At 59.6% G+C, this 56,959-nt stretch carries 54 protein-coding genes and 1 pseudogene (2 of these 55 only partly in view); 26 read left to right on the top strand and 29 right to left on the bottom strand.

The window, feature by feature from the left end:
• Positions 1–2,477, top strand: partial view of an alanine--tRNA ligase gene (alaS, locus tag QE453_RS17925; protein ID WP_309777609.1) — the 3' portion only. Its footprint begins 187 nt before the window's first position; 2,477 of the gene's 2,664 nt are visible here — the last part of the coding sequence; its start codon lies beyond the left edge, outside the window; its stop codon occupies positions 2,475–2,477.
• Between the two features lie 204 nt (positions 2,478–2,681).
• Here the strand turns inward: alaS and QE453_RS17920 are convergent, their stop codons facing one another.
• Positions 2,682–3,308 carry a glutathione S-transferase family protein gene (locus QE453_RS17920; RefSeq protein WP_004442494.1) on the bottom strand — a complete coding sequence of 209 codons (627 nt, stop codon included), beginning with the start codon at positions 3,306–3,308 and terminating at the stop codon, positions 2,682–2,684.
• A gap of 373 nt (positions 3,309–3,681) precedes the next feature.
• Complete coding sequence (locus QE453_RS17915; RefSeq protein ID WP_244404871.1) at positions 3,682–4,218, bottom strand: anthrone oxygenase family protein; 537 nt, start codon at positions 4,216–4,218, stop codon at positions 3,682–3,684.
• Between the two features lie 80 nt (positions 4,219–4,298).
• Between QE453_RS17915 and QE453_RS17910 the strand changes: the two genes are divergently transcribed.
• Entirely contained in the window at positions 4,299–4,922 is a 624-nt protein-coding gene (locus QE453_RS17910; protein ID WP_244404872.1) for a TetR/AcrR family transcriptional regulator, read from the top strand.
• Positions 4,923–4,940: 18 nt separating this feature from the next.
• Here QE453_RS17910 and QE453_RS17905 read toward each other — a convergent pair whose 3' ends face one another.
• Positions 4,941–6,155, bottom strand: a complete 1,215-nt coding sequence (locus QE453_RS17905; protein WP_004442491.1) for an NADP-dependent isocitrate dehydrogenase — start codon at positions 6,153–6,155, stop codon at positions 4,941–4,943.
• A gap of 214 nt (positions 6,156–6,369) precedes the next feature.
• Here QE453_RS17905 and QE453_RS17900 point away from each other — a divergent pair, with 214 nt between their 5' ends.
• The 7 genes from QE453_RS17900 to QE453_RS17870 all read left to right on the top strand — a co-directional run bounded on the left by QE453_RS17900 (position 6,370) and on the right by QE453_RS17870 (position 12,842).
• Positions 6,370–6,900 (top strand): hypothetical protein, encoded by a 531-nt coding sequence (locus QE453_RS17900; protein ID WP_004442489.1) that lies wholly within the window; start codon positions 6,370–6,372, stop codon positions 6,898–6,900.
• 281 nt (positions 6,901–7,181) lie between these two features.
• Entirely contained in the window at positions 7,182–8,015 is an 834-nt protein-coding gene (locus QE453_RS17895; RefSeq protein ID WP_244404873.1) for an RNA methyltransferase, read from the top strand.
• Positions 7,999–8,820, top strand: coding sequence for a glutamate racemase (gene murI, locus QE453_RS17890; protein ID WP_244404874.1), 822 nt, complete (start codon positions 7,999–8,001; stop codon positions 8,818–8,820). The genes QE453_RS17895 and murI overlap by 17 nt, the downstream gene beginning before the upstream one ends.
• Positions 8,821–9,208: 388 nt before the next feature.
• Positions 9,209–9,448, top strand: a complete 240-nt coding sequence (locus QE453_RS17885; RefSeq protein WP_006698773.1) for a hypothetical protein — start codon at positions 9,209–9,211, stop codon at positions 9,446–9,448.
• A 188-nt stretch (positions 9,449–9,636) separates the two neighbouring features.
• Entirely contained in the window at positions 9,637–10,275 is a 639-nt protein-coding gene (locus QE453_RS17880) for a LysE family translocator (RefSeq protein ID WP_244404875.1), read from the top strand.
• Positions 10,276–10,309: 34 nt separating this feature from the next.
• The gene (locus QE453_RS17875; protein ID WP_107339294.1) at positions 10,310–11,197 is read left to right on the top strand and encodes an EamA family transporter; all 888 of its coding nucleotides are present in this window, start codon (positions 10,310–10,312) and stop codon (positions 11,195–11,197) included.
• A gap of 127 nt (positions 11,198–11,324) precedes the next feature.
• Positions 11,325–12,842: an ATP-binding protein gene (locus tag QE453_RS17870; RefSeq protein ID WP_022556494.1), complete on the top strand. Its 1,518-nt coding sequence runs from the start codon at positions 11,325–11,327 to the stop codon at positions 12,840–12,842.
• 188 nt (positions 12,843–13,030) lie between these two features.
• On the opposite strand, the gene QE453_RS17865 is transcribed toward QE453_RS17870, so the two are convergent.
• Complete coding sequence (locus tag QE453_RS17865; protein WP_244404876.1) at positions 13,031–14,014, bottom strand: TerC family protein; 984 nt, start codon at positions 14,012–14,014, stop codon at positions 13,031–13,033.
• Positions 14,015–14,465: 451 nt separating this feature from the next.
• Between QE453_RS17865 and rpsD the strand changes: the two genes are divergently transcribed.
• From rpsD to QE453_RS17840, 5 genes are all read left to right on the top strand, one after another.
• Positions 14,466–15,083, top strand: a complete 618-nt coding sequence (gene rpsD / locus QE453_RS17860; protein WP_004442465.1) for a 30S ribosomal protein S4 — start codon at positions 14,466–14,468, stop codon at positions 15,081–15,083.
• A 69-nt stretch (positions 15,084–15,152) separates the two neighbouring features.
• Positions 15,153–16,082, top strand: a complete 930-nt coding sequence (locus tag QE453_RS17855; RefSeq protein ID WP_037092452.1) for a glutaminase — start codon at positions 15,153–15,155, stop codon at positions 16,080–16,082.
• Positions 16,083–16,143: 61 nt separating this feature from the next.
• Positions 16,144–17,070 carry a tRNA 2-thiocytidine(32) synthetase TtcA gene (ttcA, locus tag QE453_RS17850; protein ID WP_404977897.1) on the top strand — a complete coding sequence of 309 codons (927 nt, stop codon included), beginning with the start codon at positions 16,144–16,146 and terminating at the stop codon, positions 17,068–17,070.
• A gap of 16 nt (positions 17,071–17,086) precedes the next feature.
• The gene (locus tag QE453_RS17845) at positions 17,087–17,914 is read left to right on the top strand and encodes an inositol monophosphatase family protein (protein WP_309777607.1); all 828 of its coding nucleotides are present in this window, start codon (positions 17,087–17,089) and stop codon (positions 17,912–17,914) included.
• Positions 17,915–17,944: 30 nt separating this feature from the next.
• Complete coding sequence (locus QE453_RS17840; protein WP_006698779.1) at positions 17,945–18,769, top strand: inositol monophosphatase family protein; 825 nt, start codon at positions 17,945–17,947, stop codon at positions 18,767–18,769.
• 223 nt (positions 18,770–18,992) lie between these two features.
• On the opposite strand, the gene QE453_RS17835 is transcribed toward QE453_RS17840, so the two are convergent.
• From QE453_RS17835 to QE453_RS17825, 3 genes are all read right to left on the bottom strand, one after another.
• The gene (locus QE453_RS17835; protein WP_006698780.1) at positions 18,993–20,201 is read right to left on the bottom strand and encodes a multidrug effflux MFS transporter; all 1,209 of its coding nucleotides are present in this window, start codon (positions 20,199–20,201) and stop codon (positions 18,993–18,995) included.
• A gap of 137 nt (positions 20,202–20,338) precedes the next feature.
• Positions 20,339–20,674 (bottom strand): Grx4 family monothiol glutaredoxin, encoded by a 336-nt coding sequence (gene grxD / locus QE453_RS17830; RefSeq protein WP_004442454.1) that lies wholly within the window; start codon positions 20,672–20,674, stop codon positions 20,339–20,341.
• 146 nt (positions 20,675–20,820) lie between these two features.
• The gene (locus QE453_RS17825) at positions 20,821–21,069 is read right to left on the bottom strand and encodes a hypothetical protein (RefSeq protein ID WP_004442452.1); all 249 of its coding nucleotides are present in this window, start codon (positions 21,067–21,069) and stop codon (positions 20,821–20,823) included.
• Positions 21,070–21,179: 110 nt separating this feature from the next.
• Between QE453_RS17825 and QE453_RS17820 the strand changes: the two genes are divergently transcribed.
• Complete coding sequence (locus tag QE453_RS17820; protein WP_309777606.1) at positions 21,180–22,328, top strand: hypothetical protein; 1,149 nt, start codon at positions 21,180–21,182, stop codon at positions 22,326–22,328.
• Positions 22,329–22,445: 117 nt separating this feature from the next.
• Here QE453_RS17820 and QE453_RS17815 read toward each other — a convergent pair whose 3' ends face one another.
• The 4 genes from QE453_RS17815 to QE453_RS17800 all read right to left on the bottom strand — a co-directional run bounded on the left by QE453_RS17815 (position 22,446) and on the right by QE453_RS17800 (position 27,161).
• Positions 22,446–22,679, bottom strand: coding sequence for a BolA family protein (locus QE453_RS17815; protein WP_003516012.1), 234 nt, complete (start codon positions 22,677–22,679; stop codon positions 22,446–22,448).
• Positions 22,680–22,695: 16 nt separating this feature from the next.
• Positions 22,696–24,930, bottom strand: a complete 2,235-nt coding sequence (purL, locus tag QE453_RS17810; protein WP_112554593.1) for a phosphoribosylformylglycinamidine synthase subunit PurL — start codon at positions 24,928–24,930, stop codon at positions 22,696–22,698.
• 114 nt (positions 24,931–25,044) lie between these two features.
• Positions 25,045–25,635, bottom strand: coding sequence for an acyloxyacyl hydrolase (locus tag QE453_RS17805; RefSeq protein WP_309777605.1), 591 nt, complete (start codon positions 25,633–25,635; stop codon positions 25,045–25,047).
• Between the two features lie 107 nt (positions 25,636–25,742).
• Positions 25,743–27,161, bottom strand: a complete 1,419-nt coding sequence (locus QE453_RS17800) for a PLP-dependent aminotransferase family protein (RefSeq protein ID WP_037092461.1) — start codon at positions 27,159–27,161, stop codon at positions 25,743–25,745.
• A 93-nt stretch (positions 27,162–27,254) separates the two neighbouring features.
• Between QE453_RS17800 and QE453_RS17795 the strand changes: the two genes are divergently transcribed.
• Positions 27,255–27,560 carry a DUF1127 domain-containing protein gene (locus tag QE453_RS17795; RefSeq protein ID WP_004442436.1) on the top strand — a complete coding sequence of 102 codons (306 nt, stop codon included), beginning with the start codon at positions 27,255–27,257 and terminating at the stop codon, positions 27,558–27,560.
• 272 nt (positions 27,561–27,832) lie between these two features.
• Here the strand turns inward: QE453_RS17795 and QE453_RS17790 are convergent.
• The 14 genes and pseudogenes from QE453_RS17790 to bcp form a co-directional block, all read right to left on the bottom strand.
• Positions 27,833–28,284 (bottom strand): annotated as a pseudogene (locus QE453_RS17790) (hypothetical protein).
• A gap of 32 nt (positions 28,285–28,316) precedes the next feature.
• Positions 28,317–28,988 (bottom strand): phosphoribosylformylglycinamidine synthase subunit PurQ, encoded by a 672-nt coding sequence (gene purQ / locus QE453_RS17785; protein ID WP_309777604.1) that lies wholly within the window; start codon positions 28,986–28,988, stop codon positions 28,317–28,319.
• 19 nt (positions 28,989–29,007) lie between these two features.
• Positions 29,008–29,250, bottom strand: a complete 243-nt coding sequence (gene purS / locus QE453_RS17780) for a phosphoribosylformylglycinamidine synthase subunit PurS (protein WP_003507918.1) — start codon at positions 29,248–29,250, stop codon at positions 29,008–29,010.
• A 54-nt stretch (positions 29,251–29,304) separates the two neighbouring features.
• A complete protein-coding gene (purC, locus tag QE453_RS17775) occupies positions 29,305–30,069 on the bottom strand; it encodes a phosphoribosylaminoimidazolesuccinocarboxamide synthase (protein ID WP_004442430.1) in 765 nt (254 codons plus the stop codon).
• A gap of 205 nt (positions 30,070–30,274) precedes the next feature.
• Positions 30,275–30,838, bottom strand: a complete 564-nt coding sequence (locus QE453_RS17770) for an alpha/beta hydrolase (protein WP_004442428.1) — start codon at positions 30,836–30,838, stop codon at positions 30,275–30,277.
• 80 nt (positions 30,839–30,918) lie between these two features.
• Positions 30,919–32,226 (bottom strand): adenylosuccinate lyase, encoded by a 1,308-nt coding sequence (gene purB / locus QE453_RS17765; protein WP_004442427.1) that lies wholly within the window; start codon positions 32,224–32,226, stop codon positions 30,919–30,921.
• A gap of 81 nt (positions 32,227–32,307) precedes the next feature.
• Positions 32,308–32,814: a hypothetical protein gene (locus QE453_RS17760; protein WP_309777603.1), complete on the bottom strand. Its 507-nt coding sequence runs from the start codon at positions 32,812–32,814 to the stop codon at positions 32,308–32,310.
• A 60-nt stretch (positions 32,815–32,874) separates the two neighbouring features.
• Complete coding sequence (gene rpe / locus QE453_RS17755; protein WP_004442425.1) at positions 32,875–33,552, bottom strand: ribulose-phosphate 3-epimerase; 678 nt, start codon at positions 33,550–33,552, stop codon at positions 32,875–32,877.
• Positions 33,553–33,684: 132 nt separating this feature from the next.
• Complete coding sequence (locus tag QE453_RS17750; RefSeq protein ID WP_244404883.1) at positions 33,685–34,764, bottom strand: ABC transporter substrate-binding protein; 1,080 nt, start codon at positions 34,762–34,764, stop codon at positions 33,685–33,687.
• Between the two features lie 885 nt (positions 34,765–35,649).
• A complete protein-coding gene (locus QE453_RS17745) occupies positions 35,650–36,075 on the bottom strand; it encodes an NUDIX domain-containing protein (protein ID WP_077986215.1) in 426 nt (141 codons plus the stop codon).
• A gap of 8 nt (positions 36,076–36,083) precedes the next feature.
• Positions 36,084–37,580: a DEAD/DEAH box helicase gene (locus tag QE453_RS17740; protein ID WP_004442417.1), complete on the bottom strand. Its 1,497-nt coding sequence runs from the start codon at positions 37,578–37,580 to the stop codon at positions 36,084–36,086.
• 219 nt (positions 37,581–37,799) lie between these two features.
• The gene (locus QE453_RS17735; RefSeq protein ID WP_184285699.1) at positions 37,800–39,098 is read right to left on the bottom strand and encodes a M23 family metallopeptidase; all 1,299 of its coding nucleotides are present in this window, start codon (positions 39,096–39,098) and stop codon (positions 37,800–37,802) included.
• Between the two features lie 92 nt (positions 39,099–39,190).
• Entirely contained in the window at positions 39,191–40,012 is an 822-nt protein-coding gene (locus tag QE453_RS17730; RefSeq protein WP_081093403.1) for a ferritin-like domain-containing protein, read from the bottom strand.
• Positions 40,013–40,029: 17 nt separating this feature from the next.
• Positions 40,030–40,497: a thioredoxin-dependent thiol peroxidase gene (bcp, locus tag QE453_RS17725; RefSeq protein WP_022556473.1), complete on the bottom strand. Its 468-nt coding sequence runs from the start codon at positions 40,495–40,497 to the stop codon at positions 40,030–40,032.
• Between the two features lie 235 nt (positions 40,498–40,732).
• Here bcp and QE453_RS17720 point away from each other — a divergent pair, with 235 nt between their 5' ends.
• Positions 40,733–44,116, top strand: coding sequence for a DUF3971 domain-containing protein (locus QE453_RS17720; protein ID WP_037092473.1), 3,384 nt, complete (start codon positions 40,733–40,735; stop codon positions 44,114–44,116).
• 43 nt (positions 44,117–44,159) lie between these two features.
• On the opposite strand, the gene tyrS is transcribed toward QE453_RS17720, so the two are convergent.
• Positions 44,160–45,413, bottom strand: coding sequence for a tyrosine--tRNA ligase (gene tyrS / locus QE453_RS17715; protein WP_309777601.1), 1,254 nt, complete (start codon positions 45,411–45,413; stop codon positions 44,160–44,162).
• Between the two features lie 149 nt (positions 45,414–45,562).
• On the opposite strand from tyrS, the gene QE453_RS17710 reads away from it, so the two are divergent.
• A complete protein-coding gene (locus QE453_RS17710; protein WP_309777600.1) occupies positions 45,563–46,687 on the top strand; it encodes an anhydro-N-acetylmuramic acid kinase in 1,125 nt (374 codons plus the stop codon).
• 248 nt (positions 46,688–46,935) lie between these two features.
• Here QE453_RS17710 and QE453_RS17705 read toward each other — a convergent pair whose 3' ends face one another.
• Positions 46,936–47,613, bottom strand: a complete 678-nt coding sequence (locus QE453_RS17705) for an alpha/beta hydrolase (protein ID WP_003522662.1) — start codon at positions 47,611–47,613, stop codon at positions 46,936–46,938.
• 211 nt (positions 47,614–47,824) lie between these two features.
• On the opposite strand from QE453_RS17705, the gene QE453_RS17700 reads away from it, so the two are divergent.
• From QE453_RS17700 to sufA, 7 genes are all read left to right on the top strand, one after another.
• A complete protein-coding gene (locus tag QE453_RS17700) occupies positions 47,825–48,994 on the top strand; it encodes a cysteine desulfurase family protein (RefSeq protein WP_309777599.1) in 1,170 nt (389 codons plus the stop codon).
• 198 nt (positions 48,995–49,192) lie between these two features.
• Positions 49,193–50,662: a Fe-S cluster assembly protein SufB gene (gene sufB, locus QE453_RS17695; protein WP_006698793.1), complete on the top strand. Its 1,470-nt coding sequence runs from the start codon at positions 49,193–49,195 to the stop codon at positions 50,660–50,662.
• A 183-nt stretch (positions 50,663–50,845) separates the two neighbouring features.
• Positions 50,846–51,601 (top strand): Fe-S cluster assembly ATPase SufC, encoded by a 756-nt coding sequence (gene sufC / locus QE453_RS17690; RefSeq protein WP_003522658.1) that lies wholly within the window; start codon positions 50,846–50,848, stop codon positions 51,599–51,601.
• A gap of 23 nt (positions 51,602–51,624) precedes the next feature.
• Complete coding sequence (gene sufD, locus QE453_RS17685) at positions 51,625–52,890, top strand: Fe-S cluster assembly protein SufD (RefSeq protein ID WP_309777598.1); 1,266 nt, start codon at positions 51,625–51,627, stop codon at positions 52,888–52,890.
• Between the two features lie 110 nt (positions 52,891–53,000).
• Positions 53,001–54,242: a cysteine desulfurase gene (locus QE453_RS17680; RefSeq protein WP_006698795.1), complete on the top strand. Its 1,242-nt coding sequence runs from the start codon at positions 53,001–53,003 to the stop codon at positions 54,240–54,242.
• 36 nt (positions 54,243–54,278) lie between these two features.
• Positions 54,279–54,662: an SUF system Fe-S cluster assembly protein gene (locus QE453_RS17675; protein ID WP_004442386.1), complete on the top strand. Its 384-nt coding sequence runs from the start codon at positions 54,279–54,281 to the stop codon at positions 54,660–54,662.
• 105 nt (positions 54,663–54,767) lie between these two features.
• The gene (sufA, locus tag QE453_RS17670; protein ID WP_004442383.1) at positions 54,768–55,157 is read left to right on the top strand and encodes a Fe-S cluster assembly scaffold SufA; all 390 of its coding nucleotides are present in this window, start codon (positions 54,768–54,770) and stop codon (positions 55,155–55,157) included.
• Positions 55,158–55,373: 216 nt separating this feature from the next.
• Here the strand turns inward: sufA and QE453_RS17665 are convergent, their stop codons facing one another.
• The gene (locus QE453_RS17665; protein ID WP_006698796.1) at positions 55,374–55,649 is read right to left on the bottom strand and encodes a hypothetical protein; all 276 of its coding nucleotides are present in this window, start codon (positions 55,647–55,649) and stop codon (positions 55,374–55,376) included.
• Positions 55,650–55,942: 293 nt separating this feature from the next.
• Here QE453_RS17665 and QE453_RS17660 point away from each other — a divergent pair, with 293 nt between their 5' ends.
• Complete coding sequence (locus QE453_RS17660) at positions 55,943–56,458, top strand: DUF6714 family protein (RefSeq protein WP_004442379.1); 516 nt, start codon at positions 55,943–55,945, stop codon at positions 56,456–56,458.
• A 10-nt stretch (positions 56,459–56,468) separates the two neighbouring features.
• Here the strand turns inward: QE453_RS17660 and QE453_RS17655 are convergent, their stop codons facing one another.
• A protein-coding gene (locus tag QE453_RS17655) for an ABC transporter permease (RefSeq protein ID WP_004442376.1) crosses the window boundary here: on the bottom strand, positions 56,469–56,959 show its 3' portion. 718 nt of this gene lie beyond the right edge of the window; 491 of the gene's 1,209 nt are visible here — the last part of the coding sequence; its start codon lies beyond the right edge, outside the window; the stop codon is at positions 56,469–56,471.

Genomic DNA, 56,959 nt, shown 5'->3' with positions numbered 1-56,959 from the left:
CCGCGCAGAAATGCGTGCGCGCTGGTGGCAAGCATAATGACCTCGACAATGTCGGTTATACCGCCCGTCACCACACCTTCTTCGAAATGCTCGGCAACTTCTCCTTTGGCGATTATTTCAAGGAAGAGGCGATAACCCACGCCTGGAACCTGATCACCAGGGAATTCGGCATCGACCGCAATCGCCTGCTGGTCACGGTTTATCACACCGACGACGAGGCCTTTAACCTCTGGAAGAAGATCGCCGGTTTCTCCGACGACCGCATCATCCGTATCCCGACCAGCGACAATTTCTGGGCGATGGGCGATACCGGTCCCTGCGGTCCCTGTTCCGAAATCTTCTACGACCATGGCGATCATATCTGGGGCGGCCCGCCCGGCTCGCCGGAAGAGGATGGCGACCGGTTCATCGAAATCTGGAACCTCGTCTTCATGCAATATGAGCAGGTGACGAAGGAAGAGCGCATCGACCTGCCGCGTCCGTCGATCGATACCGGCATGGGTCTGGAGCGTATCTCTGCGCTGCTGCAGGGCAAGCACGACAATTATGATACGGACCTGTTCCGCGCGCTGATCGCCGCTTCCGTAGAAGCGACAGGCGTTCCGGCTGAGGGTGAAAAGCGCGCCAGCCACCGCGTCATCGCCGACCACCTGCGCTCGTCTGCGTTCCTGATCGCCGATGGCGTGCTGCCGTCCAATGAAGGCCGCGGTTATGTTCTGCGCCGCATCATGCGTCGCGCCATGCGCCATGCCGAACTGCTCGGCGCGCGCGAGCCGCTGATCTACAAGCTGCTGCCGTCGCTGGTGCAGCAGATGGGCCGTGCCTATCCGGAACTGGTCCGCGCCGAAGCGCTGATCTCCGAAACCCTGAAGCTTGAGGAAACCCGTTTCCGCAAGACGCTGGAACGCGGCCTGTCGCTGCTGTCGGATGCCACCTCGACCCTGCACAAGGGCGACATGCTGGATGGCGAGACCGCTTTCAAGCTTTACGACACCTATGGTTTCCCGCTCGACCTGACGCAGGACGCGCTGCGTGCCCGCGAAATCGGCGTCGATATTTCCGGCTTCACGGATGCCATGGAGCGCCAGAAGGCGGAAGCCCGCTCGCATTGGGCCGGTTCCGGCGACAAGGCCACCGAAACGATCTGGTTCGAACTCAAGGAAAAACTCGGCGCTACCGAGTTCCTCGGTTACGACACGGAAACCGCCGAGGGCGTCGTGCAGGCCATCGTCAAGGATGGTAAGGCCGTCGAAAGCGCTGTGGATGGTGAGACCGTGCAGGTCGTGGTCAACCAGACGCCGTTTTATGGCGAGTCCGGCGGCCAGATGGGCGATACCGGCGTAATCTCCGGCGATAATGGCGCTTTTGCCGTTTCCGACACCCAGAAGCGCGGCGAAGGCCTCTTCGTTCATATGGGCACCGTCTCCAAGGGCGGCCTCAAAGTGGGCGATGCCGTTCAGTTGACGGTCGATCATGACCGCCGCTCGCGTCTGCGCGCCAATCACTCCGCCACCCATTTGCTGCATGAGGCGCTGCGCGAAGTGCTCGGCACCCATGTCGCGCAGAAGGGTTCGCTGGTCGCGCCCGAGCGCCTGCGCTTTGACGTTTCACATCCGAAGCCGATGTCGGCCGAGGAGCTGAAGGTCGTTGAAGACATGGCCAACGAAATCGTGTTGCAGAACTCGCCTGTCGTCACCCGCCTGATGAGCGTCGATGACGCCATTGCCGAGGGCGCGATGGCGCTGTTCGGCGAAAAATACGGTGACGAGGTTCGTGTCGTCTCCATGGGCACCGGCTTGCATGGCTCGAAAGCCAACCGTCCTTATTCCGTCGAGCTTTGCGGCGGTACGCATGTGGCTGCGACCGGCCAGATCGGTCTCATCCGCATCCTCGGTGAAAGCGCCGTCGGTGCCGGTGTGCGCCGTCTCGAGGCCGTAACCGGCCAGGGCGCGCTTGCCTATCTCGCCGAACAGGACGAGCGGGTAAAGGCGCTCGCCTCGTCGCTGAAGGTTCAGCCGGGCGATGTTCTTTCGCGCGTTGAAGGCCTGCTGGACGAGCGCAAGAAGCTGGAGCGTGAGCTCGCCGATGCCCGCCGGAAGCTCGCCATGGGCGGCGGTTCGGCGGATGCCGGCGCAAGCGACGTCAAGCAGGTCGCGGGCGTCAACTTCCTGGCAAAATCCATTGCTGGTATCGATGCCAAGGATCTGAAGGGGCTCGCCGACGAGGCCAAGGCCAATCTCGGTTCTGGCGTCGTGCTGCTGATCGCCGTTTCCGAGGATGGCAAGGCAAGCGCTGTCGCCGCCGTGACGGAAGATCTGACGTCCCGTTTCAGCGCCGTCGATATCGTCCGCACTGCTTCCGCCGCACTTGGCGGCAAGGGCGGCGGCGGCCGACCGGACATGGCGCAGGCAGGTGGTCCTGATGGCGCCAAGGCGCAGGAGGCCATCGAAGCGGTTGCCGCGGCCTTGGCGGCCTGATCGACAGAAAAGAGAAGGCGGGATTTTGGCCCGCCTTTTTCTTGTGAATTTCCGTTTGTGGATGGTTCAGGGACTATTCTGCGCTGGGCAGCGCCAAGCCTGCTGTAGCATTTCCAGCCGAAACGTGTTCGCTTCGGCGCCGGACAATGCGGTAAAAACAAACACTAGAGCATTTCCGGTGATCCTGTGATCACCGGAAATGCTCTAGTCCGTCGCTTTCATATCCTTCGCCGCTTCCTCATCGAGCTGCGCGGCCCGCTTGAAGGCCGGGCGCTCGGTCAGATGCGCCAAGTAGTCGATGAAGGCCGGGCGTTTTTCAATCGTGCCGAATTGCAGGCCCCAGCCAACATGGGCGCCGACATAGACATCGGCGGCGGTAAAGAGATCGCCGGCGATGAAGCGGTTTTCGCTGACGGCCCGTTCCAGCGTGTTCATCACATCCGCATAGCTGCCGCAGCCGGCCATACGCAATTTTTCCTTCGGCACTTCAAAACCCATTGCCTTCATGCTCGCCGCCATTTCCAGCGGGCCTGCGGCAAAGAACATCCAGCGGTAATAAAGCCCGCGTGACTTGGGTGTGGGCGCTAGGTTCGCACCGGGAAAGGCGTCAGCCAGATAGGCGCAGATCGCAGCGGCCTCGGTGACGATGGTATCGCCATGTTTGATGGCGGGCACCTTGGCCATCGGATTGATCAGCCGATAGGCGGGCGATTTCATCGAGGTTTCGAAACGAAGTATCTCGGTTCGATAGGGAACGCCCACTTCTTCGAGCATCCACCGCGCGATACGCCCGCGCGACATGGGGTTGGTGTAAAAGATCAGTTCACTCATGCTCTTTTGCCTCCCCAAGCAAAATCGTCGAAGCATCATGGGAAAACCGATGCGGATTTCGCGCCTGCGCTTCGCATTTTTAAAGTTCGCAACATCCTTCGCGTGTTCCCTAAGATCGCGCCGATGCTCCGATGAACGTTTGACTGTGCCGGGCAAGTTATGTGCAAGTAGATGCTGTTTAAGCTTTGTCTTATTGTTGTACTGGCCGCAGCACGCGGAATCGAAGTCTGCGCCTAGTACAACGTCTAATCAAGATACTGTGAACAAAAAAGAAAACCCGGCGTTGCGCCGGGTCCGGGTGCGCTCATATCGGTGCCTGTCAACCATCAATCGCATTAGCGGCCGAGGCTTTGGAAAGAGAAGCCATTGCAGTCTAGTGGGTTGGTTTTCTTCCCGTATGCCTCGTTGCCGCGAGCAGCGCCAGAAAAAATGCGACCGTGGTGAGCACGGTGCGGAGAAGGTTTGAAAGTGCCCAGCGATCCAGCAGCTCCTGCCAGTTGATCGGCACGTCGGCGGCAACAGCCTTGAAAAACTCGTTGATCGGAACATTGACCATTCGCGTCTGAACGACGACGACGGTGTAAATTATCAAGGCCGACAGCCATAGCAGCCTGCTGTTGCGATCAACGACCACAGCGGCGAGAAGGGCCGCCAGCGGCGTAAAGAAGGCGGTGAAGAAGACGCCGTTGCGGACGCTGATATTGATGCCGTTGAATGCCGGAATGAAGATATCGGCCTCCAGTTGCTGGAAAGCCATCATCACCGGGTTGCTGAAGGCGAAAAAGAATCCGGCCATCACGCCAAGGCTCAGCGGAGCAACGATGTGCAAGACCGATATTGCCGGTTCTCTTGCGATGGCGAGTGCGGGAAAATGCCTTGTTCTGATCTCGTGCAGAAATGAGCTGGACATCAAAACCTCCGTCAAATAACCGTACGTGTATGTACGGCATATCCGTACGCATATGTACGGTTATTGTCAAGGAAAAGCGGATGCGAAACGAAAGCAGGGAATTGCGCCGGCGCGAGATTGTCGAACATGCCTTTGCCATGCTTGCCAGGGATGGATATGCCGCCTTTTCCATGCAGGCGCTGGCGAAGGTGAGCAGGTCCTCCAAGGAAACGCTCTATGGCTGGTTCGGCGGCAAGGCCGGGCTTTACGAAGCCATGGTCGAAGAAAATGCCGCAAGGCTGGTATTGCCGTCGGCGGAAGCGGCCGATGGCGTGAGGGAGCTTTCCCGTTTCGGGGCTGAACTATTGTCGATGCTTCTCGGGGAGCGGGCGGTTCTGCTCAATCGGGTTGCCGCGGCGGAAGCCGGCGGTGACGCCACGCTCGGAGCATTTCTGGCGGAAAAGGGTCGTGACCATGTCATGCCGAAGCTTGCGGCGTATTTTCAGGCGCTGGCAAATCAGGGCGTCATGGGTATTGCGGCAGCGGAAGAGCATGCGGAAATCTGGCTGTCGCTTCTGGCAGGGGATTTGCAGATAAGGCGTGCGACGGGGGCAATTGGCCTGCCGACGCAGGAGGAGATAGACGCTCGCTCGGCCCGCGCCGCGCAGCTGACGTTTCAGCTCTACGGTACAAATAAAAAACCCGGCACTGAGGCCGGGTTTTGACGTCTTGGGAAAGCAGGCTTAGGCAGCCATCGCCTTCTTGAGGTTTTCGTCGATCTTGTCGAGGAAGGCGGTGGTGGAGAGCCAGGGCTGATCCGGTCCGATGAGGAGCGCCAGGTCCTTGGTCATGAAGCCGCTTTCGACGGTGTCGACGCAGACGGTCTCGAGCGTTGCCGCGAACTTTGCGAGTTCCGCATTGTCGTCCAGCTTGGCGCGGTGGGCGAGGCCGCGGGTCCAGGCGAAGATCGAGGCGATCGAGTTGGTCGAGGTTTCCTGACCCTTCTGGTGCTGGCGGTAGTGGCGCGTGACCGTGCCGTGCGCCGCTTCCGCTTCGACCGTGCGGCCATCGGGGGACAGAAGAACCGAGGTCATCAGGCCGAGCGAGCCGAAGCCCTGAGCTACCGTGTCTGACTGAACGTCGCCGTCATAGTTCTTGCAGGCCCAGATGTAGCCGCCGGACCACTTCAGCGCGGAAGCGACCATGTCGTCGATGAGGCGGTGCTCATAGGTGATGCCGATTTCGTCGAACTGCTTCTTGAATTCGGTCTGGTAGACTTCTTCGAAGATATCCTTGAAGCGGCCGTCATAGGCCTTGAGGATGGTGTTCTTCGTGGAGAGGTAAACCGGCCACTTGCGCATCAGGCCATAGTTCATGGAGGCGCGGGCGAATTCGCGGATGGATTCGTCAAGGTTGTACATGGCAAGAGCCACGCCGGCGCTCGGAGCGTCGAAAACGTCCTTTTCGATAACCTGGCCGTCTTCACCGACGAACTTGATCGTCAGCTTGCCCTTGCCGGGGAATTTGAAATCGGTTGCCTTGTACTGGTCACCGAAAGCGTGGCGGCCGACAACGATCGGCTTCGTCCAGCCCGGAACGAGGCGCGGAACGTTCTTGCAGATGATCGGCTCGCGGAAGATGACGCCGCCCAGAATGTTGCGGATGGTGCCGTTCGGGCTCTTCCACATCTGCTTCAGGCCGAATTCCTCAACGCGCTGCTCATCCGGGGTGATGGTGGCGCACTTGATGCCGACGCCGTGCTTCTTGATGGCGTGGGCCGCGTCAACCGTGACCTGGTCGTTGGTGGCGTCGCGGTTTTCAACCGAGAGGTCGTAATATTCGATGTCGAGATCGAGGTATGGCAGGATCAGCTTGTCCTTGATGAGCTGCCAGATGATACGGGTCATTTCGTCGCCGTCGAGATCGACGACTGGATTGGCTACCTTGATCTTTGCCATGAATTCCTCACCTTCGAAGCTGTGGCGCCTGTTGACGCCCATAGTCGGAAAAATATCCGGTGCGGCTATAGCATCGCACGCGCCTGAGGCAAAGCCATGGGGGGCGCTTTTTTGGCGCAGCGCAATAACGCTTTGCGCATTGCCAAACCATAATGCCGGAATACAGTCAGGCGAATCGCTTCGCCCGTCTCTGGGCCTCTACCGGGATCATATCATGCGGAAAATTCTGCTTCTGTCTGCCGCCGCCCTCTTTTCCCACGCCGCCCTCGCCGCCGGTCCCACCGATCCCGTCCAGAAGGTGATGGACATCACCGTCAAGAACTGGTCCGGCGATGCGGAAAACTGGAAATACATATTCGACGAGGACATGCTGACGAGCCTCTTCAGCAAGGAGTTCGTCGCGCAATACCGTGAAGCCTCCAAGAAGCCGGCTTACGAGGCCGAAAGCGGTGAGAAGGGCGATCCATTCGGTTATGATGTCGTGACCAACTCGCAGGATGGCTGCCCGCTGCAGGATGTGTCCGTGACGGCGGGTGCGGTGAAGGATGGCGTGACTGACGTGACGGCCAAATTCAAGCTCTGGGCCTGCATGGATGAGGCGGAGATGAAGGCGACCGTGGACGAGGTGCATTTCGATGTGATCGAGGAGGAGGGGCGGCCTGTCATCAGCGACATTCACCGGGTTGGCGACGAAGGCCGGGACTCGCTGCGTGAGGAGATGGCGAACATCATCAAGGGGGAGTAATGGGTCCGTTTGAGCCGGTGGAGAGTGATGCGAGGTTTTCGCCACACTCCCCGTCATCCTCGAGCTTGGCCAGAGGATCCATTGATTTCAACGGGTTGTGGATCCTCGGTTCAAGCCCGAGGATGACGGGGTAGCGGTGTTGCTCTCATCTCCAGCAAAGCCGAGCGGGTGTGCGCTCTCTCCGACTTTGATTTTAGCGGCAATCTGTGCCAGTGAAGCGCGCTTTACGGTATCGGCGTCAAAGTCTATGCCGCGCTTTTAAAAATAACGGACAAACAACGATGGCAGGCACAAACAGCGAGCTTGAACTTCTGGCGGAAGGCCCGGCGATCATTCTGGTCGAACCGCAGCTTGGCGAAAATATCGGTATGGTGGCGCGGGCGATGGCCAATTTCGGGCTCGCCGAGCTGCGCCTCGTCAACCCGCGTGATGGCTGGCCAAGCGAAAAGGCGCGCTCCGCCGCTTCCAAGGCCGATCACGTCATCGACGGGACGACGGTGTTCGATACGCTGGAAGAGGCGATCAAGGATCTCAATTTCGTTTATGCCACGACCGCGCGCGAGCGTTATGGGTTCAAGCCGGTACGATCGCCAGTCATTGCGGCCGATACGCTCAGGGCAAAATTCAAGGCGGGCGAAAAGACAGGCATCCTGTTTGGTCGTGAACGCTGGGGCCTCACCAATGAGGAAGTGGCGTTGGCCGATGAGATCGTGACATTTCCGGTCAACCCCGCCTTTGCATCGCTCAATATTGCGCAGGCCGTGCTCCTGATGTCCTATGAGTGGATGAAGTCAGGCATGGACGATCTGGGCGAGACGCTTTTCCAGTCCGTCGAGCAGCGGCCTTCGACCAAGGAGCAGGTTTTTGGCCTGTTTGAACATCTCGAGGAAGCGCTGGATGCGCGCGGTTATTTCCATCCCGCTGAAAAAAAGCCGAAAATGGTCGACAATCTGCGTGCCGTGCTGTCGAGACGCGGTTTTTCCGAGCAGGAAATCAGTGTTTTCCGCGGCGTGATCAATTCGCTCGACCGTTTTCCCCGGCAGTGGCCGAAGCAGGCCGGTCGGGCAACGGGGCCATCGGCCGAGGGAGCAGGGGAGAATGCTGAAGACGAGTGAGGCGGCCACCGACGTGCTGAAGCCGGTGCTGGTGTTCGATTCCGGCATTGGCGGGCTGACTGTGCTGCGCGAAGCGCGCGTGCTGATGCCCGAGCGCGGTTTCATCTATGTGGCCGACGACGCCGGTTTTCCCTATGGCGGCTGGGAGGAGGAGGCGCTCAGGGCGCGCATTCTCTCGCTTTTTGAAAAACTGCTGCAGGATTTCAGCCCGGAAGTCTGCGTCATCGCCTGCAATACCGCCTTCACGCTTGCCGGTGCCGATCTGCGTTCCCGGTTTCCGCAGATGACCTTTGTCGGAACAGTACCCGCCATCAAACCGGCGGCGGAGCGCACCCGTTCCGGCCTCGTCTCCGTTCTGGCGACGCCCGGCACCGTCAAGCGTGCCTATACGCGCGATCTCATCCAGTCCTTCGCGACGCAATGCCATGTCCGCCTTGTCGGCTCGGAAAACCTTGCGCGCATGGCCGAAAGCTGGATCAGGGGGGAGCCGGTGTCGGAGGAGGCGGTGCTTGCCGAAATCGAACCCTGTTTTATCGAAAGCGATGGAAAACGCACCGATATCGTCGTTCTCGCCTGCACCCACTATCCTTTCATGGCCAACGTGTTTCGCCGTCTGGCCCCCTGGCCGGTAGACTGGCTCGATCCCGCCGAGGCAATTGCAAGACGTGCCCGTCATCTGGTGCCGATGCCCCAGGATGCCGAACACCCCGATGGATTCGACTTCGCCGTCTTCACATCAGGCAAGCCGGACTTTGCCACGCGGCGGCTGATGCAGGGTTTTGGCCTCAGCGTCTCCGTGTCCTGATTTCCCTTCCATGAGTCTGTTGCATTTTTGCATCTTTTTTGCGACTCTTTACAATTCGAGATTGCGACCTCTTGTCGCGCCGGATTTCCTGTGTAAGGTGTCTCTCGTCTGTAACCGCTATAAATGGAGGCGTGGAATGACCAATGACATGAATATGCGCCTTAACGGCATGTCTGGCCTTTCCGGCATGAATATCGGCGGTTATGGGATGCGAGGCATCTCCCGCCGATAAGGCTTAGGCCTGATTTCCCTGCCGTTTGGCTTTTTCATTTCGTTCGACATGTGACCTGCGCGTTTGTGCGGCATCTTTGCTGCGCCCGTCGTTTCGTCCTGTCGTTTTTCATCGATAAAGGACCTGGCCGCTTTGCCGCGCCGGGATGGATTTCCCATGCAAAAAAATCAACCACTGGTAGCATATGCGCTGCCGGATGCGGTGGACCGTCTGTTCGTCACATTTGGCGTCTGGAAAACTCTCAAAGCGGTTCTCATTGCCGCTGTCGTGCCCCGCGCGCCACCAACTGACCCTGCCGATCTGCCGGAGCGCCTTCTGGTCGATATCGGCCTCGACCCTTCGCGCGTGAAGCGGCGGCGAGACTGGGAAACGCCCTACTGGGCGCCGCGGTTTTGACAATGGTGGCCTCTTCCGCACGCACATGCGGGAGAGGCCGGTCCCAGTTTGACCGCGGAATACGGAGAAACTCGTACCGGTACGTTTCCCGGGGGGCATTAGGAGAGAGCTGCACAGCTCGTACAATCCGGCTTGAAGCAAAACATTTTCCGTGGCTTGCTCAAGACTCGGGATAGAGGAGATTCATCATGCCATTGGAAAACTGGCTGGCCTTCGTGGCCGCGTCCGCCATCATGCTTGCCATTCCAGGACCGACGATCCTGCTGGTCATTTCTTATGCGCTGGGCCATGGCCGCAAGGCGAGCACGGCAACGGTGACAGGCGTGGCGCTCGGCGATTTCACCGCCATGACGGCCTCGATGTTGGGGCTTGGGGTGCTGCTCGCCACATCCGCAGCGCTTTTTACCGGGCTGAAATGGATCGGTGCGGCTTACCTCATCTATCTCGGCATCAAGCTGTGGCGTTCGCCGGTTGGTGGCGAAGGTACCGATGGAACCGGCGTGACGGGCCGGGAAAGACCGCTCAAAATCTTCCTGCATGCCTATATCGTTACCGCGCTTAACCCGAAGAGCATCGTGTTCTTCGTGGCCTTTTTGCCGCAGTTTCTGGTGCCGACATTGCCGTTCTGGCCGCAGGTGCTGATTTTCGAGGCGACGTTCCTTGTGCTTGCCACTGTCAACGCGGCGCTTTATGGACTTCTGGCAAGTGCCGCCCGTAATACGATCCGCAAGCCGAAGGTTCAGCGGATTGTCAACCGCACGGGCGGTGGCCTCCTGATCGGCGCTGGTCTCGTTGCCTTTGGCTGGAAGAGGGCGGCCAGCGTATGACGCCCTCCATCGACTGACATTCGGACATAATAAAATGGCATTGCCGCATATACTTCTGGCCCTGGTTACCGTGTTTTTGTGGGGCTTCAACTTCGTTGTCATCAAGATCGGCGTCAACGATATGCCGCCGCTGTTTTTGACGGGGGTTCGTTATCTCTTTGCGGCAGTGCCACTGGTGTTTTTCCTGCCCAGGCCCAATGTGCCCTGGCGGCATATGATCGTTTACGGCATGGCCATGGGTTTTGTGCAGTTCGGCCTGCTTTATCCGGCCATCAAGCTCGGGCTGCCGGCGGGGCTTGCTTCGCTCGTCATGCAGTCGCAGGCCTTTTTCACGCTGGCGCTTGCCGTGGTGTTCCTCGGGGAACGGCCGTTGCCGTCGCAAATCCTCGGTGCAATCATCGCTTTTGGCGGGCTTGCGGTCATCGGCGTCGAGCGCATGACGGCGGCGGCGCTGGTGCCGCTTCTGATGGGCGTCGGTTCCGCCATTGCATGGGCCTGCGGTAACATCGTCAATCGCCGCATCGGCCAGGTCAATGCGGTCTCCTTCGTTGCCTGGACGAGCCTTGTGCCTGTTCTGCCGTTGATCCTGCTTTCGCTCGTGGTGGAGGGTCCTCGGGCGATAGTCGATGGGGTGGTCCATGCGACGCCGACCATGGCGTTCGTGGTGATCTATATGGCCTATGGTGCGACAATCGTCGGCGCTGGTATCTGGAGTTATCTGCTTCTGCGGTATCCGGCTGGAACGGTGGCGCCGTTTTCTCTACTGGTGCCCGTCGTTGGCTTCATCAGCGCCTATCTGGCTTTTGCGGAACATATCACAGTCTTCGAAGTGGCCGGCGCAGCGCTCGTGATTCTCGGGCTGGCGCTCAATGTCTTCGGGCGGCGTATTGCCTTTGCCCGCGCCTGGCGCCGTCCTGCTTAGGCCGGAACGCAAATGCCTGTGCATTACCGGCATAGGCGAGACGCAATCGACGATTTTTTGGTAAAGAGCATGTTCGGCCGCCGCGAGGCGAATCGGCCGGATCTGAGGCAGTACGAGGAACGGAGCATTGCAGGTCGGCATCGACATGGGAACTCTATCGGGCGGGCAGCAGGCCAAGCTCGATATTGAAGAATTGCTTGCGACGCGTTTGCTGGTGCAGGGCAATTCCGGTTCCGGCAAGTCGCATCTGCTGCGCCGGCTGCTCGAGCAATCGGCGCCATGGGTGCAGCAGGTCATCATCGATCCCGAGGGTGATTTTGTTACGCTGTCCGATAAATTCGGCCATGTGGTCGTGGATGGCGAGCGCACGGAAGCCGAACTCGCGGGCATCGCCAACCGCATTCGCCAGCATCGTGTTTCCTGCGTGCTGACGCTGGAAGGTCTCGATATCGAACAGCAGATGCGGGCGGCCGCTGCTTTCCTCAATGGCCTGTTCGATGCCGATCGTGAATTCTGGTATCCGGTGCTTGTGGTGGTGGATGAAGCGCAGATGTTTGCGCCGTCGGTTGCCGGTGAAGTCACGGAAGATGCACGCAAGGCCTCGCTTGGCGCGATGACCAATCTGATGTGCCGTGGCCGTAAGCGTGGTCTTGCCGGCGTCATCGCCACGCAGCGACTGGCCAAGCTTGCCAAGAACGTGGCCGCGGAAGCCTCCAACTTCCTGATGGGCCGCACTTTCCTCGATATCGATATGGCGCGCGCGGCCGATCTGCTCGGCATGGACCGGCGGCAGGCGGAAATGTTCCGCGATCTTCAGCGCGGCAATTTCGTGGCGCTCGGCCCGGCGCTTTCGCGCCGTCCGCTGCCCATCGTCATCGGGGCGGTGGAAACCTCGGCGCGCTCTTCTTCACCGAAGCTGATGCCGCTGCCGGATGCGCCGCAGGACGTCGAAGACCTGATCTTTACGCCGGACCCGGAAGAATTCACGCGTCCCGCAGTTCGTCGCACACCGCCGGCTCCGCGTCCAACAACGGATATTCTGGCTGAATTGTCCCGGTCTACTCCCGCGGCCGTCGGTCCAGCGCCGGAGCAGTCGCCACGTGCGGGCCAGCCGGAAATAACACCGGAAGAGCGCGAGGAAAAGATTTCAGCGGTTCTCGTAGAAATTCTCGATGACCCTCAATCCGCCTATCGTACCGATGCCGTGCTTTATCAGGATTTCCTGGTGCGCGCCCGCATGCGCCGCATTCCCGGCACGCCGATGACGCTGGCGGAGTTCCGCCGGCAGGTGGCGATTGCCCGTTCAGGCGTTGATGCGGCAATGGCGGCAAGCGAAGGCTGGGAGAAGGCGCTGGAATTGTCGATGTCGGTTTCCGATGACCTGCAGGGCGTTTTTCTGCTGCTCGTAAAGGCAGCGCTCGGCGAGGAACCTTGCCCGTCCGATGCCCGAATCGCCCGGGCCTACGGCACCCATTCCGCCCGCCGCGCACGGCGTCTCCTTAGTTATTTCGAGGAGAAGGAGTTGGTGGTGGTGCATGCTGACTTCTCCGGCAAGCGTATCGTGGCATTTCCCGATCTCGACGCAAAAACCGCGCCCGGCGATGCGGATGCGGCTGAGGATGATGCAAGGCTGGCGGCGGAGTGAGGGTGCGGCGGGTTTGTTTGCGTCGATTTATTCCCCCGTCATGCCGGACTTGATCCGGCATCCAGCCACGGCGCGTCTGCGTCGTGAGAAGAGTCTATTGCGATCAAGGACTTGACCGCACTTAACCCCGGATCAAGTCCGGGGTGACGGCGTGTGAGGAGGCGTTTCCGCCTCCTCATTGCTTGACCTTACTCGATGGCTTTCGCTTCCTTGCGTGTCGCGATCAGCGAACCGACGACGCCGGTGACGAGAATGGCGACGGTGACACCCAGCGAAACGGCCGGCGGAATCTTGGCGATGCCGAGCATGTCAGCGACGAAGATTTTCGAACCGACGAAGACCAGAACCGCAGCCAATGCATATTTCAGGTAGGCGAAGCGATGGATCAGGGCGGCAAGCGCAAAATAGAGGGCGCGCAGGCCGAGGATCGCGAAGATGTTCGAGGTATAGACGATAAACGGATCGGTGGTGATCGCGAAGATTGCGGGGATCGAATCGACGGCAAAGATGAGGTCGGCGATTTCGACCATGATGAGCGCCAGGAAGAGCGGCGTCACGAAGGTCTTCAGTTTTCCGGTTTTCTCATCGGTTTCCTTGACGAAGAACTTTTCGCCATGCAGCCTATTTGTCACTGGCAGGTGACTACGCAGGAATTTCAGGATGCGGTTGTTGCCGATGTCGTTCTCGTCATGGTCCGACGAAAACAGCATCTTGAGGCCGGTAAAGACGAGGAAGGCCGCAAAGAGGTAAAGCACCCAGTGGAAGTTTTCGACGATGGCCGCGCCGCCGGCGATCATGATGCCGCGCAGGACGATAACGCCGAGGATACCCCAGAGCAGCACGCGGTGCTGGTATTGGCGCGGAATGGCAAAATAGGAGAAGATCATGGCGATGATGAAGATATTGTCCATCGCCAGGCTTTTTTCGACCACGAAGCCCGTGACATATTCCATGGCGGACTGCTGGCCGGATTGATACCAGATCCAGCCGCCAAAGGCGAGGCCGATGGCAATATAGAAGCCTGACATCAGCAGGCTTTCACGAACGCCGATTTCCTTGGAATTCTTATGAAGTACGCCGAGATCGAGCGCGAGCAGGCCAAGGACAAGAGAAATAAAGACACCCCACATCCAGGTGGGTGTGCCGAGAAAATCCGATAGAAGAAAGTCCATCAGTCAACCTTTAGCCGGACGAGGTTGGCTTTACGGATGGGGAACGCGTGTCAAGAATATACGTGGGCCCCAACCTTAACAAACTCGACATCACGTGTTGTCCGGTAACACGCCAGAGGGGCCCGAGTTCTGATCACGACGAAGAGATGGGTGGGCGCTTTTGCTTTTCAAGGGCAGACTTTAGAAAAAAGCGAAAGGCCTTGTTTGACAAAACCGTGAAAGCTCTGTAGAAGCCGCCCCAACGCCGGGCAGTGATGTCCGGTGTGTTTTGTTGACTGCCCTGCAGTTTAAGAACTGACGTTCGGCGGTCAATATCACCGACATGTCCCGTGGTTTCTCCATTCGCATGTGAGAAGCCTGTCAGAGGCCCTGCAACGGGCCTCAGAGGAGGGCGTGTTTCCTTAACCCGGTTTGGCAACAAGCCGGTATAAACCTTTGAGAAGGAAATACGATGAGCAAGCGCGAATCGGCTAAGTACAAAATCGACCGCCGCATGGGCGAAAACATCTGGGGCCGTCCGAAGTCCCCGGTTAACCGCCGCGAATACGGCCCGGGCCAGCACGGCCAGCGCCGCAAGGGCAAGATGAGCGACTTCGGCACGCAGCTGCGCGCCAAGCAGAAGCTCAAGGGCTACTACGGCGAACTGCGCGAAAAGCAGTTCCGCGCTACCTTCGACGAAGCAAACCGTCGCAAGGGCGATACCTCTGAAAACCTGATCGGCCTGCTCGAGTCGCGTCTGGACGCCATCGTCTACCGCGCCAAGTTCGTTCCGACCGTTTTCGCGTCGCGCCAGTTCATCAACCATGGCCACGTCACGGTTAACGGCGTTCGCGTCAACATCGGTTCTTACCGCTGCAAGCCGGGCGACGTTATCGAAGTTCGCCAGAAGTCCAAGCAGCTCGTAACCGTTCTGGAAGCCGTTCAGCTCGCTGAACGCGACGTTCCGGACTACATCGAAGTTGACCACAACAAGATGGTTGCGACCTACGCTCGCGTTCCGTCGCTCTCCGACGTTCCTTACCCGGTCGTCATGGAACCGCATCTGGTCGTCGAATTCTACTCGCGTTAATCGACGCGTTTCAGTATTCAGGAAGCCGCCCTTCGGGGCGGCTTTTTTGTTTGCTGGGGAAGGCTTTGCATGCAGGACATTCAGGGTATCGTCGATTCCATCCATGACAGCATGCTGCCGAGGCTGGGCGAGGGGAAGGTTGCGGATTACATTCCCGAACTCGCCAAGGTCGATCCCAACCAGTTCGGCATCGCCATCACCACGGTCGATGGAACGACTTATACGGCTGGCAATGCGCTGACGCCGTTTTCGATCCAGAGCATTTCCAAGGTCTTCATGCTGACGCTGGCGCTCGGCAAGGCCGGTGAGACGGTATGGAACCGGGTGGGTCGCGAACCGTCGGGATCGTCCTTCAACTCCATAGTCCAGCTGGAGCACGAGCACGGAATTCCCCGCAACCCCTTCGTGAATGCCGGGGCGATCGTGGTGACCGATATCGTTTTGTCCGGCCATCAACCGCGCGAGGCGATCGGCGAGCTCCTGCGCTTCGTGCGGTATCTCGCTGATGATGACACGATCAGCATCGACGATACGGTGGCGAAATCCGAGCAGGCGACGGGTTTCCGCAATTTCGCGCTCGCCAATTTCATGCGCTCCTTCGGCAATCTGCATCACCCCGTGGAATATACGCTCGGGGTCTATTTCCATCAGTGCGCGCTTTCCATGACCTGCGCGCAGCTATCCCGCGCCGGCCTGTTTCTGGCCAATCGCGGCCGCAACCCGCTGACGGGGCATACCGTCGTATCGGACCGCCGCGCAAGGCGCATCAATGCGCTGATGCTGACCTGCGGTCATTATGACGGGTCGGGCGATTTCGCCTATCATGTCGGCCTGCCGGGCAAGAGCGGCGTCGGCGGGGGCATCATGGCGGTGGCACCCGGCAAGGCATCGATCGCGGTCTGGTCGCCGGGCCTCAACAAGGTCGGCAACTCGGCGCTCGGGTCACATGCGCTGGAAATGCTGGCGACGAAAACAGGTTGGTCGGTATTCGGGGCTTGATCTTCCGGGCGGATGGGAGCATTGCCTGCATGGATAACGGCAGTCGTGCCGAAGCGAGCGGATGATGAATATTCTCACCAGGGTCGATGACATCGCGGAAAAGATCGGGGCAGATCAGGAATCGCCGGAAGAAGCTTGCAGTTCGCATCCGCTATTTGACAATGCACCGCGCTCCGTCTCCTTCAACAAGCTGCGCAAGCGGCTGCTGCGCAATGTGCGTCAGGCCTTTGAAGATTTCGACATGCTGAAAGGCCAGAAGCGCTGGCTAGTCGGCCTTTCCGGTGGCAAGGACAGCTACGGGCTTTTGGCGCTGCTGCTCGATCTCAAATGGCGCGGCCTGCTGCCCGTTGAACTGATCGCCTGCAATCTGGATCAGGGTCAGCCGAATTTTCCAAAGCAGGTCTTACCGGAGTATCTGGCGAAGATCGGCGTTGCCCATCGCATCGAATATCGCGACACCTATTCGGTGGTGAAGGAGAAGGTGCCCTCCGGCGGCACTTACTGTTCGCTCTGTTCGCGGCTCAGGCGCGGCAATCTTTACCGCATCGCGCGGGAGGAGGGCTGCGACGCGCTGCTGCTCGGCCATCACCGTGAGGATATTCTCGAGACCTTCTTCATGAACTTCTTCCATGGCGGACGGCTGGCCGGCATGCCAGCGAAGCTTTTGAATGACGAGGGTGACCTGATGGTCATGCGCCCGCTTGCCTATTGCGCCGAAGAAGACATGGCGAAATTTGCGGCCGCAATGGAGTTTCCGATCATCCCCTGCGACCTTTGCGGCTCGCAGGATGGGCTTCAGCGCAACGCCATGAAGGAAATGCTGGCGGATATCGAGCGGCGTATGCCCGGTCGGAAGGATGTGATGCTGCGGGCGCTGGCACATGTGAACCCTTCCCATCTCCTCGACCCCAGACTTTTTGATTTTTCGGCGCTTTCTGTCACGGGGGCGTCATCTGAAGAGCCTAGGGAGGCCCACCCTCCCTTATGAAGAAGTGCCCCGCGCGATGACCCTTTCCGATAAAGATATCGATTTCCTCGTTACCACCGTTGCCGCAGCCGGTACGGATGAAATCATGCCCCGCTTCAGGAACCTGAGCGCTGGCGCCATCTCCGAAAAGACATCCGCCGTCGATCTCGTCACCGAGGCGGATGTTCTGGCCGAAAAGCTGATAACTGCAGCGCTGCTCGAGCGGTTTCCAAAGGCGCATATTGTTGGCGAAGAGGCCTATGACGCGGATCATTCCGTCATTCCCGCGCTTGCCGACGCGCCGCTTGCCTTCGTGATCGATCCCATCGACGGCACCTTCAATTACGCTTCCGGCTTTCCCGCCTTCGGTACGCTGCTCGCGGTCACCGTCAAGGGTGAGACCGTGGCTGGACTTATCCACGATCCCGTGATGGGGGACACCATCATTGGTCTGAAATGCGAGGGCGCCTATCTCCACCGCAAGAACGGCTCGCAGGCAAAGCTGAAGGTTGCCGATCCCGCGCCACTGTCCGACATGGTCGGCCTCTTTTCGTGGGGCCACAGCCATCCGGATCGCCGGCCGGTGATCGCCGCCAATATGGCGAAGATAAAGATGGCATTGTCGCTTAACTGCTCCGCACATGAATATTGGCTCGCTTCCGCCGGCAATCTTCATTTCATCGGCCATGAAAAGCTGATGCCATGGGATCACCTTGCAGGCGTGCTCATCCATCAGGAAGCGGGTGGCTACACGGCGCGTTTCGACAACACGCCCTATCGGCCCGGCCAGACGACCGGGGGCATACTTTCTGCTCCCGACAAGGAAAGCTGGAAGATGCTGCGGCGGGAAATCGTCGCCTTATAAGATTTATGCTCAAATGGAAGGATCTCGCCCATGGCTCTCGAACTCGACATCGCCTCTCTTGCCAATGCGCTTCAGGAGGCTGCTGCGGTTGAAATCCTGCCGAGGTTCCGCAATCTGGGCGATGGCGACGTCAGGATCAAGACCGAAGCGATCGACCTGGTTACCGAGGCTGACGAGGCCGCAGAGCGGTTGATCCGCGCCCGCGTGCAGGAGATCATGCCGGATGCTCTGTTCATCGGCGAGGAGGCGGTGGCGGCCGACGCTTCGCTGCTTGGCAAGCTTGCCGATGCCGATCTGGCTGTCGTGGTCGATCCGATCGATGGCACCTATAATTTTGCGTCCGGCCTGCCGCTTTTCGGCGTGATGATGAGCGTCATCTCCAAGGGCGAGACTGTCGCCGGCCTGATCTTCGATCCCATGGGCAATGACTGGGCCATTGCCGAAAAGGGCTCCGGCGCATGGCTGTGCAGCGCCGATGGCGCGCAGACGCAGATGTCGGTCGTGCCGGCGCCGGAACTGTCGCAGATGGTGGGTATCGCCAATACCGGCTATTTCGACGTGGAGACGCGCCGCAAGATTCTGGTGAACCTGGCCGATGTGCGGCTCTTCACCAGCTATCGCTGCGCCGCACATGAATACCGCCTGTTCTGCGGCGGCCACATGCATTTCCTGATGTATAACAAGCTGATGCCCTGGGACCACCTGGCCGGCACATTGATCTCGCAGGAATCGGGCGCCTATGCCGCCCGCCTTGATGGCTCGCCTTATCTGCCACGCCATGTGGATGGCGGGCTGCTGCTAGCGCCTAATCAGGAGACGTGGGAATTGCTGCGCGAGAAGATTTTCACGGTCTGAGGCTCCGGATTCGTGGGGTGCGCACAACCTTCACCGTCATGCCGGACTTGATCCGGCATCCAGCTGCGGCGCGTCTGCGCGACGGAAGGACCTTTTTCAGCCCAAGGACTTGGGCTGGCTGGACCCCGGATCGGCTCCAGTGTGACGGCCGTCGGCGAGACCCACCAGCAAACAAAAAAGTGCGCGGAACAGAATTCCGCGCCCTTTTATTTTTCCATGTCCCTTAGCGGATCGGCTTGTTGTGGGCATGAAATAACACACCCTTTTCGCCGATCAGTACAAAGATCAGGCCGATGATGGAGACGACGAAGAAACCTGCCACCATTGGCAGTGCGGTACCGTCGAAAGCCTGGCCGATGGCGGCGCCGATCAGCGAACCGCCAATGGTTCCCATGAAGCCGATCACCGAGGAGGCCGTGCCGGCGACGTGGCCAAGCGGTTCCATCGCCAGCGAGTTGAAGTTCGAGCCGATCCAGCCGAACTGGAACATGGCAAGTGCGAAGAACACGATGAAGATGGCGAAAGGCATCGGATCCGGTCCCAGCACCTGCACCACAAGCCAGATGAAGGTGATGGCGATGAAGCCGAGCAGCGACCCGTGCGACAGCTTGCGCATGCCGAACCTTCCGACAAGCCTTGCATTGATGAAGGACGAAAAGGCCATGAACAGGGCGACGCCGGCAAATGCCGCCGCGAACCATGGACCAAGGCCGTAAATGCCCTTGTAGACCTGTTCAGCGGAATTGATGAAGCCGAACAGCGCACCGAAGATGAAGGTGCTGGAGAGCGTGTAGCAAAGCGCAATGCGGTTGGTGAGCACGATCTTGAAACCGCCGAGCACCGAACGGGCGGTGAAAGGGCGGACATCGTCCGGATGCAGGGTCTCAGGCAGGCGGAAATACATCCAGGCCGTTACCACGGCAGCGATGCCGGCCATGAAGGCAAAGATAAGGTGCCAGTTTCCGAAGAAGAGCACGATCTGGCCGGTGCCGGGCGCGATGACCGGAACAACCATGAAAACCATCATGATCAGCGACATGACTTCAGCCATCTGTCGGCCGCCATAGATGTCGCGGACGATCGAGATGGTGATGACGCGTGTTGCCGCAGAACCGATGCCCTGAATGAAACGCAGGAGCAGCAGGCCGGAGAACGACGGCACGAAAACGACTGCAAGCGCTGAAACGATGTAGATCGCGAGACCAAAGAGCATCGGCTTGCGGCGACCGAAACGGTCCGAGATCGGCCCATAGAGAAGCTGGGCGACGCCGAAACCGAGAAGGTAGGCCGAAATGACATATTGGCGATGGTTTTCATTCTCGACGCCCAGCGAGGCGCCGATTTCCTGAAGCCCGGGCAGCATGATATCGATGGCGAGCGCGTTCAACGCCATCAGCATTGCGGCCAGCGCAATGAATTCCGTACGCCCCATCGAGCCTGCGCGCGAAGCGGTGGATTGTGAAAGATTTGTCACAGGATTGCCCCAAAAAGAACGGCAAAGGCGTTGCATGAAGCAACGCCTGGCATAAATTTCTGACAATCAGGGTGGGCCGGATGAACCGGCCGAAATCAGGCCGCGCCGCGGACGCTGATACCCTGTTCTTGGAAGTGGCTTTGCAGTTCGCCTGACTGGAACATCTCTCTCACGATGTCACAGCCGCCGACGAATTCGCCCTTGACGTAGAGCTGCGGGATCGTCGGCCAGTTGGAATAGTCCTTGATGCCCTGACGGATGTCGGCATCGGCAAGCACATTGATGCCCTTGTAGTCGACTCCGAGATAATCGAGGATCTGTACCACCTGGCCGGAAAAACCGCATTGCGGGAATTGCGGGGTGCCCTTCATGAAAAGAACGATGTCGTTGCTCTTCACTTCGCTGTCGATCATGTCGTGAATGCCGCTCATAGGCCTATTCCTTTCACATGCGGTTCAAGGCCGCTGCTTTCTGTTAGCCTCTAAATAACATGTCGTGGCGCGATTTCCACCCGTCGGAAGGAAAAAATGCGTGCCTCCTGCAACGCATAACGCGCCAAAAAACGGTCTTCCGACGCCTAGCGATATCTCTGCCGGCTGCGCGCGGCGGCGGTGCGTCTTTTGCTGACCTGTTTTTTGGCCGGCTTCGGTTTGACTGCGGCCTTGATTGCGGCTTCCAGAACGGAGCCGACAATACCGCCGGCGAGAGAACCGGTGCTTTTCGTCCGGCGTGCGCGGCGTGTCTTGCGGATGCCGGTCTTGGTGAGGACTTCCGACAAAGCGCCCTTGACGACGCCGTTTATCAGTTGATCGACGATGCCAGACAAATTTTCTCCGCCTTTAAATAAATCATATTTCCGTCGCGATTTTTACTATACGTGCATCGCCCACTGTATCAAGCGATCCTTTCGGGTGCCTCCAGCCCGAAGGTTTATGCATGCCGACCGTCACGTCACGACTTGTCCTTTATTTCCCGGGTTTCGATCCGCTGGATGCCGCTGCCCATCATCTGCGTTATCAGCGTGCCGCCGCGCTGGCAGGAAAAACATGGGCCGTCGATTATGCAGTGGGGCCGCTGGAGAACAGGCCGGGCGGCGAAACATTTACCGTGGAATCCTCGTCAGGCGATTGGCGGACGCGTTCGGACATCATTGTCTATGATCATAATGCCGTCATCTCACAATTGCGGAATGCGCCGATCTGGCGGCAGATCTGGCAAGGCTTCAAGGCGGGAGCGGGCATTATCGGTGAGGGGGGCGCGGCGCGCTACTTCCGCCATGCATGGCGTTTTGGGCTGTTCTTTATTTTTCCGTTCCTGCTGATGCTTGCCGGTGGCGTGCTTGCGGCGGTGATTGGCCTGTCGCCCTGGCTTTTCGCCTTACCGCTGTGGCTGCTGGTGGCCAGCCTTCCGGCTGCGGCCCTGTTTTTCACCAAGGCTTTGCTGCCGTTTGCCGAGCGCTTTCACACCCTGCATCTTTATGCGGACTGGCGGTTCGCACTCGCAGTCGGCCGCGACGAGCCGATTGCCCGAGGCTGGATCGAAGAGAAGGCAGCGCTTGTCCTGACGGCGCTGGAGCAGTCTTCGGATGAGGTTCTGGTGGTCTCGCACAGCATGGGCGCCAGCTTGGCCCTCGCGGTCATCGGCCGCGTGCTGGAGCTGAAGCCGGAGGCGCTGGATGGACGGAAGTTGTCTTTCGCAACGCTGGGTGGGGCGGCCCTGCAATGCGCGTTTCTGTCGAGCGCCGTGCGGCTTCGTCAGAGCATTGGCGTCATCGCACGTCACCCTCAGGTGACATGGTTCGATATCCAGTGTCTCACAGATCCGATCCATCTATATCGTTGCAACACGGTGGCGCTGACCGGTCATGGCGATGCGCCGCAACCGAAAATCGTGCCGATCCGCTTCAAGCATTCGCTTTCACCGGAGCGTTACAAGAAGAACAAGCGGAATTTCCTCAGAATGCACCGGCAATATGTTCTCGGGCCTGATCGCAGGTCCGGTTACGACTTTACCCTGCTGACGGCCGGGCCTCTGCCAGCCGCCTCATTTGCCGACCTCGAGTCACAAACGCCGCCTGCTCTTTAGAGGTTTCGATAACGCCGAATATGAAAAGGCCCGCGTGGGACTATCACGCGGGCCTTTCTTTATTCTTCAGCCGTCAGGTCTTTCAGCCGATGGGACAGAGACCGGTGATCTCAGTCATCATTCGGGCGCCGAGGTCTGCAGGGCAAGGGCATGCAGGACGCCGCCCATATTGCCCTTCAGCGCGTCATAGACCATCTGGTGCTGCTGCACGCGGGTCTTGCCCTTGAATGCATCTGCCACGACTTCCGCCGCGTAATGATCGCCATCACCGGCCAGATCGCGGATCGTGACCTTTGCCCCGGGAATTCCCGCCTTAATCATGTCTTCAATGTCGCCGGGTTTCATGGGCATGGTGTTTCTCCTTAATTCATTCTGCGGCGACTAGAGTTTCGCCGTCCATGAACTGAGGGAACCACGATTCATAGGCCGAGTGCAATTCTTTAATCTCGACGGCGCGCGCCGTGCCCAGCTTTACGGTGGAACCACCGGTGACGCCGATGTTGGCGCAGGAAACGCCGGCTGCCTTGGCAGCCGCCAGCACCTTGTCGAGATCACTCTTCTTCACGGTCAGGACGTAACGACCCTGATCTTCGCCATAGAAGGTGAGGACCGGGTTGTGGCCTTCGACCGCATCGATCGTCGCGCCGATTCCGGAGGAAATCGCCATTTCGGCAACCGCGAGCGCCAGACCTCCTGAGGAGCAATCGTGAACGGCGGTGGCGAGGCCATCCGTGATGATGCCACGCACGAAATCGCCGTTCTTCTTTTCGGCGGCGAGATCGACATGCGGGGCAGGGCCGTCGATACGGCCATGGATATCACGCATGTACACCGACTGCGCGATGTGGGTGCCGAGGCCGGCAGGTGCGCCGACAAGCAGCACCGCTTCGTCAGCGGCGGCGAAGCGAATGCGCGCCATGCGGCCCCAATCCTTCAGCAGGCCGACGCCGCCGATGGTTGGGGTGGGCAGGATTGCCTGGCCATTGGTCTCGTTGTAGAGCGAGACGTTGCCGGAAACGATCGGGAATTCCAGCACGCGGCAGGCTTCGCCGATGCCCTTGATGGCATGAACCAGCTGGCTCATGATTTCAGGCTTTTCCGGGTTGCCGAAATTCAGGTTGTCGGTGGCCGCGAGCGGCAGGGCGCCGGTTGCGGTAATGTTGCGCCAGCATTCGGCCACGGCCTGCTTGCCGCCTTCGAAGGGGTCGGCCTCGACGTAACGCGGGGTGACGTCGGAGGAGAAGGCGAGCGCCTTTTTGTCGTGGCCTTCAACGCGAACGACGCCGGCGTCGCCGCCCGGCAGCTGCAGGGAATTGCCCTGGATCAGCGTGTCATACTGCTCGTAGACCCAGCGGCGCGAGGAATTGTTGGCCGAACCGACGAGCGATACCAGCGCATCGGCGATATCGGCAGCGGGGACGTCGTTTTCCGCAAGCGGGGCGGGCACCTTCGCGGCCGTCCACGGGCGGTCATATTCCGGAGCCTGATCGCCCAGTTCCTTGATCGGCAGGTTGGCGACTTCCTCGCCGTTGTGAATGACGCGGAAGCGCAGGTCGTCGGTGGTCTTGCCGACGATCGCGAAGTCCAAGCCCCATTTCACGAAAATCGCCTTGGCGACTTCTTCCTTGGAGGGCTCGAGAACCATGAGCATGCGCTCCTGGCTTTCGGACAGCATCATTTCGTAAGCCGTCATGCGCTCTTCGCGCACCGGCACGGCATTGAGGTCAAGCTCGATGCCGAGGTCGCCCTTGGCGCCCATTTCCACGGCCGAGCAGGTAAGGCCGGCGGCGCCCATGTCCTGAATGGCGATGACCGCGCCGGTTTTCATCAGTTCGAGGCAGGCTTCCAGCAGGCACTTTTCGGTGAAGGGGTCGCCGACCTGAACGGTCGGGCGCTTTTCTTCGATGGATTCGTCAAATTCGGCCGAGGCCATGGTCGCGCCGCCAACGCCGTCGCGGCCGGTCTTTGCGCCGAGATAAACCACCGGCAGGCCAACGCCCTTGGCTTCCGAAAGGAAGATCGCGTCGGACTTGGCAAGACCGGCGGCAAAGGCGTTAACGAGGATGTTGCCGTTATAACGCGGATCGAATTCCACTTCGCCGCCAACCGTCGGCACGCCAAAGGAGTTGCCGTAGCCGCCAACACCGGCAACGACGCCAGCCACCAGGTGGCGGGTCTTCGGGTGGTCGGGAGCGCCGAAACGCAGGGCGTTCATGGCGGCAATCGGGCGGGCGCCCATGGTGAAGACGTCACGCAGGATACCGCCGACGCCGGTCGCCGCACCCTGATAGGGCTCGATATAGGACGGGTGGTTGTGGCTCTCCATCTTGAAGACGACGCAATCGCCATCGTCGATATCCACAACGCCGGCATTTTCACCGGGGCCCTGGATGACGCGTGGTCCCTTGGTGGGCAGGGTCTTCAGCCACTTCTTGGACGACTTGTAGGAGCAGTGCTCGTTCCACATGGCCGAGAAGATGCCGAGCTCGGTAAAGCTGGGCTCCCGTCCGATCAGGTCGAGGATACGCTGGTATTCGTCGGGCTTCAGCCCGTGGGATGCAACGAGTTCCGGGGTGATCTTGATGGAGTTTGGAATCGACATAGGTCTCACGCGGTTCGAGCCGAGGGAAGTTTCCGGTTCTTTAGCGCAAGAGACTCAAAGGTGCGACAGGAAAATGCGCGGTTTTACCCGCAAAACGCTGCTTTCTTGGCTTCTTCAGAACCTGTAGCCGACCATGAAGCCGACGCGGGTCAGTCCGTCATTGGGCCCATCGCACAGATTGGCATGTGATGCATGCTCGATCTGGGTCGAAATATTCCAGTTATTATCGAAACGATAGCCGATCGCCGCATATTCGTGGAAAAGCACCCGGCAGCCGAATTCCGCACCGGTTTCGCCGGCACTGTTTCTCAGCTTGCCATCGTGCCAGAGGCCGCCAAAACCGAAATCGAGAAAGATCTTCGGGTTGAGATCGAAGGTCCAGTTGACGCCGCCGTAAATGGTATTCGCCGAGCCCTCAGTGCCGATCTCGCCACCGATATGCAGCCGTGGGCGGGAGAGTTTTTGGCCGAGCGTTACCGCAGATGCACTGGCGAAGGGATCAAAATAGGCGGTGAAGGCCGGAAAGACGCCATCCTCACCGCCATTGTCGTGATTGGAGATTGAGGTGGTTGCGCCGAAGCGCAATTCGTCGAAGACGGTGCCTTCTGCAGCAGTGGCGGGCATGGTGCCGATCAAGACACATGCCGCAAGAAGGATCGCCAGCGCGAAACACGCCCTCACACCTGTGGAACCGAATGCTGCCATCGAATCATTCCCCACCTCGAATTGCGGGAAGGATGGCAGGTTTGTCGGTTTGGTAAATGATAAGTTACTGAATTAGGCCGGGTGTTGCAGGAAAGACTCTCCGCCCCCTAGGCAACGCTTTCGTAACCGGCCGAGCCGTTGTCGAGCAGGTGGCGCAGGATGCCGAGGGCATGGGTCAACTCTTGCTGGTTCGATGGACCAGAAAGGCTGACACGCACCCGATGGAAAACCTTGTCGGTGCGGCCGGCCTTGAACTCATCCTCGTCATCTATCAGCACGCCTTCTTTCATCGCCGCGTTTCGGAACGTGCCGGAAAGCCAGGGTTCGGGCAGTCTCAGCCACAGGAAGGCGATATCGGGCAGCGAATTGAAATCCAGCCCGGCAAAGGCCCGCCGGGCAATCGCCTCGCGCTGATTGATCTCGGCGATACAATCCTTGCGAATGTCGTCGGCGTCACCGCTGTTGACGAGGCGGGCATTCACTTCGGCCAGCATGAAGGGCAGACCGCCTGTCAGCATCGAGTGGGAAATGCGGATGCGCGACGAATATTGCGCCGGGCAGGCGACCCAGCCGCCACGAACGCCAGCGGCAACGGATTTCGACAGGCCGCCGACGACGAAGGTAATGTCGGGCGCAAATTCTGCGATCAGCGGGATCGCCTCACGCGTCATCGCGCCATAAAGATTGTCCTCTACGACCCAGACACCATACCGGCGGGCAATATCGGCTATCGCACGGCGACGCTCTTCTGGCAGCGTGGCGCAGGTCGGGTTCTGGCCGGCGGACATCAGGAAGATCATCTTGGGATGCTGCTGGGCGCAGACGCGCTCAAAATCGTCAGGGACAATGCCCTTTTCATCCGCTTCAACCAGCGTCACCCGCCGTCCGGCAAGTGTGGCGCTGCGGCTGATATGGGAATAGGTCACGGGTTCGAAGACGATACGGTCTCCCGGGGCGGTCATGGCCGTCACCACACTCATCACCGCCGCATGGGCGCCAAGCGTCGAGACGATGTTTTCCGGTTTTGGCGACCAGCCGTTCTGGGAAAGCCAGCGAGCGCCCGCCATGCACCAGTTGTCAGGAAAGGAACGGGCGTAATTGGTGACGTCGTAAGCATGTTCGCGGGCGACAGCCTCGATATGTCTGGCGATCAGCACGCTCTGGCCGACATCGGGTGCCGCCGTGGTGTTGAGCCGGAATTCGGCGCTGCTATCGACAGCGTGGCGTGTGCTGCCGAACGCTGCCGCCGCCGTCTCCATGGGCGCTGAGGGGGCCGGGGTCTTGCGCTCATTGACATAGGTGCCGCGGCCGACCTCACCGCTGACCAGGCCGCGCTCGTGGATAAGCGCGTAGGCCCGGCTGATTGTACCTATTGTCACGCCGAGGTCATAAGCGAGGTTGCGCTGTGGCGGCAATTTCGAGCCCGCCTGCAGGGTGCCATCGGAAATTGCACCCTCGATACTGTCGGCGAGGCGCAGATATATCGGGCCATCGCCCACAGTGAGATCAGGAAGCCAATTTGTCATGGTGACAATTTATGCATTGTATCTCTTCGCAAGTCAATTGTATTTATTGTCTGCATTCAATGAAGACAAACGCACGGAGACAATAGGTGCAATATGCGCAAGATGGATCAATACCTTTCGACAGCGGATACGCTCTATCCTGATGGCTACGAACGGGAACGCGTGTTCCGCGATGCCGGCGACATGGTCGCACCGGCGCCTTTTCCGGCCAAGATCGCCAGCACGCCAATTGGTCGCCTGATTGCGGGCATGTTCAACTGGCACCGGAAGCGGCAGGGACGGCTCGCTTTGCGGGAACTGTCTGATGATCTTCTGGAAGATATCGGCGTAACGCGCGATGAAGCCCTGAAGGAAGCGGCGAAATCCCAGCTTTTTTCATGGCCGACACGGCCGCTTTAATTTTTTGCCGGAGAGCGGCGCCTTCTTTCCCCGGCGCCATCAAGCCGTGCGGCAGCCCGCCACGCCATTCCCAACCGGCGTTGGCGGGTTTTTTTATTTACGTCCCTTAGAGCAGCTTCGGCAAATTGATAAATGGTACGTGGCGAGAGCTTTTTGTGCCGGCGTCTGCCTTTTGCCGAGCGTTCCCCTTTCCTCATTCCTGTGACAAGCACAGGAATGAGCGACGCGGATACGTCTCGCCCGATATGCAGGGCTAGAATACTACGATGAGATCAGCAGCCTTTGCCGCCATTCGCCCAGCGCTTGACGTCGGCTGCGATGCGGCTGGAAATGGCCTCGTTCATCACCGGGCCAAAAGCGTCGAGCTTTGCCGGGTTGCCTTCGGCCCTGAACGACCAGCATGGGCCGCGATTCCGGACTGTTGCGCGGCACGAGCAGGATGCGCGGACGGCCTGAGAAGGAATTGAGTTCAGGGGCCAGACGATAGGCCTTGAAAGCCGCATCCCCCGATTTGAACCAGCAGGCATTCGCGCCAAGCGCTATTCGTTCCATTGTGGGGAGAGCGGCGCGGGAGACCGAGGCTGTCGGCTGTGGTTTCGGCTGACAAGCAGCCAGGGTCGCCGCAGCTAGAAACAATCCGGTCGCCTTGAGGGTATTCGATCGACGGGCAAAAGACATCAGGTCATCCAGAAGAGAGGGCCAAAACGACGCCGTCAGCCGGCATCAAAAAAGGCGGGCTCAAAACCCGCCCGTCTGTCAGGCTGCGATGACGCCAAGCGCCGAAGCGAAGAGGCCGCGGCCGTCATTGCCGCCATGGGCGGCTTCGATCAGGTTTTCCGGATGCGGCATCATGCCGAGAACGTTGCCCTTGGCATTGATGACGCCGGCAATGTCGTTCAGCGAGCCGTTCGGGTTGGTGCCTTCGGCATAACGGAACACGACCTGGCCGTTGCCCTCGACCGATTTCAACTCATCCGCATCGAGGAAGTAGTTGCCATCGTGATGGGCGACGGGGCAACGCAGGATCTGGCCCTTGTCGTAAGCACGGGTGAAATCGGTGTCGTTATTGGCGACTTCGAGCTTCACTTCGCGGCAGACGAATTTCAGCGAGGCGTTGCGCATCAGGGCGCCCGGCAGCATGCCGGCTTCGACCAGAATCTGGAAGCCGTTGCAGACGCCGAGAACCTTCACGCCCTTTTCCGCCTTCTCGCGGATGGCCTGCATGACAGGCATGCGGGCGGCAATGGCGCCGCAGCGCAGATAGTCGCCATAAGAGAAGCCGCCGGGAATGACGATCAGATCGACATCGGGAATAGCCGTCTCCGTCTGCCAGATGGTGACAGGCGCCTGACCGGAAATTTTCGTCAGAGCCGCGATCATGTCGCGGTCGCGGTTGAGGCCGGGAAGTTGGACGACAGCGGATTTCATGGACGGCGGCTCCTGGAGTTTAGAGAATGGCGATGGCGTAGTTTTCGATGACCGTGTTGGCCAAGAGCTTTTCGCACATTGCCTTCAGGTCGGTTTCGGCCTTCGCCTTGTCGGCGCCTTCCAGTTCCAGATCGAAAACCTTGCCCTGACGGACATGGCCGACGCCACCAAAACCGAGGCTGCCAAGCGCGCCTTCGATTGCCTTGCCCTGCGGATCGAGAACGCCGTTCTTCAGCGTAACAGTCACCCGTGCCTTGATCACCTGATCTTCTCCTGATTTTACCCTACGAGGCCAATATTATTTCACGAGCCGATATTACTTTACCAGAACAGGACCGGTGCCGCGGATCGGTTCGTTTTCATTGATGATGCCGAGACGGCGCGCCACTTCGGAATAAGCTTCCAGAAGACCGCCCAGATCGCGTCGGAAGAGGTCCTTGTCCATCTTCTTCTGGGTCTCGATGTCCCAGAGACGGCAGCTATCGGGCGAGATCTCGTCGGCGAGGATGATGCGCATCATATCGCCTTCGAAGAGGCGGCCACATTCGATCTTGAAATCGACGAGCTGAATGCCGACGCCGAGGAACAGGCCGGAGAGGAAGTCGTTGACGCGGATGGCGAGCGCCATGATGTCGTCAAGCTCGGCGGGGTTGGCCCAGCCGAAAGCCGTGATGTGCTCTTCGGAGACCATCGGGTCTTCGAGCTCATCCGACTTGTAATAAAACTCGATGATCGAGCGTGGCAGCACCACGCCTTCCTCGATGCCGAGACGCTTGGAAAGCGAGCCGGCGGCGACATTGCGCACGACGACCTCGAGCGGGATCATCTCCACTTCCTTGATCAGCTGCTCGCGCATGTTGAGGCGGCGGATGAAGTGGGTGGGAATGCCGATCTTGTTCAGATGCGTGAAGACGTATTCGCAGATACGGTTGTTCAGCACGCCCTTGCCGTCGATGACTTCATGCTTCTTCTTGTTGAAGGCGGTCGCATCGTCCTTGAAGAACTGGATAAGCGTGCCTGGCTCCGGACCCTCGTAAAGGATCTTGGCCTTGCCTTCGTAAATACGGCGGCGACGGTTCATAATTGCAGGTCTCTTGGTTGACGCCGATTCTGGTGGCGTTGCGTTTGGTCTTTGAAGCGGTCCCATAAAGGAAAAGAGTGCATTCTACAATGCGGCTGGCATATTTCCCTTCAATTCTTGTGACAGGGCCGCCGAACTGTTTCATCCGCAAAACCGGGCCGCGGCAGGGGCGGGGGGCGATGCGGATTTCAGTTGGCGGCTCTCGTCATGGCTCGACGCCTTTGAGGCGGCTTAAGAATTGCGCGAAGACCATGCCGCCCTCCGGCCACGGGCCGTGCCCGGACTCGGCATTGATGTGGCCGGACATGCCGGCATCGATCAAAAGCGAACCCCAGGCAGCAGCGATGTCGTCGGCGTGTTCATAGGAGCCGAAGGGATCGTTGCGGCTGGCGATGGTGATCGCCGGAAAGGGCAGCGGATCGCGCGGGTAAGGCCCGAAGGTCATGAGATGCTTCGGCCTGATTTCGGGATTGGCGACATCAGGCGGCGCAACGAGAAGCGCGCCGGATACCTTCTTGCCGATTTCAGGCAATGCGTGGATCACCGTTGGAACGCCAAGCGAATGGGCAACGAGGACGACGGGCCTGGTGGAGGCGTTGACCTCCTCTACCAGCCTGGCGACCCAATCTTCCTTCACCGGTTTCGACCATTCCGCCTGCTCGACACGGCGGGCGGTGGAGAGCTTGCGCTCCCAGCGGCTCTGCCAGTGGTCCGGGCCGGAATTGGTATAACCGGGGACGATCAGGATATCTGCTTCTGAAACTTTCATGCGCCATATCTGTGTTGTGATGCCGCCGCGATCAAGGTCGCGGCGGCATTAACGTCAAGCTCTCGGGTTCAGCTCAAGTCTCAGGCGTTGCCGAAGACGCGGGCGAAGATCGTATCGACATGCTTGGTGTGGTAACCGAGGTCGAATTTTTCGCGGATGACCTCTTCGGGGAGCGCAGCGCGCACTTCCTCGTCGCCCAGCAGTTCCTCAAGGAAGTCCGCACCCTGTTCCCAGACCTTCATGGCATTGCGCTGGACCAGACGATAGGCGTCTTCGCGCGATACGCCAGCCTGCGTCAGCGCCAGGAGAACGCGCTGCGAATGCACGAGACCACGGAACTTGTTCATGTTCTTCAGCATGTTGTCCGGGTAGATCACCAGCTTTTCGATGACGCCTGCCAGACGGTTCAATGCGAAGTCCAGAGTGACTGTCGTGTCGGGGCCGATGGCGCGCTCCACGGAGGAGTGGCTGATGTCGCGCTCGTGCCAGAGGGCAACGTTTTCCATGGCCGGGACGACCGACATGCGCACCAGACGGGCGAGGCCGGTGAGGTTTTCAGTGAGAACCGGGTTACGCTTGTGCGGCATGGCCGACGAGCCCTTCTGGCCGGGAGAGAAGAACTCTTCCGCTTCCAGAACTTCGGTGCGCTGCATGTGGCGGATTTCGATGGCGACGTTTTCAATCGACGAGGCGATGACGCCAAGGGTGGCGAAGAACATGGCGTGACGGTCACGCGGGATGACCTGCGTGGAAACCGGCTCGGGGATGAGTCCGAGCTTTTCGCAGACATGTTCCTCGACGCGGGGGTCGATATTGGCGAAGGTGCCGACAGCGCCGGAGATTGCGCCGGTGGCGATTTCCGCACGGGCATTCACAAGGCGCTCACGGTTGCGGTGCATCTCGGCGTAGAAGCGGGCGAAGGTGAGGCCCATCGTCGTCGGTTCGGCATGGATGCCGTGGCTACGGCCGATGCGCACCGTGTTCTTGTGTTCGAAGGCCCGGGTCTTGAGAGCCGCGAGCACCCGGTCCATGTCGGCGAGCAGCAGATCGGCGGCGCGCACGAGCTGGATGTTGAGCGTGGTATCGAGCACGTCCGACGAGGTCATGCCCTGATGCACGAAGCGGCTGTCGGGACCGACGAATTCTGCGAGATGGGTGAGGAAGGCGATGACATCATGCTTGGTGACGGCCTCGATCTCATCAATGCGGGCGACGTCGAAGGTGGCGCTGCCGCCCTTTTCCCAGATGGTCTGGGCTGCTGACTTCGGGATGACGCCGAGCTCGGCCAGCGCGTCACAGGCATGCGCCTCGATCTCGAACCAGATGCGGAATTTTGTTTCCGGCGACCAGATGGCGACCATTTCCGGCCGGGAGTAACGAGGGATCATGGCAATGACTTTCTTAGTAGAGGAAATTTGCTGCCCGTTTAGCAAAGTGTTCCGCTAATCTCAATCTATCAAGCTGCATGCCTACGCCGCTTGCGGTGCACACCGGCAGAGCATTGCCCCTGCGGGCACGAGCGGAAGTGCGGCGAAGGGAAAATAAAGACCAAGCCCCAGAACGACGAACTGGTAGATTGCACCGAGCGACGTGAAAAGCTGCTGAAAAAACCAGATGCGGGAAAAGGTTGGCGCATGCCATTGCGCATAAAAGATGCGGTACTCGAACGCGAACAATGCTGCCGCCACGGCGAGCGTGAAGAAAGCGATTGCGAGACATGCTGTCGCAAGACGCAATTGTTGGGATTTTAAGGCAGGGAGAACGCGCAATGCTGCCAGCGCCAGCAGCCAGCCGAAAAATCCGCCCGTGAAGAAAAGCGTGATGATATCGGCGACGTGATCGGTTTCCAGCCTGTTACGGGCATAGAGGCCGATGGCGGCTGACGCCGCTGAACAAACGCTCCAGCCAAGCGCGCCAAGCAGAATGAACAATGCTGGAAGAGCCCTGTCGCGGAAATTCCGCCTGCCGCTTTCCATGACATTCCCCCCGACGCCTCGTTGTGCCGCATCCGGCTTTCCGCATTCGGCGGTGACGGATTACGCCCGTCCGGCTTCCGCGGCCGTGCGCAGGAGGGCGATCGTCTTGCGATAATCCTCCACGCCATCGCCTTTGAAGACTGCGGAGCCCGCTACCAGTGCATTGGCGCCGGCGGCGATGATATCGCCTGCGGTCTGCGCCGTCACGCCGCCATCCACTTCCAGTTCGATCGGCCGCTGACCGATCATCGCCTTGGCTGCGCGGATCTTGTCGAGCATGGCGGGAATGAATTTCTGGCCGCCGAAGCCGGGATTGACGCTCATGATCAGCACGAGGTCGACATCATCGAGCACGTTTTCGATAACGGAAAGCGGCGTTGCCGGGTTTAGCGTGACGCCAGCCTTCAGGCCCAGTCCGCGAATGGTCTGAAGAGAGCGGTGCAGGTGGGGCCCGGCCTCCGCATGCACCGTGATGCTGTCACAGCCGGCCTTGGCAAAGGCTTCGAGATAGGGATCGACGGGGGCGATCATCAAGTGGCAATCGAAGAAGGCATTGCTGTGCGGCCGAAGCGCCTTGATGACATCAGGCCCGAAGGAAATGTTCGGCACGAAATGCCCGTCCATGACATCGAGATGAATCCAGTCCGCGCCGGCCTCGGTGACATCGGCGACTTCCTGTCCGAGCTTGGCGAAATTGGAAGCCAGGATCGACGGTGCTATCCGGATGGGCAGGGACATAGGCAAACTCCTCTCGACGCGTTGCGTAAGTTTGCCTTTAACACCATGCATCGGGGTTTGAAACGGTCAGCAGTGAGGTTGCTGATGGTTTTCCGCTGCCGCTCCGCGAATTTGTCCCGGTGCTGGCTTCAGCTACTGCTTTTCGGCTTTGTCCGCCGGTTCGAAGCGCTGGCCGTTCCAGCGCTGCAGGCGGTAGGGATTGTCCGAAAGCTCATGCGACGGGTTGAATGCGAGATCGCCAATCACGGTTTTGAAGGCCGTGCCGGACGCCAGTATCTCCGGCGCCGGTTTCGACTGCGCCTGGGCCGCTTCCGCCAGCGCTGCCGTCAGTTCGGTGGCGGCATAGGCTGGAAGGACGTAACCTTCGGGTTCGATGCCTGCGGCGCGCAGTTCGCCGGCCGCCCCCTGCGCCGAAGGCAGTGTGTCATAGGCCGGGCGCGTGATGGCCATCACGTTCGCAGCCAGCGCGAGGGGGGTGTTGGCGGCGTTCAGCGTATCGCCGCCCAGAATGGTGAGCAGAAAATTCTCTGAAGCGGCGTCCCGTGCTACGACGGCGATATCGTTTCGTTCCGCGCCGATGAAGACATGGGTAATGCCGGTGCGCGCCAGCCGGCGCACAAGCGCCACCTGCTGTTCCTGATTGGGTCGCATCGTATCGGCAAAGGTGGGCTTCAGCCCGTTTTCCTCCAGCGTAGAGCGGATACGGTCCACCAATTCGCGGCTGTAGATCGTGCCGTCATCCACGAGCCCGATTGGATGGCCTTTCCAGTCGCGAAGAATTACTTCCGCAGCCCTTGCCGATTCGGCCCGATCCGATGGGGCGAGGCGAAAAAGCGGCCAGCCATATTTCAGCGCGTCCTCCATCAGGATGGGTGCGCGGCTGGAAAGCGTGATGGCCGGAATGGCCGCGGCCTTGAGCGGCGGCAGAACGTCCTGAAGCGTTTCCGTGCACAGGAAGCCGATCGCGGCGCTGACTTTCGCCGCCACGAGGCCATCGGCAATGGCGCCGCCGCTGCCGTCTTCGCAGCTCTCGTGAATCTCCACGACATCCAGGCCGAGTTTTGCGGCTGCCGCCTTGGCGCCCTGCCGGACCTGTTGCCCGAGAAGCTCGTAGGGGCCGCTCTGCGGGGCAACGATCCCGATCGATGCCGCGCTTGCTGAACCCGCAAAGGCAAAACCGGCGATGATCGTTAGCAGGCGAAGTGAAAGCATGACGTGATCGAAATCCTGTTGTCCCGATCTGATGTTTATCGGCACCAATCGGTTTTCCAAAGGAAAAATCGCCGGTCGTCCATCATAATCGCACGCCGGCGCCTGGACTGCGGCAGCTTGGCTTCGATGTCGGGCGATCCGAATGCCGAGATGGACGCGGCATCTTGTGGTTGTTGCCGTCGGCCGATAATGGTGCCTCGCGGCCATACCGCAGCGCTGCTCTTTTTCGCCCCGCTATCTTCTTTCTGTACCGCTTTACTGAAGAAGTATTTCATAAGTCCGCCACGTGCCGTTTTACTTCATAAAACTATTACAAGTGGCGCGTATAAGCACACTCCAGCGAAGGCCTTGTTGCTGATTATGCCTTTTGCAGTGCACGTTATAAATCTGCACATTTTATTTTCATATCTGTAATTTATTGATATCTAAGTTTAATATAGAAACCTTCTAATTCCCCACCTCTTTTTCGCCATGTTTTTTTCGCATTTGCGAGAAGATTTGCTTGACGGAAAGTAAATGATTAGCTTAGATGGAATTGTTTCAGGGGACGACTGAAATTGGCTGTAAAAAGCCTCGGAAAGTGTTCCGATTATAAGCACTGCCAGACTATATTCGCTTCTATATTCTATTTTTTTTATTACGTATAAACCGCTTCAGGAAACTGGGGCGGTTTTTTACATAGCTCTAATTTAAGCAATTTAAAATTGAATTTGGAGAACTTTACGCAAAGCCGTTCTCTCGCGATAAGCGTTCCAGAAATGAAATGGCGTGGATTAAGCGTGCAGTTGTCCGAAATTCTGGCTTCGACCCAATCTGATCCGCCGTTTTCGATTTTGAAAATTCCGCATCCGACGTCATTATTCGACGCCCGGGGCTGCCCCAGCATTATTTCAGGGCGGCCAGAGCGTCCTTTGCAAAGGCGGAGATCGGCTCAGGAAGTTTGTCGAGATCGAACCAGTCGATGGCGGAGAGCTTATCCGGCTCCGTAAGCGAAGGCTGACCCGTTGTGTCGCGGGTGACGAAGATCAGGGAGACCCAGTGATGGCGGTCCACTGCGTCGATAAATTCGCTATGGCAGAGAAATTCGACGTGGCCGATCGTCAGCCCGGTCTCTTCTTCGGCTTCGCGCCGCGCCGCGGCTAGCGACATTTCGAGATGATCGACTTTGCCGCCAGGGATGCTCCAATACCCGGCTTCCGGCGCTTTCATGCGCCGGCATAAAAGGAGGCGGCCTTCACGCAAAATGACAAGGCCCACGCCGACGCCCGGAAAATCGAGGCCCGGCTTGATGGTCGACGTCATCGTGTCCATTGCTGTGGTCAGGCCTTGGCGTTGGCCACGATCAGCATGAAGGCGGGAATGTCATCGCCGAAGCCAACCGGTGTGGGGCCATCGTCATGGTCGCGATAGTGGCGGCGACGGTCGCGGTTGTCGTCATTGGCGTGCAGCGGATTGCGACTGTTGCGGTCGGAATTGCGCGGGGCCTTTTCCTGCTTGCGTTCTGCTTTCACCTTGTCGTCTCCATGAGCCGCGATATCTGCGTCCGCAGCGGATTGTGCGCCCTGATTGATGTTTTCGACCGGTGCGGCGTCCCGGCGGTTACGGTCGCGGCCTCTGCCGCCCCGTTCCTTGCCCCGACGGCCGGAATTGCTTTCGAAGCTTTCCATCGGCGCGGGGAGGGTGGAGAGATCACCGTTCAGCCACTCGATCTTCTCGCCGATCAGCTTTTCGATGGCGTCGAGATATTTGGTGTCGCTTTTGGTGACGATGGTGAAAGCCTTGCCCGAGCGGCCGGCACGGCCGGTGCGGCCGATGCGGTGAACATAGTCTTCCGAATGAATGGGAATATCGAAGTTGAAGACGTGGCTGACATCGGGGATATCAAGCCCGCGTGCGGCGACGTCCGAGGCGACGAGCAGCTTCAGATTGCCGTCCTTGAAGTTCTGCAGCATCGTCGTGCGCGAACGCTGGTCCATGTCGCCATGCAGCGCGCCGACGGAAAAGCCGTGGCGGTCGAGCGAACGGAAAAGATCGGCCACATCCTTCTTGCGGTTGCAGAAGATGATGGCGTTCTTGAGTTCAGCCTCTTCGGCACGGACGAGATCGCGCAGGACGGCGCGCTTTTCGTAGTCCTTGTTATGGGCGGCGACGATGCGCTGGGCAACGGTCTTTGCAGTAGAGGAGGGCTTGGCGACCTCGACACGGACGGGGTTCTGCAGGAAGCGATCAGCCAGTTTCTGTATTTCCGGCGGCATGGTGGCCGAGAAGAACAGCGTCTGGCGGGTGAAGGGGATCATCTTGGCGATGCGCTCGATGTCAGGAATGAAGCCCATGTCGAGCATACGGTCGGCTTCGTCGATGACAAGGATTTCCACGCCGGTCATCAGCAGCTTGCCGCGTTCGCAATGGTCAAGAAGGCGGCCAGGGGTGCAGATCAGCACATCGGCGCCACGTTCCAGCTTGCGGTCCTGGTCTTCGAAGGAAACACCGCCGATCAGGAGGGCGACGTTCAGCTTGTGATTCTTGCCGTATTTCTCGAAGTTCTCCGCCACCTGTGCCGCAAGCTCGCGCGTCGGCTCGAGGATCAGCGTGCGCGGCATTCTGGCGCGTGCGCGGCCCTTCTCAAGCAGGGTCAGCATCGGCAGAACGAATGACGCGGTTTTGCCCGTGCCGGTCTGTGCGATACCGCAGATATCACGCTTTTCCAGCGCCGGCGGAATGGCGCCAGCCTGAATGGGTGTCGGCGTCGTGTAGCCGGCATCTGCAATAGCGGAAAGAACTTTTTGGCTCAGGCCAAGATCAGAGAATGTTGTCAAAGGAAGAACTTTTTCCGTTCTGGTTCGGTAAGAACACCTGCGTGCCGCGACGGCACTTGCAAAGACTTGGCGCGGGGATAGGCCCAAATTGCCGGAAAGTCAAGGAAACAACGGGAAAAGCGCGTTAAACGTGCCGCTTGCGGCTGGGCTTTTAAGCCTCAGGCGTGGTTTTTCGGGATTTATCGTTAAAAGAGCAAAAAAAGCGTTAAAACCGGGACGCTATTTCAAATAGGTTTTAAGCTCTGCCCCGGCGATCAGAAACCGCATCGGATCCACGGGCGTATCGTTGCGGCGCACTTCATAATGCACGTGCGGACCGGTGGAACGGCCGGTGCTGCCGGCGCGGCCGATTACGTCGCCGGCTTCGACCCGGTCGCCGGCCTTGACCAGAATGGCGGAGAGATGGCCGAATCGGGTCGACACGCCCTGGCCGTGATCGATCTCGACCATATTGCCGTAACCGCCGGAATTTTCCGCCACCGTCACCTTTCCCGCGCCGGTGGATTTGACGTCTGCGCCGGTCTCGGCACGAAAATCGATGCCGGTATGTAGCGCCGGGCGGCCGAGAAACGGATCCATCCGATTGCCGAATCGACTGGTGATCGCCCTGCCGGGTGCCGGGTTGCCGAAGGGCAGGGTCGTCGCCGTTTCCCTGACGACGTCCAGCCGGTTGAGAGCGGTGTCGAGATTGGTCAGCGACAGGCTGAAGGGATCGGTTTCGCCGCGCTCTGGCTCCGCATAGGGTCCGCCAATGTCTGCGGTGCCGCTCTCATCGATCTTGAGCCCGGCCTGGCGGATAATGTCCTGCATCGCACTCGCCTTGTCTTCGGCGTCGCTCGTCAGTTGCGCTATCCGCGATATCTGCTGGCGCTCGATGTCCTTCAGCGACAGAGTTACCTTTGAAAATACGCGATCGGCGCGGTCCGAGGGCGTCTCGCCGCCTTCCGGCTGGTAAGCAGCACGTCTGTCGTTCGCGGTGGGTTGTTCCGGCTGTGGTGCGCGCGGTGTCATCAGCTTTTCGATCGCCGAGAGACCGCCCGACAGATCGGCGCGTTTTTCCGGCGCCATCGCGTTTGAAAGGGACGACGGTGCTGTCGGCGACGTCGCGACGCCGGAGTTTTCCGCGCGTTCCAGCAGTTCGCTCATGCGGCCGTGCCGCGAGGTCAGCGCCGCCTGCTGTTGCAGAAGCTTTTCCACTTTCTTTTCAACGACCTGCTGATCCAGCAACTGCCTGGAGGTGACGCGGTCCACCTGGGCTCTCAGGGCTGCGATGCGGTCTTCGTAATCGTTCTGAATGCGGGTCTGGCGCGCCATTGTCGCGCCGATCAGGTCGTCCCGCAGGATAAGGTAGCCGGTGGCGCCGAGATAACCGAGCGAAAAAAGGCCGATCGTGCAACCGGCAAGCGCCGCCATCCACGGCCGGATGGTCATGTGCCGCACCTTGTCGCCGCGCGCGAGAATGAGCACGTGCGGCTCACGCTTTTTGCCAAATACCCGGTTTTCCGCCGTATCAGTCACAATCTCTCTCCGGACTGGCCGATTTCTTGAAGGAAATCATAATTCGTTAAGGTTAACGAAGTTTTGCCGGAGTGGCGTTTCGGCAGCGTCGGCTACTGACTGACGGATGTGAGCGAGCGGTAAAAGGATGGCGTCAGGCCGGCCTCGGCGCGGGCAAGGTCATTAAAGGGCGGTTTCAAAGGGCCGCGGAAATTGGCGCGCACCAGTAGCCTGAAGGTCGCGGCCGGATCCTTCTTCTCACGGGCACAGAGGAACCGGAACCATTTTGCACCGATGGCGACGTGGCCCTTCTCGTCATTATAGATGACGTCCAGAACGGCAGCGCTTTCGAGATCGCCGGTTTCGCGCATCTTCGCCTGCAGGGAAGGGGTGACGTCCAGTCCGCGCGCTTCGAGGATGAGCGGCACGACGGCAAGCCGTGCGGTGAGATCGTTGCGGGTGGAATGCGCCGCCTGCCACAGCCCGTCATGGGCGGGCAGATCGCCATAGTCGGCACCGAGGCTTCTCAGCCGGTCGCGCACCAGCCGGAAATGTTTTGCCTCCTCGAAGGCGACCTGCATCCAGCCATCGAAAAAGGAATGCGGCACCGGCTCGCTGGCATAACGGGCGACAATGTCGAGCGCGAGATCGACGGCGTTGAGTTCGATATGGGCAATGGCGTGCAGCAGCGCGATACGCCCCTTGACGCTGTGAAGCGAGCGGCGTTCCACTGCGGTCGGCGGAACGAGTTCCGGCTTTTCCGGCCTGCCCGGGCGCTCTGGCAGGGGCGGGTCCAGCGGAGAGCGCAGCGACAGGCGGCGCTCGAACCACCGTGTCGCCGTCTCCTGTGCGAGCGCGGTCTTCCTGTCGAGATCGGCGCTTGCGATAGCATCCGTCGCACCACCGCGCAGCGACATGATTTTGAACGGGGGCATCACAACGGGTTGGCCCCTCAGAGTTTCTTCGCTGCGTCGAGAACGGCCTGGGCATGGCCGGCGACCTTCACCTTGTTCCAGATCTCCGCGATCTTGCCGTCCGGTCCAACGAGGAATGTAGTGCGTTCGACACCCATGTATTTTTTCCCATACATGCTTTTTTCCTTCCAGACGCCATAGGCTTCCAGAACCTTCCTCTCCTCGTCAGACGCGAGCATGACGGAAAGCGAATGTTTTGCCGCAAACTTGTCGTGGCTTTTGACGCTGTCGGGCGAGATGCCGATGACAACCGTGTTGGCCGCTTCGAATTCGCCGCCCAGCGCGCTGAAATCGATCGCTTCGGCGGTGCAGCCGGACGTGTCGTCCTTGGGGTAGAAATAAAGAACGACGGCCTTGCCTTGGAGTTTGGACAATGTCACCGTCCCTTCACCGTTGCGGGGCAAAGTGAAATCGGGAGCCGAGCCGCCAATCGTCAAGTCTGTCATAATCTACCTTTCTTTCGCCGGGATGTTGAGTGAAAGTTGCCACATTCGATATATAGCGAAACCGCGCGTCGTCCAGATCACGATTGGGATTTCAGATCGTTTCGACCTCAAATCCCAACCGTGATCCGGGTTAAGGAATTTGAGCGGGATTCCAGACGAGGACCGCTTACACTTTTCGCCATCCCGCTCCGGTGTTGCGGCGAAACAAAAGCTATTCAGGGGCAAATACGGGCGTATGGCTGAAGTCAGGGGTGAAAAGGTCAAGTTCGGCAGGCGCGATATCGTTGCGCTGCACGATCTGCCTTCGGCTCAGGCCGAGGATCCCATCATCGTTCATTGCCCGCCGCCGCGTTCCATGGCGCGTGCTTTCCTCAAGGTTTTCGCGGCTCTTTTCGTGCTCGCCTTCCTCTCCATCGGCGGCATCATTCTTTCCGTCGAGACCGGTTCGATTGACAATGCGCTGTCCAGCCAGGCGCAGCAGGCGCTGGAACGGGCGCTCGGACCGCATTACAGCGCGCGAATCGGATCATCGGCGATCAGGTTCTCCACCGGACTGCGCCTTGCGCTGGTGGCGGAGGATGTGGATATCGTCGAGAAGGAATCCGGCCAGCATCTGAGCAGGGCGCGGGCGATCGGCATGGCGCTCGATCCCCTCGCGCTTCTGGCGGGTCGCGTGTCGGTGGAGAGCCTAGAAGCCGACGGGATGGAGCTGGATACAGCGCTTTTGCCCAAGGGCAACGGGTTCGATCTTGCCAGCGTCAAGCTCGACGCCGTGCCGCTGCAATTGCAGGAAGCCTTCGGGCAGCTCGACAAGCTGGCACAGGCTTTCCTGAGCAGCGGAACCGAGGAAATCGATATTTCCAGCGTTTCCGTTCATCTGCCGCCGGGCGAACTGGGCAAGCCGCGCACCATCGAGGTGCGGGAACTGTCGCTGACGCCAGACCAGCAGGGCGGCTATTCGCTTGACGGGGAAACGCTGTTCAACGGTGAAATCGCCAGCGTGTCACTCAAGACCTCAGGTGCGGGCGGCGTGATCGACGGTTTCCAGGCCCGTATCGATGGCTTCGACATTGGCCCGTTTCTGGAAAAATACGATCCGGACGGAAACCTCCATGAGGGGCTGAATGTCAAGACGGGCATCAACATCGTTGCCCGCCGGGCCAAGGAGGGGCAGGAGCCGCGTCTCGACATCTCGCTCGGCCTCGGTAACGGCACGCTTCGGATCGGCGGCGAGGCCCAGCCCTTCACGGCCGGCACTGTGAACGCGCGCTACGATTTCGCAAAAAGCACGCTTGTCATCGACAACTCGCGGGTGGAACTGGGACGTACGATCATTCCGGTCGCCGGCGTAATCAGCGATACGGAGGAGGGTTTTGGTCTGTCCCTCCGCATCGACGATGCGGTTGCTTCGTCCGAAGCCTCGGGCGAGGCCCCGGTTCCTTTCAGCCTGAAGGCGGACGGTCACTTCACGGCTGCGACGAAGCAACTCGACGTTTCATCGCTTTATGTCACGAGCCCACTCGGAGACATGGCGGGATCGCTGAAAATGCGGTTCGGCGAAGGGTCGCCCGAAATCAGCTTCGGCGGACAGATACCGAAGATGGAGGCCACGGCAGTCAAGCAGCTCTGGCCTTTCTGGATGGCGCACAAGCCGCGCGACTGGGTGGTTTCCAATCTTTATGGCGGCACGGTCACCAATGGCTCCATCGCAATCTTCATCCCGCAGGGCCGGATGTGCGGTCCCGGTTGCCCGCTTGTGCTCGGCGAGAGCGAAATGCAGATTCGTTTCGACATTGACGATACGCGCCTCAACACCACCGGCGACATTCCGCCCCTGCGTGATGTCGATGCGCATTTCGATCTCGTAGGCGGGAAGATGGCCGTCGAAATCAAGCGGGCGACGTCCTATTTCCCGTCCAACCGTTCGCTGGCGCTTGAGAACAGCCGGTTCGTGATTTCCTCGGTTTATGACAAGCCTCTGCTTGGAAATCTCGAACTCAGCGTATCGGGCTCCGCAGACGCCGTAGCGGAGCTTGCGACACTGAAGCCGATCAACGCGCTCAAGGACACGCAGTTCAAGCCGGAGGATTTCGCCGGCGATGTGCAAGCCAATGCGAAACTGACCATCGGCCTGCTTTCCAGCCAGAACCCGCCTCCGCCGGTGTGGACGGCCGATCTCGATCTGAAAAACCTGTCGCTGACGAAACCCTTCGCCGGCCACAAGGTCACGGCGCTGGACGGCTTCATGACGTTGAACGACCGTCAGCTCCTGCTTCAGGGCAAAGGCCGCGTCGATGACGTGCCGATGGATATCGAGATGACGGAGCCCGTGCGCAAGAACAGCGGTGTGGCTCCCACCCTGTCCCTGAAGGCCACGTTGACCGAAACACAGGTCGCCAAACTCGCGCCGGAGCTGTCCTCGGTTCTCGGCGGCACAACCGTTTTGGAGATCGACGGTGCCGATGCCAAACGCCAGGACGTACGGCTCGATCTGACCAAGGCGTCGATCATTCTTCCGGGGCTTGGCTGGAGCAAGGGCATCGGCATTCCGGCAAAAGCCGCCTTTACCATGGAAGTGGCGGACGGTCGCACCGCAATCACGGATTTTTCCCTCGATGGTGATGGTTTCGGCGCCGCCGGCGACATTGCCTTCAACAAGAGCGGTCTGATCTCGGCCGATCTCAGCCGCGTGCAGCTTTCGCCCTCCGATAATTATGCCGTTTCGTTGGCTGCTTCGAAAAACGGCTATATTATCAATGCTTCCGGAAAATCCGCGGATCTAAGGCCTTTCCTGTCGAAGCTGCGCAGTCCCGCCGGCGGTGGCGATGGTACGTCTCGTTCGCAGCCATCTCTTTCCATCAAGGCGCAGTTTGACAAGGTCTACGGGTTCAACGATGAGATCCTTGCCAACGTCAATTCCGATGTCAGCGTGCGTGACGGCAAGGTGCGCTCGATCGATTTTCGCGGCGTGACCGGCAACGGACAGGCGGTGGTCGCGCAGACCACCAATCGCGGCGCGACGGGGACTGTGACATTGACCAGCAGCGATGCGGGTTCGCTCGCGCGGTTTGCCAATATCTACAGCCGCATTCGTGGCGGTCTTCTCAACCTCGCACTGACGACCGCCAATGGCAGCGACTGGAGCGGCTCGCTGGATCTGCGCAATTTCTCCGTGGTCAATGAGGCCAAGTTGCAGGACATCGTCGCAACGCCGACGGGCGAGGATGGCAGGAGCCTCAACAATGCGGTCCGCCGCAATATCGATGTCAGTTCGGAGAAATTCCAGCGGGGTTTTGCCCGCGTCGTTTATGTCAACGGTTCGATCGCGGTGGAAAACGGGGTTGTGCGCGGTGAACAGATCGGCGCAACGTTTCAGGGGCTGCTGAAGGATCAGAATGGCCGCATGGACATGACCGGCACCTTCATGCCCGCCTACGGGCTGAACCGGCTGTTCGGCGAGTTGCCCTTTATCGGCATCTTCCTCGGCAACGGCCGCGACCGCGGCCTGCTCGGCATTACCTTCAAGCTTTCCGGCCAGACGGACCAGCCGAAGCTGACGATCAACCCGCTGTCGCTGATTGCGCCCGGTGTTTTCAGGCAGATTTTCGAGTTCCAGTAAAAAGGGCCGCTTTCGCGGCCCTTGATGCGGGTTTGGCGCTGGTTTACGCCGGGCGAACCAGCACGTGCTTCTTCTTGCCTACCGACAGCTTGATGACGCCATCACTGGTCACTTCGCCGGTGCCGATCATGTGGCGCTCGTCGGAAACGCCCTGATCATTGATCTTCACCGCACCGCCCTGAACGTGGCGGCGGGCCTCGCCATTCGAACCGGCGAGACCTGCGCGGACGATGAGCGAGAGGACGCCGACGCCAGCTTCAAGTTCGGAGGCCGGAACCTCGATGGAAGGCAGGTTTTCGGCCAGCGCGCCTTCTTCGAAGGTCTTGCGCGCCGTTTCCGCGGCTTCTTCCGCAGCGGCACGGCCGTGCAGGATCGCGGTTACCTCGGTCGCCAGGATTTTCTTCGCCTCGTTGATTTCCGATCCACCGAGCGTAGCCAGACGCGCGATCTCTTCCATCGGCAGGGTCGTGAAGAGCTTGGCGAAGCGAACGACGTCGGCATCTTCGGTGTTGCGCCAGTATTGCCAGAAATCATAGACCGGCAGCAGGTCCTTGTTCAGCCACACGGCGCCCGAGGCCGACTTGCCCATCTTCGCACCCGAGGAGGTGGTAAGAAGCGGCGAGGTCAGCGCGTAAAGCTGCGGTGTCCCCATGCGGTGACCGAGGTCGATGCCGTTGATGATGTTGCCCCACTGGTCAGAGCCGCCCATCTGCAGGCGGCAGCCCGTGCGCTGGTTCAGTTCCACGAAATCGTAGGCCTGCAGGATCATGTAGTTGAATTCGAGGAAGGACAGCGACTGCTCGCGGTCGAGTCGTGTCTTCACGCTGTCGAAGGACAGCATGCGGTTGACCGAGAAGTGGCGGCCGACGTCACGCAGGAATTCGAGATAGTTCAATCCGCGCAGCCAGTCGGCATTGTTGATCATCAGCGCTGGGTTGCCGGGACGGTCGTAATCGAGGTAGTTGGCGAAGACGTGCTTGAGCGAGGTGATGTTGTCCTCGATCATGTCGATCGTCATCAGCTTGCGGGCTTCTTCCTTGAAGGAGGGGTCGCCTACCATGCCGGTGCCGCCACCCATCAGCGAGATCGGCTGGTGGCCGGTCTGCTGCAGCCAGTGCAGCATCATGATCTGGGTGAGGTGGCCGACATGCAAACTCGAGGCCGTCGGGTCATAGCCGATATAGGCGGTCACGGTTTCCTTGGCGAACAATTCGTCGAGACCTGCCTCATCGGAGATCTGGTGAATGAAGCCGCGCTCATCGAGCGTGCGGAGGAAATCGGACTTGAACCTGGACATAACCTTTTACTTTCTGGTTTGATCTTTACGGCCATCGAAAACCGGTGACCGTCGCGGCTTTATCATTGTTTTTTGAAATGTGCACCCGTTTCGGCCATGAATGTCGGGATTCAAGGTCAGCATGATTCGAGATTGCGGGAGAGCGGCAGGTGGGCGAGGTGAAAACGGCAATCGGACTGATGAGCGGCACGTCGATGGACGGCATCGATATCGCGCTTCTGCGTACCGATGGCGAGAGCGTGGTGCGGCATGGGCCGAGCGGCTATTTTCCCTATGATGCCGGCCTGCGGGCCATCTGGCAGAAGGCGCTGACGACAGCCAAATCCATCCGTGAACGGCGCGAACGCCCCGGAGATATTGATGAGGCAGAGCGCAAGCTGACGCTTGCCCATGCGGCGGCGGTGAAATCCTTTCTCCATCGTCACCGGCTTCTGCCCGGTGAAATCAATGTCATCGGTTTTCATGGCCAGACGGTGCTGCACCGGCCGGATGATGCGCTGACGGTGCAGATCGGTGACGGACCCTTGCTGGCTGAAGAAACCGGTATCGATGTTGTTTACGATATGCGCGCCAATGACATGGTGCATGGCGGGCAGGGCGCGCCGCTCATTCCGGCCTATCACATGGCGCTGTCCGCCAACCTACCTGACGGGTTTGAGACGCCTGCGGTCTTCGTCAATATCGGCGGTATCTCCAACCTCACCTTCATCGGTGAAGCTGGCCAGCTTGCCGCTTTCGATAGCGGCCCCGGCAATATGCTGATCGACCAGTGGATCGAGGCCCATACGGGCAAGGCCTTCGACAAGGGCGGCAGGACGGCGGCGGGCGGCAGCGTCGTCGCGTCGCTGGTGGCGCGTTATATGGAAAGCCCGTTCTTTTCCGGTAATATTCGCCGTTCGCTGGATCGTGGCGATTTTGCGCCCCCGGAAAAGGGTGAGGTCTCGCTGGCCGATGGTGCACGGACTTTGGCGCATCTGACGGGGGCCGCCATTCTGAAGTCGGCAAGCTATCTGCCGGAGGCGGCGAAGACCTATGTGGTCTGTGGTGGCGGTCGGCTCAATCCGGTGATCATGGCGGAGTTTGCAGACCTTGCCGCCAAGGTCGGTGCGCGGGTGATTGCGGCTGAAGAGGCGGGGTTCGATGGCGGCGCGATGGAGGCGGAGGCCTGGGCCTATCTGGCCGTTCGGTCGCTGAAGGGGCTGCCGCTGACCTATCCCGGTACGACGGGGGTGAAGGAGCCGGTGACGGGTGGGGTTTTGGTGCGATCTCCATGAAAATCATAATATACGATGGCGCGTGGAGCTTACCCCCCTCTGCCCTGCCGGGCATCTCCCCCACAAGGAGGGAGATCGGCAAGATGCCTGCTCCCCGTCCGATTAGCTAGGTCAGAGAGGGCCGAAAGGCCGCCACGATTCGATCTCCCCACCTGTGGGGGAGATGCCCGGCAGGGCAGAGGGGGGTAAGCCCAGCCCGCCGGTTATCACTATTCGAATTCAAGCCTGCCCGGATACCGGGCGACAAATCACCGAATACGCTTCGCCGCCGGTTCCGGCACAAGCTCGCCGTTCAGGCGACGGTCGAGATAGTCCTCGCATTCGCCCATCAGCTCATCCACCTTGCCGTTGAAGAAGTGGTTGGCGCCGGGGACGGTGCGGTGGGTGATGAGAATGCCCTTCTGCGTCTTCAGCTTTTCGACCAGGCCGTTGACATCCTTTTCGGGCGCGACCTTGTCGGAATCGCCGTTGATGATGAGGCCAGAAGACGGGCATGGCGCAAGGAAGGAGAAGTCGTAGGTGTTCGGCTGCGGGGCAATCGACATGAAACCTTCGATTTCCGGGCGGCGCATCAGAAGCTGCATGCCGATCCAGGCGCCGAAGGAGTAACCCGCCACCCAACAGCTCTTGGAATCCGGATGCAGGCTCTGCACCCAGTCGAGCGCCGAGGCGGCATCGGACAGCTCGCCCGCACCGTGGTCGAACTCGCCCTGGCTGCGGCCGATGGAGCGGAAGTTGAACCGGAGCGTCGTGAAACCGCGCTTCTGGAAAAGATAGAAGAGCTGATAGACGATCTGGTTGTTCATCGTGCCGCCAAACTGCGGGTGCGGATGAAGGATGATCGCGATCGGCGCGCTCTTTTCCTTGGAGGGTTGATAACGGCCTTCGAGGCGACCCGCAGGGCCGTTAAAGATGACTTCGGGCATTGGTACTCCGGTCGTGTTTTTTCATTCTCCAACCGCATTCTTCCGATGAGAAGACTTGACGAACTCTGTCATCTTTTCTAGAACGCAGTTTAGAATAATTCGAAACTTTGCGTGTGCTAAAGCACTCGGGTGGTGTCATAAGGCAAGCGCAACTGTAATTTCAAGAAAAATGCGTTTTCGCGCATTGAAGATTGGATGAAGCCTTTCGGCGATGACGGTTTTGACGCGCACATATATGGACTGGAACGCCACGGCGCCGCTTCTGCCGGCCGTGCGGGAGGTGCTCGTGTCTGCGCTTGATCTTGCCGGCAATCCGTCTTCCGTCCACCGCGAAGGGCGTGCCGCCCGCGCCGCCGTCGAGACGGCTCGCCGGGAGGTTGCGGCGCTTGGCGGCGCTGAGCCGGCGCATGTGACCTTTACCAGCGGTGCGACGGAAGCGGCCAATCTGGTGCTTGCGCCGGAATTCAGGATGGGACGCAGCCCGGTTCGGGTAAGCCGGCTCTATGTTTCCGCCATCGAGCATCCCGCATTCCGCGAAGGTGGCCGTTTCGAAAAGAGTGACGTAACGGAAGTTCCCGTTACGTCAGCGGGTGTCCTTGATCTTGCCGCGCTTGAAGCGTTGCTGTCTTCGCATGACAGGTCGTCCGGGCTGCCGATGGTCGCCTGCATGCTCGTGAATAATGAAACCGGCGTCCTTCAGCCTGTGGCGGAAGCGGCGCGGCTGGTTCATGCGGCGGGCGGTCTGATGGTTGTCGACGCTGTTCAGGCTGCCGGCCGCGTGCCGCTCGATATCAACGCGCTCGATGCGGATTTCCTTGTGATTTCGTCTCACAAGCTCGGTGGCCCGAAGGGTGCCGGCGCTCTTATCTCGCGCGGCGAGGTGATGATGCCGAAGCCGCTGATCCATGGTGGCGGCCAGGAAAAGGGCCATCGTTCGGGTACGGAAAATACCCTGTCCGTTATCGGTTTTGGTGCTGCCGCCGCTGTTGCTGCTCGGAATGTCGAGGCTGAGGCGGCGCGTCTTTCCGCGCTGCGGGCGCGGCTGGAAAACGGTATGCGCATGAACGCGCCTGATGTGATCATCCACGGTGACGATGTCACGCGCGTCGCCAATACCACGTTTTTCACGCTTCCGGGCCTGAAGGCCGAGACCGGGCAGATCGCCTTCGATATAGAAGGTATCGCACTGTCGGCAGGGTCGGCCTGCTCATCGGGCAAGGTGGGCGAAAGCCATGTCTTGACCGCGATGGGGCGCGATCCCAAGCTCGGCGCGCTCCGGATTTCGATTGGCCACGCGACTGACGAGGCGGACATCGAACGGACGCTCGCTGCGTTTGCGAAAATTGCCGGACGGCGCAAGCTTTCCGGTCAGGCCGCGTAAAATGCGGCAAAGAATTGCGGATTAGCAATTTTCCGCTTGCCGGGATGTGTGAAAAGCGCCATCCCGCACCTACATGGGTATAAGCTCTGCCCCGGCCGACGGCTCGGAGCGATTTGCCCGAAGATGAATAAGGCGGCTTTCCGCCTTGATACGTTGACAAGCCACCGGACCTTGGCTCCGGCGAGATTGGAGAACGACATGGCAGCGGTTCAGGAAACGATCGATCAGGTCCGCCAGATCGATGTGGACCAGTATAAATACGGCTTCGAAACCAATATCGAAGTCGACAAGGCCCCGAAGGGTCTTTCGGAAGAGGTGATCCGTTTCATCTCGGCCAAGAAGCAGGAGCCGGAATGGATGCTAGAATGGCGTCTTGAGGCTTACAAGCGCTGGCTGACGATGGAAGAGCCGACCTGGGCGCGCGTCAGCTACCCCAAGATCGACTTCAACGATCTCTATTATTATGCCGCGCCGAAAAGCACCCCCGGCCCGAAGTCGCTCGATGAAGTCGACCCGGAGCTGCTGAAGGTCTATGAAAAGCTCGGCATTCCGCTGAAAGAACAGGAAATCCTCGCCGGCGTCGAAAAGCGTCAGGTCGCTGTTGATGCCGTGTTCGACAGCGTCTCCGTCGTCACCACCTTCAAGGCGGAACTGGCGAAGGCAGGCGTGATCTTCATGTCGATCTCGGAAGCCGTGCGCGAGCATCCGGAGCTGGTGAAGAAATATCTCGGCTCGGTCGTTCCGACGACGGACAATTTTTATGCGACGCTGAACTCGGCCGTCTTCACCGACGGTTCCTTCGTGTTCGTGCCGAAGGGCGTTCGTTGCCCGATGGAGCTTTCCACATATTTCCGCATCAACGAGAAGAACACCGGCCAGTTCGAGCGCACGCTGATCATCGCCGAAGAGGGTGCCTACGTCTCCTATCTGGAAGGCTGCACCGCTCCCCAGCGCGACGAGAACCAGCTTCACGCCGCCGTTGTTGAACTCGTGGCGCTCGATGATGCCGAAATCAAATATTCCACCGTCCAGAACTGGTATCCGGGCGACAAGGAAGGCAAGGGCGGCATCTACAACTTCGTGACCAAGCGCGGCGATTGCCGTGGCAACCGCTCGAAGATCTCGTGGACGCAGGTGGAGACCGGTTCGGCCATCACCTGGAAATACCCGTCCTGCATCCTGCGCGGCGATGACAGCCGTGGCGAGTTCTATTCGATCGCGGTCTCCAATGGTCACCAGCAGATCGACAGCGGCACCAAGATGATCCATCTCGGCAAGAACACGTCGAGCCGCATCATCGCCAAGGGCATCGCCGCCGGTTTCTCGGAAAACGTCTATCGCGGCCAGGTCTCGGCCCACCGCAAGGCGACCAACACGCGTAACTTCACGCAGTGCGACTCCCTGCTGATCGGCGACAAGTGCGGCGCTCATACCGTGCCTTACATCGAGGCGAAGAACTCCTCCGCGCACTTCGAGCATGAGGCGACGACGTCGAAGATTTCCGAAGACCAGCTGTTCTATTGCCTGCAGCGCGGCATTCCCGAGGAAGCGGCGATCGCGCTGATCGTCAACGGCTTCGTGAAGGAAGTCATTCAGGAACTGCCGATGGAATTTGCCGTGGAAGCGCAGAAGCTGATCGGCATTTCGCTGGAAGGCTCGGTCGGTTAACTCCTTGCTCGACATCATCCTCGGGCCTAACCCGAGGATCTACGGCCCTTGGCCTGAGCAGAGACAACCCACTTCCCGGATCCTCGGGTCAAGCCCGAGGATGACGGATGAGAGATTTGAGACAAGCCCTGATGGGGCGCACGAGGCGGTCCTTGAAACCGCACCATGAACAGGAACAATACCATGCTTGAAATCATCGACCTGCACGCGAAGATCGCCGATACCGAAACCGAGATCATCAAGGGTCTCAACCTGAAGGTTGCCGCTGGTGAAGTTGCGGCCATCATGGGCCCGAACGGTTCCGGCAAGTCGACGCTGTCCTACATCCTGTCGGGCCGTGAGGACTATGAAGTCACCTCCGGTGACATTCTCTATAACGGCGAAAGCATTCTGGAACTGGACGCTGCCGAGCGTGCGGCCAAGGGCATTTTCCTTGCCTTCCAGTATCCGGTCGAAATTCCGGGCGTCGCTACCATGCAGTTCCTGAAGGTTGCGATGAACGAGCAGCGCAAGGCGCGCGGCGAGTCCGAGCTGACGACGCCTGATTTCATCCGCCGCGTCAAGGAAGCAGCCGGCGATCTGAAGATCGACATGGAGATGCTGAAGCGTCCGCTCAACGTCGGTTTCTCCGGTGGTGAGAAGAAGCGTGCCGAAATCCTGCAGATGGCGCTTCTGGAGCCGAAGCTCTGCGTTCTCGACGAAACCGATAGCGGTCTCGACATCGACGCGCTGAAGATCGTGGCTGACGGCGTCAATGCGCTGAAGTCGCCGGATCGCGCCACCGTCGTCATCACCCACTATCAGCGCCTGCTCGATTACATCGTGCCTGACAGCGTTCACGTTCTCTACAAGGGCAAGATCATCCGCTCGGGTGACAAGGCTCTCGCGCTGGAACTGGAAAACAACGGTTACGCCGACATCATCGGTGAAGCGGCCTGATCGAAGGCCAGGAGGTGATGTCCATGAACATTCAAGCTACCAACCGGCTGACGCCAGCGGAAACCGCGCTGGTCGATGCCTACACCGCCAAGTTCAGCGAGCTGCCCGGCGACGGCGCCGTGGTTGCCGCGCGTGACGTGCTGTTCGACGATCTGAAGACCGGTGGTCTTCCGACACGCCGCATCGAGGCCTGGCACTATACCGATCTGAAGAGCCTGCTGCGCACGGTTCCGGAAGACCGGCCCGCGCCTGTCATCGAGAAGGCTGCGTCGATTATTGCCGGTTCGCCTGTGGCTTACATGCTGCATGGCACGGCCGATATCGGCAAGGTCGATGGTGTATCGCGCTTTGCCGACAGCCTGCTCGACGGCTCTGCCGCGGCTGGCCTTGCGGAAGCCAGCAAGGATGACACGATTGGCCGCATCAATGGCAGCTTTGTGCGTGACGGCCTCGTGGTCGAAATTCCCGCCGATGCTGAGCTCGACAAGCCGATCGAACTGCAGGCTATCCATGGCGCAGGCCAGGTTCACAGCCGCTTCCCTGTGCGCTTCGGCAAGGGTTCGAAAGCGACTGTCATTGAGCGTCACCTTTCGGTGACGCCCGATGCGGCGCTTGTCTCCTCGGTCAGCGATATCGTCATTGAGGATGGCGCGGAAGCAACCTGGATCCTTTTGCAACAGCAGGGTGCAGCCGATATTCACCTTGGCCAGCTGCGCATCAAGCTTGGCGCGGAAGCCAAGTTGCGTCTCTTCCTGATCAATGCCGGCGGCAAGCTGGTGCGTCAGGAACTGCGCATTGATGTGGAAGGCGAGGGCACCGATCTCATCGTTCGCGGCGTCAACCTTCTGGGTGGCGAAACCCATACGGACGTGACGATGGTTCTTGGCCACAACGTGCCGAACACGACCTCGACGGAAGTTTTCCGCAACGTGGTGTTCGACCGTGCAAAGGGCATTTTCCAGGGCATGATCCGGGTCGCACCGGATGCCCAGAAGACCGACGCGAAGATGGCGTGCAACACGCTGCTGATGTCTGACGATGGCGAGTTCTCGGCAAAGCCGGAACTGGAAATCTTCGCCGATGACGTTCAGTGCGGCCATGGCGCGACGGTTGCCGATATCAGCGACAACCATCTCTATTACCTGATGGCGCGCGGCGTCCCGCGGGCAAAGGCACGGGCGATGCTCGTCAACGCCTTCGTCGCCGAGATCGTCGAGGAACTGGAAGAAGAAAATCTGGTAAAGGCGCTGGAGACGATCATTTCCGGCTGGCTGGAGCACCACGCTTAGCAACCTCTCCGTCGTCATCCTCGGGCTTGTCCCGAGGATGAGGTGAAGCAGCGGTAACGCTGTGCAAACCCCGGAGCTCTCCAGAAGAGCACCATGAAAGGGCCCGAGAAATGGACCAGACCGCAATGGCGGCCCCTTATGACATCGAAGCCGTGCGCCGGGATTTCCCGATCCTGTCGCGCGAAGTCTATGGCAAGCCGCTGGTCTATCTCGACAACGGTGCGTCTGCTCAAAAGCCGCAGGTGGTGATCGACGCCGTTTCGCATGCTTATGCAAATGAGTACGCAAACGTGCATCGCGGCCTGCATTTCCTCTCCAATGCCGCAACCGATGCCTATGAAGCGGCGCGCGAAAAAGTGCGCCGGTTCCTCAATGCCGGTTCGGTGGACGAGATCGTCTTCACCAAATCCTCCACCGAGGCGATCAATACGGTTGCTTACGGTTATGGCATGCCAAAGATCGGCGAGGGTGACGAGATCGTCATCTCGATCATGGAGCACCACTCCAACATCGTGCCGTGGCATTTCATCCGCGAGCGGCAGGGCGCCAAGCTCGTCTGGGTGCCGGTTGATGATGACGGCGCATTTCATATCGAGGCTTTCGAAAAGAGCCTGACGGAGCGCACCAAGCTCGTTGCCATCACCCATATGTCGAATGCGCTCGGCACCATCGTGCCGGTCAAGGAAATCTGCCGTATCGCGCATGAGCGTGGCATTCCGGTGCTGATCGATGGTTCGCAGGGCGCTGTTCATATGCCTGTTGATGTGCGCGATATCGATTGCGACTGGTATGTGATGACGGGCCACAAGCTTTATGGTCCCTCGGGCATCGGCGTGCTCTATGGCAAGGCCGACCGGCTGCGCGAGATGCGGCCGTTCCAGGGCGGCGGCGAGATGATCCTCGACGTTTCCGAAGACAACGTGACCTATAACGAGCCGCCGCATCGTTTCGAAGCCGGCACACCGCCCATCGTGCAGGCGATCGGCCTCGGTTATGCGCTCGATTACATGGACAATCTCGGCCGTGCCGCGATTGCAGCACACGAGGCCGATCTTGCCGCTTATGCCGCCGAGCGGCTGCGCGAGATCAATTCGCTGCGCATCATCGGCAACGCGCCTGACAAGGGCGGCATTTTCTCCTTCGAGCTTGAGGGCATTCACGCCCATGACGTCTCGATGGTGATCGACCGGCGCGGCGTTGCCGTGCGGGCTGGCACCCATTGCGCCATGCCGCTCTTGAAACGCTTCGGTGTCACCTCCACATGCCGGGCATCGTTCGGCCTTTACAATACCCGCGCCGAAGTAGACTCTCTTGTCGAGGCGCTGGAATATGCCCGCAAATTTTTCGCCTGATATCGCAGCTTGAAATCAGGATTGAGGTTTAAGACCATGACTGCCGATGCCACTGCAAAGACCCAGGATGCGACCGAAGCTCAGGAAAAGGTATCCACCATTCCGCCGGATGAGCTTGCACGCCTCAGCGACGATGTGATCGCGGCGCTGAAGACCGTTTATGACCCGGAAATTCCGGCCGACATCTTCGAACTCGGTCTCGTTTACAAGATCGATATCGAAGACGACCGGATGGTCAAGATCGTCATGACGCTGACGGCCCCCGGTTGCCCCGTCGCTGGCGAAATGCCGGGCTGGGTTGAGAACGCCGTTGGCGCCGTCGAAGGTGTTTCCGGTGTCACCGTCGAAATGACCTTCGATCCGCCGTGGACGCCGGACCGCATGTCGGAAGAAGCGCAGGTTGCCGTCGGCTGGTACTGATTTGATTTTGACTGGTGTCATCCCTTGATGACATCGTCAGGCGCACTTAAATTGAATTCCATAAGCATCGAGCCTTGAACTCGATTGTCGAAGGAGAATGGGCCCATGGGCTTTGCAATCATGACCATGACTGGAGCTGCTGCCTCGCGCGTTAAAGCGATCGTCGAAAATTCCGGACCGGACGCCAAGGGCGTGCGCGTCGGCATCAAGAAGGGCGGTTGCGCGGGCATGGAATATACCATCGACCTCGTGACCGAGCCGGATGCGAAGGACGATCTGGTGGAATTCGAAGGCGCGAAAGTCTGGGTTCAGCCTTCCGCCGTGCTTTATCTGCTCGGCACGCAGATGGATTTCGAAGTGACCAAGATGCGCTCCGGTTTCACCTTCAACAATCCGAACCAGACCTCTGCCTGCGGCTGCGGTGAATCGGTTGAGCTGAAGCCTGCGGATCTCGCCGCGCTTGCAAAGCAGCGTGAGGCAGAAGCCAGCGTCTGATTGGCTGCACTATCTCTGCGATGGATAGTTAGATATTCTTTTGCACCCAGCGCTCCTACAAACGCGACGTCATCCTTGGGCTTGACCCGAGGATCCATCCCCGCCAAATCGCGTGGGACGTTTGTAGATTCTCGGGTCAAGCCCGAGGATGACGGACGAAAAGTTTCAGGGTTTTTTCCGCAGACTGCGTCTCACGCAAAGTCAACTTCCCAAGGATCATGACTGCTGTTTGAAGGCTTCGATGAAATCGGCCAGCGGATGGATTGATGGCGTGGTCATCAATAGCGGTTCGAGAGCCGCGGCGACCTCCCGGCAATCTTCTGCAGAGAGTGGCCGGAGGCTTGACGTGATCCTGTTATAGTCAGGCGTCCCGCGCGATGCGAGCGAGCGATGGATCACAAACACTTCCGTCTGCCCGTCCTGTCGCTCCACAAAAAGGGCCAGCGATCCGCCGTCTGCAGCCGCAGCGCTATCGGATACGGATTTGAACATCGAGACTCCATGCGGTAGGTTTCCGGAGAGCCTATCCGATTGACGTCATGAAGCAAGATTGAATGCGGATGGTTCAGTGAGGGGGGTAGCCGGCGTGGGGAATAGCAGCAGCTCGATTGATGTCTGGACACCTGGCCTCGTTGCTGCCGGCATTCTGGTCGGCCTGACGTTGGTTGTCGGTATTCCTTTCCTCTCCTTTTCTTGGGAGGCTAAAGCACGCAGGCGCGTGTCATCAACCACCACGGAAGGCGTTCAGTTCGAACGAACCGAAGGCGGCGAGTGGCCAACGGTGCGTGGAGACGGGGGCGGAGGGGGCCATCATTGAACGGGCGGTTCACGTGTTGAGACCGGCAGGGGAGATCACGGCCACGGCAAGGGCGGCGGTAAATGCTGCTTTCGCGCACGTCACCCTAGGCGGCGGTGTGGGTCTTCGTGAGGCCGCCGCGATTGATGATTACGCGAGCCATGATGTGCTTGCCGCCCGCCGCGCCGAGGATGAAAAGGACGATTGGTCTGCGATCACGGTGGAGGACGTGGACCTCCACTCCGCCAGTCCTGCGTTTTTTGATGCCGAAGCAATGCGGTTTCATCTACCCGCCTACATGATCGCCGATCTCGACGGTTGTTACCGGCACGAGTTCGTGCCCCATCTGCGCGGCCGCCCGGAGAAATTTGCGCTGTTGAACGACGCTCAAAGGCGGGCCGTTGAATTATATTTGCACGCCCTCCTGCAGCGAAACTACCCGCCGTCTTACCAGACCGATGTAGAACAGGCGCTTGAGGAATGGCGGCAAGCCGCAGATCGTTAGGCCGGATTGATCACTCGTGTCTCAGGGCTTCGATCGGGCTGAGACTCGCCGCCCGCCGCGCGGGAAAATAGCCGAAAATCACGCCGATGGCGGCTGAAAAGGCGAAGGCGAGGAAGATGATCGATGGGCTGGTGACGAAAGGCACGTTGAGGAAGCTGACGACCGCGTAGGCGAGGCCGAGGCCGGTGAGGATGCCGACGATGCCGCCGAAGGCCGAGAGCATCACCGCTTCCACCAGAAACTGTGTCAGCACCTGTTTTTCCAATGCGCCGATGGCAAGCCGAATGCCGATCTCACGCGTGCGCTCCGTGACCGAGACCAGCATGATGTTCATGATGCCGATGCCGCCCACGAGAAGGCTGACGGCGGCGACCGCGCCGAGAAGCCCGGTGAGAAGCGTCGTCGTGCCGGTCATGGCGGAAGCGATCTGCGTCATGTCGTTGACAGTAAAATCATCCTCGCGGCCGATGTTGATGCGGCGGCGCTCGCGCAGCAGGTTTT

Source organism: Agrobacterium sp. SORGH_AS_0440, assembly GCF_031453135.1.
Lineage (GTDB): Bacteria > Pseudomonadota > Alphaproteobacteria > Rhizobiales > Rhizobiaceae > Agrobacterium > Agrobacterium pusense.
Note: the sequence above shows the minus strand (reverse complement) of the source record. Positions and strands in the feature narration are given on the sequence as shown.

Bases quoted from the DNA above. Each gene is read 5' to 3' on its own strand.
- QE453_RS17910 (WP_244404872.1), top strand. From the start codon at position 4,299: ATGCGAAACGAAAGCAGGGAATTGCGCCGGCGCGAGATTGTCGAACAT.
- murI (WP_244404874.1), top strand. From the start codon at position 7,999: ATGCTGAAGACGAGTGAGGCGGCCACCGACGTGCTGAAGCCGGTGCTG.
- sufD (WP_309777598.1), top strand. From the start codon at position 51,625: ATGAACATTCAAGCTACCAACCGGCTGACGCCAGCGGAAACCGCGCTG.
- QE453_RS17680 (WP_006698795.1), top strand. From the start codon at position 53,001: ATGGACCAGACCGCAATGGCGGCCCCTTATGACATCGAAGCCGTGCGC.
- QE453_RS17875 (WP_107339294.1), top strand. From the start codon at position 10,310: ATGGCATTGCCGCATATACTTCTGGCCCTGGTTACCGTGTTTTTGTGG.
- QE453_RS17900 (WP_004442489.1), top strand. From the start codon at position 6,370: ATGCGGAAAATTCTGCTTCTGTCTGCCGCCGCCCTCTTTTCCCACGCC.
- rpe (WP_004442425.1), bottom strand. From the start codon at position 33,552: ATGTCCCTGCCCATCCGGATAGCACCGTCGATCCTGGCTTCCAATTTC.
- QE453_RS17770 (WP_004442428.1), bottom strand. From the start codon at position 30,838: ATGAAAGTTTCAGAAGCAGATATCCTGATCGTCCCCGGTTATACCAAT.
- purQ (WP_309777604.1), bottom strand. From the start codon at position 28,988: ATGAAATCCGCTGTCGTCCAACTTCCCGGCCTCAACCGCGACCGCGAC.
- QE453_RS17905 (WP_004442491.1), bottom strand. From the start codon at position 6,155: ATGGCAAAGATCAAGGTAGCCAATCCAGTCGTCGATCTCGACGGCGAC.
- purL (WP_112554593.1), bottom strand. From the start codon at position 24,930: ATGTCGATTCCAAACTCCATCAAGATCACCCCGGAACTCGTTGCATCC.
- bcp (WP_022556473.1), bottom strand. From the start codon at position 40,497: ATGACAGACTTGACGATTGGCGGCTCGGCTCCCGATTTCACTTTGCCC.
- QE453_RS17915 (WP_244404871.1), bottom strand. From the start codon at position 4,218: ATGTCCAGCTCATTTCTGCACGAGATCAGAACAAGGCATTTTCCCGCA.
- QE453_RS17880 (WP_244404875.1), top strand. From the start codon at position 9,637: ATGCCATTGGAAAACTGGCTGGCCTTCGTGGCCGCGTCCGCCATCATG.
- QE453_RS17815 (WP_003516012.1), bottom strand. From the start codon at position 22,679: ATGCCCATGAAACCCGGCGACATTGAAGACATGATTAAGGCGGGAATT.
- QE453_RS17720 (WP_037092473.1), top strand. From the start codon at position 40,733: ATGGCTGAAGTCAGGGGTGAAAAGGTCAAGTTCGGCAGGCGCGATATC.
- QE453_RS17895 (WP_244404873.1), top strand. From the start codon at position 7,182: ATGGCAGGCACAAACAGCGAGCTTGAACTTCTGGCGGAAGGCCCGGCG.
- QE453_RS17760 (WP_309777603.1), bottom strand. From the start codon at position 32,814: ATGGAAAGCGGCAGGCGGAATTTCCGCGACAGGGCTCTTCCAGCATTG.
- QE453_RS17835 (WP_006698780.1), bottom strand. From the start codon at position 20,201: ATGGGGCGTACGGAATTCATTGCGCTGGCCGCAATGCTGATGGCGTTG.
- purB (WP_004442427.1), bottom strand. From the start codon at position 32,226: ATGATCCCTCGTTACTCCCGGCCGGAAATGGTCGCCATCTGGTCGCCG.
- rpsD (WP_004442465.1), top strand. From the start codon at position 14,466: ATGAGCAAGCGCGAATCGGCTAAGTACAAAATCGACCGCCGCATGGGC.
- QE453_RS17865 (WP_244404876.1), bottom strand. From the start codon at position 14,014: ATGGACTTTCTTCTATCGGATTTTCTCGGCACACCCACCTGGATGTGG.
- QE453_RS17795 (WP_004442436.1), top strand. From the start codon at position 27,255: ATGCGCAAGATGGATCAATACCTTTCGACAGCGGATACGCTCTATCCT.
- QE453_RS17665 (WP_006698796.1), bottom strand. From the start codon at position 55,649: ATGTTCAAATCCGTATCCGATAGCGCTGCGGCTGCAGACGGCGGATCG.
- QE453_RS17840 (WP_006698779.1), top strand. From the start codon at position 17,945: ATGGCTCTCGAACTCGACATCGCCTCTCTTGCCAATGCGCTTCAGGAG.
- ttcA (WP_404977897.1), top strand. From the start codon at position 16,144: ATGATGAATATTCTCACCAGGGTCGATGACATCGCGGAAAAGATCGGG.
- QE453_RS17705 (WP_003522662.1), bottom strand. From the start codon at position 47,613: ATGCCCGAAGTCATCTTTAACGGCCCTGCGGGTCGCCTCGAAGGCCGT.
- QE453_RS17700 (WP_309777599.1), top strand. From the start codon at position 47,825: ATGACGGTTTTGACGCGCACATATATGGACTGGAACGCCACGGCGCCG.
- QE453_RS17820 (WP_309777606.1), top strand. From the start codon at position 21,180: ATGCCGACCGTCACGTCACGACTTGTCCTTTATTTCCCGGGTTTCGAT.
- QE453_RS17920 (WP_004442494.1), bottom strand. From the start codon at position 3,308: ATGAGTGAACTGATCTTTTACACCAACCCCATGTCGCGCGGGCGTATC.
- QE453_RS17845 (WP_309777607.1), top strand. From the start codon at position 17,087: ATGACCCTTTCCGATAAAGATATCGATTTCCTCGTTACCACCGTTGCC.
- QE453_RS17730 (WP_081093403.1), bottom strand. From the start codon at position 40,012: ATGCCCCCGTTCAAAATCATGTCGCTGCGCGGTGGTGCGACGGATGCT.
- sufC (WP_003522658.1), top strand. From the start codon at position 50,846: ATGCTTGAAATCATCGACCTGCACGCGAAGATCGCCGATACCGAAACC.
- purC (WP_004442430.1), bottom strand. From the start codon at position 30,069: ATGAACCGTCGCCGCCGTATTTACGAAGGCAAGGCCAAGATCCTTTAC.
- QE453_RS17805 (WP_309777605.1), bottom strand. From the start codon at position 25,635: ATGGCAGCATTCGGTTCCACAGGTGTGAGGGCGTGTTTCGCGCTGGCG.
- QE453_RS17750 (WP_244404883.1), bottom strand. From the start codon at position 34,764: ATGCTTTCACTTCGCCTGCTAACGATCATCGCCGGTTTTGCCTTTGCG.
- QE453_RS17855 (WP_037092452.1), top strand. From the start codon at position 15,153: ATGCAGGACATTCAGGGTATCGTCGATTCCATCCATGACAGCATGCTG.
- sufB (WP_006698793.1), top strand. From the start codon at position 49,193: ATGGCAGCGGTTCAGGAAACGATCGATCAGGTCCGCCAGATCGATGTG.
- grxD (WP_004442454.1), bottom strand. From the start codon at position 20,674: ATGAGCGGCATTCACGACATGATCGACAGCGAAGTGAAGAGCAACGAC.
- sufA (WP_004442383.1), top strand. From the start codon at position 54,768: ATGGGCTTTGCAATCATGACCATGACTGGAGCTGCTGCCTCGCGCGTT.
- QE453_RS17745 (WP_077986215.1), bottom strand. From the start codon at position 36,075: ATGGACACGATGACGTCGACCATCAAGCCGGGCCTCGATTTTCCGGGC.
- QE453_RS17885 (WP_006698773.1), top strand. From the start codon at position 9,209: ATGCAAAAAAATCAACCACTGGTAGCATATGCGCTGCCGGATGCGGTG.
- tyrS (WP_309777601.1), bottom strand. From the start codon at position 45,413: ATGTCCAGGTTCAAGTCCGATTTCCTCCGCACGCTCGATGAGCGCGGC.
- QE453_RS17675 (WP_004442386.1), top strand. From the start codon at position 54,279: ATGACTGCCGATGCCACTGCAAAGACCCAGGATGCGACCGAAGCTCAG.
- QE453_RS17800 (WP_037092461.1), bottom strand. From the start codon at position 27,161: ATGACAAATTGGCTTCCTGATCTCACTGTGGGCGATGGCCCGATATAT.